Annotated in this window: 51 protein-coding genes and 1 tRNA gene (2 of these 52 cut by a window edge); 22 read left to right on the top strand and 30 right to left on the bottom strand. The window is 50.6% G+C overall.

Annotated elements, in window-relative coordinates; genetic code table 11:
• Together nhaA and DXV75_RS17280 are read left to right on the top strand one after the other, a co-directional pair.
• Positions 1 to 744 carry the 3' portion of a Na+/H+ antiporter NhaA gene (nhaA, locus tag DXV75_RS13965; RefSeq protein ID WP_115594043.1) on the top strand. 645 nt of this gene lie to the left of the window's left edge, so only the last 744 of its 1,389 coding nucleotides appear in the window; its start codon lies off the left edge, out of view; its stop codon occupies positions 742 to 744.
• Positions 745 to 776: 32 nt separating this feature from the next.
• A complete protein-coding gene (locus DXV75_RS17280; protein WP_115594042.1) occupies positions 777 to 935 on the top strand; it encodes a transglutaminase N-terminal domain-containing protein in 159 nt (52 codons plus the stop codon).
• Between the two features lie 209 nt (positions 936 to 1,144).
• Here DXV75_RS17280 and DXV75_RS13955 read toward each other — a convergent pair whose 3' ends face one another.
• Complete coding sequence (locus tag DXV75_RS13955) at positions 1,145 to 3,790, bottom strand: alpha-amylase family glycosyl hydrolase (RefSeq protein WP_115594041.1); 2,646 nt, start codon at positions 3,788 to 3,790, stop codon at positions 1,145 to 1,147.
• A 155-nt stretch (positions 3,791 to 3,945) separates the two neighbouring features.
• A complete protein-coding gene (locus DXV75_RS13950; RefSeq protein WP_115594040.1) occupies positions 3,946 to 6,534 on the bottom strand; it encodes an alpha-amylase family glycosyl hydrolase in 2,589 nt (862 codons plus the stop codon).
• Between the two features lie 691 nt (positions 6,535 to 7,225).
• On the opposite strand from DXV75_RS13950, the gene DXV75_RS13945 reads away from it, so the two are divergent.
• Positions 7,226 to 8,824, top strand: coding sequence for an L-lactate permease (locus tag DXV75_RS13945; RefSeq protein WP_115594039.1), 1,599 nt, complete (start codon positions 7,226 to 7,228; stop codon positions 8,822 to 8,824).
• Here the strand turns inward: DXV75_RS13945 and DXV75_RS13940 are convergent.
• Complete coding sequence (locus DXV75_RS13940; RefSeq protein ID WP_115594038.1) at positions 8,821 to 9,282, bottom strand: EVE domain-containing protein; 462 nt, start codon at positions 9,280 to 9,282, stop codon at positions 8,821 to 8,823. The two genes, DXV75_RS13945 and DXV75_RS13940, sit on opposite strands and share 4 nt — an antisense overlap.
• Before the next feature lie 243 nt (positions 9,283 to 9,525).
• Here DXV75_RS13940 and DXV75_RS13935 point away from each other — a divergent pair, with 243 nt between their 5' ends.
• Positions 9,526 to 11,715, top strand: coding sequence for a YgiQ family radical SAM protein (locus DXV75_RS13935; RefSeq protein WP_115594056.1), 2,190 nt, complete (start codon positions 9,526 to 9,528; stop codon positions 11,713 to 11,715).
• 144 nt (positions 11,716 to 11,859) lie between these two features.
• A complete protein-coding gene (locus DXV75_RS13930) occupies positions 11,860 to 12,492 on the top strand; it encodes an RpiB/LacA/LacB family sugar-phosphate isomerase (RefSeq protein ID WP_115594037.1) in 633 nt (210 codons plus the stop codon).
• 121 nt (positions 12,493 to 12,613) lie between these two features.
• Here DXV75_RS13930 and DXV75_RS13925 read toward each other — a convergent pair whose 3' ends face one another.
• Both DXV75_RS13925 and DXV75_RS13920 read right to left on the bottom strand, forming a co-directional pair.
• A complete protein-coding gene (locus tag DXV75_RS13925; RefSeq protein ID WP_115594036.1) occupies positions 12,614 to 13,189 on the bottom strand; it encodes a hypothetical protein in 576 nt (191 codons plus the stop codon).
• A 19-nt stretch (positions 13,190 to 13,208) separates the two neighbouring features.
• Positions 13,209 to 13,880 (bottom strand): class D sortase, encoded by a 672-nt coding sequence (locus tag DXV75_RS13920; RefSeq protein WP_115594035.1) that lies wholly within the window; start codon positions 13,878 to 13,880, stop codon positions 13,209 to 13,211.
• 231 nt (positions 13,881 to 14,111) lie between these two features.
• On the opposite strand from DXV75_RS13920, the gene DXV75_RS13915 reads away from it, so the two are divergent.
• Positions 14,112 to 14,399, top strand: a complete 288-nt coding sequence (locus tag DXV75_RS13915) for a hypothetical protein (protein ID WP_115594034.1) — start codon at positions 14,112 to 14,114, stop codon at positions 14,397 to 14,399.
• Between the two features lie 93 nt (positions 14,400 to 14,492).
• Here the strand turns inward: DXV75_RS13915 and ahpF are convergent, their stop codons facing one another.
• Positions 14,493 to 16,079: an alkyl hydroperoxide reductase subunit F gene (gene ahpF / locus DXV75_RS13910; protein WP_115594033.1), complete on the bottom strand. Its 1,587-nt coding sequence runs from the start codon at positions 16,077 to 16,079 to the stop codon at positions 14,493 to 14,495.
• 92 nt (positions 16,080 to 16,171) lie between these two features.
• Positions 16,172 to 16,729 (bottom strand): alkyl hydroperoxide reductase subunit C, encoded by a 558-nt coding sequence (ahpC, locus tag DXV75_RS13905; protein WP_425451714.1) that lies wholly within the window; start codon positions 16,727 to 16,729, stop codon positions 16,172 to 16,174.
• Positions 16,730 to 17,068: 339 nt separating this feature from the next.
• On the opposite strand from ahpC, the gene DXV75_RS13900 reads away from it, so the two are divergent.
• Positions 17,069 to 18,397, top strand: coding sequence for a DUF2252 family protein (locus DXV75_RS13900; RefSeq protein ID WP_115594031.1), 1,329 nt, complete (start codon positions 17,069 to 17,071; stop codon positions 18,395 to 18,397).
• Here DXV75_RS13900 and DXV75_RS13895 read toward each other — a convergent pair.
• Entirely contained in the window at positions 18,387 to 20,066 is a 1,680-nt protein-coding gene (locus DXV75_RS13895; protein WP_115594030.1) for a response regulator, read from the bottom strand. The two genes, DXV75_RS13900 and DXV75_RS13895, sit on opposite strands and share 11 nt — an antisense overlap.
• Before the next feature lie 292 nt (positions 20,067 to 20,358).
• Positions 20,359 to 21,291, bottom strand: coding sequence for a GGDEF domain-containing response regulator (locus DXV75_RS13890; protein WP_181898434.1), 933 nt, complete (start codon positions 21,289 to 21,291; stop codon positions 20,359 to 20,361).
• A gap of 435 nt (positions 21,292 to 21,726) precedes the next feature.
• Here DXV75_RS13890 and DXV75_RS13885 point away from each other — a divergent pair, with 435 nt between their 5' ends.
• The 6 genes from DXV75_RS13885 to DXV75_RS13860 are packed head-to-tail and all read left to right on the top strand — an operon-like array spanning position 21,727 to position 26,202.
• Positions 21,727 to 21,879: a periplasmic nitrate reductase, NapE protein gene (locus DXV75_RS13885; protein WP_115594028.1), complete on the top strand. Its 153-nt coding sequence runs from the start codon at positions 21,727 to 21,729 to the stop codon at positions 21,877 to 21,879.
• Between the two features lie 11 nt (positions 21,880 to 21,890).
• On the top strand, positions 21,891 to 22,391 hold the full coding sequence (napF, locus tag DXV75_RS13880; protein ID WP_115594027.1) for a ferredoxin-type protein NapF: 501 nt from the start codon (positions 21,891 to 21,893) through the stop codon (positions 22,389 to 22,391).
• The gene (locus DXV75_RS13875; protein WP_115594026.1) at positions 22,384 to 22,650 is read left to right on the top strand and encodes a chaperone NapD; all 267 of its coding nucleotides are present in this window, start codon (positions 22,384 to 22,386) and stop codon (positions 22,648 to 22,650) included. The genes napF and DXV75_RS13875 overlap by 8 nt, the downstream gene beginning before the upstream one ends.
• The gene (napA, locus tag DXV75_RS13870) at positions 22,647 to 25,148 is read left to right on the top strand and encodes a periplasmic nitrate reductase subunit alpha (protein ID WP_115594025.1); all 2,502 of its coding nucleotides are present in this window, start codon (positions 22,647 to 22,649) and stop codon (positions 25,146 to 25,148) included. Before DXV75_RS13875 ends, napA begins: the two co-directional genes overlap by 4 nt.
• A 2-nt stretch (positions 25,149 to 25,150) precedes the next feature.
• A complete protein-coding gene (locus DXV75_RS13865) occupies positions 25,151 to 25,603 on the top strand; it encodes a nitrate reductase cytochrome c-type subunit (RefSeq protein WP_115594024.1) in 453 nt (150 codons plus the stop codon).
• 8 nt (positions 25,604 to 25,611) lie between these two features.
• On the top strand, positions 25,612 to 26,202 hold the full coding sequence (locus DXV75_RS13860; RefSeq protein WP_115594023.1) for a cytochrome c3 family protein: 591 nt from the start codon (positions 25,612 to 25,614) through the stop codon (positions 26,200 to 26,202).
• A 305-nt stretch (positions 26,203 to 26,507) separates the two neighbouring features.
• Here the strand turns inward: DXV75_RS13860 and DXV75_RS13855 are convergent, their stop codons facing one another.
• Positions 26,508 to 27,179 carry a 2OG-Fe(II) oxygenase gene (locus tag DXV75_RS13855; RefSeq protein ID WP_115594022.1) on the bottom strand — a complete coding sequence of 224 codons (672 nt, stop codon included), beginning with the start codon at positions 27,177 to 27,179 and terminating at the stop codon, positions 26,508 to 26,510.
• Between the two features lie 191 nt (positions 27,180 to 27,370).
• Here DXV75_RS13855 and DXV75_RS13850 point away from each other — a divergent pair, with 191 nt between their 5' ends.
• From DXV75_RS13850 to DXV75_RS13840, 3 genes are all read left to right on the top strand, one after another.
• On the top strand, positions 27,371 to 28,924 hold the full coding sequence (locus DXV75_RS13850) for a carbon-nitrogen hydrolase family protein (protein WP_115594021.1): 1,554 nt from the start codon (positions 27,371 to 27,373) through the stop codon (positions 28,922 to 28,924).
• 2 nt (positions 28,925 to 28,926) lie between these two features.
• The gene (locus DXV75_RS13845) at positions 28,927 to 29,658 is read left to right on the top strand and encodes a thioredoxin family protein (RefSeq protein ID WP_115594020.1); all 732 of its coding nucleotides are present in this window, start codon (positions 28,927 to 28,929) and stop codon (positions 29,656 to 29,658) included.
• Positions 29,659 to 29,753: 95 nt separating this feature from the next.
• The gene (locus tag DXV75_RS13840) at positions 29,754 to 30,551 is read left to right on the top strand and encodes an AAA family ATPase (protein WP_115594019.1); all 798 of its coding nucleotides are present in this window, start codon (positions 29,754 to 29,756) and stop codon (positions 30,549 to 30,551) included.
• A gap of 42 nt (positions 30,552 to 30,593) precedes the next feature.
• On the opposite strand, the gene DXV75_RS13835 is transcribed toward DXV75_RS13840, so the two are convergent.
• The 10 genes from DXV75_RS13835 to DXV75_RS13790 all read right to left on the bottom strand — a co-directional run bounded on the left by DXV75_RS13835 (position 30,594) and on the right by DXV75_RS13790 (position 42,649).
• Positions 30,594 to 31,022 (bottom strand): SRPBCC domain-containing protein, encoded by a 429-nt coding sequence (locus DXV75_RS13835; RefSeq protein ID WP_115594018.1) that lies wholly within the window; start codon positions 31,020 to 31,022, stop codon positions 30,594 to 30,596.
• A complete protein-coding gene (locus tag DXV75_RS13830) occupies positions 31,015 to 31,329 on the bottom strand; it encodes an ArsR/SmtB family transcription factor (protein WP_181898433.1) in 315 nt (104 codons plus the stop codon). Before DXV75_RS13830 ends, DXV75_RS13835 begins: the two co-directional genes overlap by 8 nt.
• 155 nt (positions 31,330 to 31,484) lie before the next feature.
• Positions 31,485 to 31,754, bottom strand: a complete 270-nt coding sequence (gene rpsO, locus DXV75_RS13825) for a 30S ribosomal protein S15 (RefSeq protein WP_115594016.1) — start codon at positions 31,752 to 31,754, stop codon at positions 31,485 to 31,487.
• 134 nt (positions 31,755 to 31,888) lie between these two features.
• Entirely contained in the window at positions 31,889 to 32,863 is a 975-nt protein-coding gene (gene truB / locus DXV75_RS13820) for a tRNA pseudouridine(55) synthase TruB (protein WP_115594015.1), read from the bottom strand.
• Positions 32,864 to 33,262 (bottom strand): 30S ribosome-binding factor RbfA, encoded by a 399-nt coding sequence (rbfA, locus tag DXV75_RS13815; RefSeq protein ID WP_115594014.1) that lies wholly within the window; start codon positions 33,260 to 33,262, stop codon positions 32,864 to 32,866. It lies immediately after the preceding gene.
• A gap of 111 nt (positions 33,263 to 33,373) precedes the next feature.
• A complete protein-coding gene (gene infB, locus DXV75_RS13810; RefSeq protein WP_115594013.1) occupies positions 33,374 to 35,980 on the bottom strand; it encodes a translation initiation factor IF-2 in 2,607 nt (868 codons plus the stop codon).
• A 24-nt stretch (positions 35,981 to 36,004) separates the two neighbouring features.
• On the bottom strand, positions 36,005 to 37,498 hold the full coding sequence (gene nusA, locus DXV75_RS13805; RefSeq protein ID WP_115594012.1) for a transcription termination factor NusA: 1,494 nt from the start codon (positions 37,496 to 37,498) through the stop codon (positions 36,005 to 36,007).
• A gap of 48 nt (positions 37,499 to 37,546) precedes the next feature.
• The gene (gene rimP, locus DXV75_RS13800; protein ID WP_115594011.1) at positions 37,547 to 38,005 is read right to left on the bottom strand and encodes a ribosome maturation factor RimP; all 459 of its coding nucleotides are present in this window, start codon (positions 38,003 to 38,005) and stop codon (positions 37,547 to 37,549) included.
• Positions 38,006 to 38,327: 322 nt separating this feature from the next.
• Positions 38,328 to 39,323 carry a response regulator gene (locus DXV75_RS13795; RefSeq protein WP_115594010.1) on the bottom strand — a complete coding sequence of 332 codons (996 nt, stop codon included), beginning with the start codon at positions 39,321 to 39,323 and terminating at the stop codon, positions 38,328 to 38,330.
• Entirely contained in the window at positions 39,320 to 42,649 is a 3,330-nt protein-coding gene (locus DXV75_RS13790; RefSeq protein ID WP_115594009.1) for an MHYT domain-containing protein, read from the bottom strand. The genes DXV75_RS13795 and DXV75_RS13790 overlap by 4 nt, the downstream gene beginning before the upstream one ends.
• 519 nt (positions 42,650 to 43,168) lie before the next feature.
• Here DXV75_RS13790 and DXV75_RS13785 point away from each other — a divergent pair.
• Positions 43,169 to 44,380 (top strand): OprO/OprP family phosphate-selective porin, encoded by a 1,212-nt coding sequence (locus tag DXV75_RS13785; protein ID WP_245953238.1) that lies wholly within the window; start codon positions 43,169 to 43,171, stop codon positions 44,378 to 44,380.
• 525 nt (positions 44,381 to 44,905) lie between these two features.
• Here the strand turns inward: DXV75_RS13785 and DXV75_RS13775 are convergent.
• Both DXV75_RS13775 and DXV75_RS13770 read right to left on the bottom strand, forming a co-directional pair.
• Positions 44,906 to 44,982: transfer RNA gene (locus DXV75_RS13775), tRNA-Met, on the bottom strand.
• A 175-nt stretch (positions 44,983 to 45,157) separates the two neighbouring features.
• Positions 45,158 to 45,466, bottom strand: a complete 309-nt coding sequence (locus DXV75_RS13770) for a 4a-hydroxytetrahydrobiopterin dehydratase (RefSeq protein ID WP_115594007.1) — start codon at positions 45,464 to 45,466, stop codon at positions 45,158 to 45,160.
• 764 nt (positions 45,467 to 46,230) lie between these two features.
• Here DXV75_RS13770 and DXV75_RS13765 point away from each other — a divergent pair.
• On the top strand, positions 46,231 to 46,626 hold the full coding sequence (locus DXV75_RS13765) for a DUF3718 domain-containing protein (RefSeq protein WP_115594006.1): 396 nt from the start codon (positions 46,231 to 46,233) through the stop codon (positions 46,624 to 46,626).
• Positions 46,627 to 46,841: 215 nt separating this feature from the next.
• Complete coding sequence (locus tag DXV75_RS13760; RefSeq protein WP_115594005.1) at positions 46,842 to 47,237, top strand: DUF3718 domain-containing protein; 396 nt, start codon at positions 46,842 to 46,844, stop codon at positions 47,235 to 47,237.
• A 210-nt stretch (positions 47,238 to 47,447) separates the two neighbouring features.
• Here DXV75_RS13760 and DXV75_RS13755 read toward each other — a convergent pair whose 3' ends face one another.
• On the bottom strand, positions 47,448 to 47,738 hold the full coding sequence (locus DXV75_RS13755) for a hypothetical protein (RefSeq protein WP_115594004.1): 291 nt from the start codon (positions 47,736 to 47,738) through the stop codon (positions 47,448 to 47,450).
• A 609-nt stretch (positions 47,739 to 48,347) separates the two neighbouring features.
• Here DXV75_RS13755 and DXV75_RS13750 point away from each other — a divergent pair.
• Both DXV75_RS13750 and hemN read left to right on the top strand, forming a co-directional pair.
• Entirely contained in the window at positions 48,348 to 50,900 is a 2,553-nt protein-coding gene (locus tag DXV75_RS13750) for a TonB-dependent receptor (protein WP_115594003.1), read from the top strand.
• Between the two features lie 154 nt (positions 50,901 to 51,054).
• Positions 51,055 to 52,425 (top strand): oxygen-independent coproporphyrinogen III oxidase, encoded by a 1,371-nt coding sequence (gene hemN, locus DXV75_RS13745; protein WP_115594002.1) that lies wholly within the window; start codon positions 51,055 to 51,057, stop codon positions 52,423 to 52,425.
• A 9-nt stretch (positions 52,426 to 52,434) separates the two neighbouring features.
• On the opposite strand, the gene DXV75_RS13740 is transcribed toward hemN, so the two are convergent.
• The 7 genes from DXV75_RS13740 to moaB are packed head-to-tail and all read right to left on the bottom strand — an operon-like array spanning position 52,435 to position 56,591.
• On the bottom strand, positions 52,435 to 53,454 hold the full coding sequence (locus DXV75_RS13740) for an ATP-binding cassette domain-containing protein (protein ID WP_115594001.1): 1,020 nt from the start codon (positions 53,452 to 53,454) through the stop codon (positions 52,435 to 52,437).
• The gene (gene modB, locus DXV75_RS13735; RefSeq protein WP_115594000.1) at positions 53,451 to 54,119 is read right to left on the bottom strand and encodes a molybdate ABC transporter permease subunit; all 669 of its coding nucleotides are present in this window, start codon (positions 54,117 to 54,119) and stop codon (positions 53,451 to 53,453) included. The genes DXV75_RS13740 and modB overlap by 4 nt, the downstream gene beginning before the upstream one ends.
• Complete coding sequence (gene modA / locus DXV75_RS13730; RefSeq protein ID WP_181898432.1) at positions 54,109 to 54,882, bottom strand: molybdate ABC transporter substrate-binding protein; 774 nt, start codon at positions 54,880 to 54,882, stop codon at positions 54,109 to 54,111. Before modA ends, modB begins: the two co-directional genes overlap by 11 nt.
• Before the next feature lie 2 nt (positions 54,883 to 54,884).
• Positions 54,885 to 55,364: a molybdenum cofactor biosynthesis protein MoaE gene (locus tag DXV75_RS13725; RefSeq protein ID WP_115593998.1), complete on the bottom strand. Its 480-nt coding sequence runs from the start codon at positions 55,362 to 55,364 to the stop codon at positions 54,885 to 54,887.
• Entirely contained in the window at positions 55,365 to 55,610 is a 246-nt protein-coding gene (locus tag DXV75_RS13720) for a MoaD/ThiS family protein (RefSeq protein ID WP_115593997.1), read from the bottom strand.
• A complete protein-coding gene (gene moaC / locus DXV75_RS13715; protein WP_115593996.1) occupies positions 55,597 to 56,091 on the bottom strand; it encodes a cyclic pyranopterin monophosphate synthase MoaC in 495 nt (164 codons plus the stop codon). The genes DXV75_RS13720 and moaC overlap by 14 nt, the downstream gene beginning before the upstream one ends.
• A complete protein-coding gene (gene moaB / locus DXV75_RS13710) occupies positions 56,088 to 56,591 on the bottom strand; it encodes a molybdenum cofactor biosynthesis protein B (protein ID WP_115593995.1) in 504 nt (167 codons plus the stop codon). Before moaB ends, moaC begins: the two co-directional genes overlap by 4 nt.
• 222 nt (positions 56,592 to 56,813) lie before the next feature.
• Between moaB and DXV75_RS13705 the strand changes: the two genes are divergently transcribed.
• On the top strand, positions 56,814 to 57,671 hold the 5' portion of the coding sequence (locus DXV75_RS13705; RefSeq protein ID WP_115594054.1) for a M14 family metallopeptidase. It continues 264 nt past the right edge of the window; only the first 858 of its 1,122 coding nucleotides appear in the window; the start codon lies at positions 56,814 to 56,816; its stop codon lies off the right edge, out of view.

Below are 57,671 nucleotides of genomic sequence, written 5' to 3'. Positions count from 1 at the left end.
TCAGGCTTTGTCATGATTAAAGCTATGTCACTGCTCGGAATTCGCAGCATTGCTTTGTTTTTCATTGCAGGTGGCGCCATTTGGCTGCTGGTCGATGCGTCAGGTATTCATCCCACAGTAACCGGTGTGATCCTGGGATTGATGACTCCTACCAATAAGTGGGTGAGTGATGATCGCTTGCACAATATTATGGATTCTGTGGTGGCCTCTCCACCTGGTGAGCGTTGGGCCGCTAACAGTATTGACCGCAAAGTGCTGAAAACCGCAGAAGCGGCTGCCCGAGAAGCGCTTTCGCCAGTTGAGCGACTAGAGTTGATGATGCATCCCTGGGTCGGTTTTGTTGTCATGCCGCTATTTGCATTCGCTAATGCCGGCATCCCGTTGACGATGGCAGACTTCCCAGTGTCTATTGGTATGGCGGTTTTCATTGGGTTTGTGCTGGGCAAACCCGTAGGAATATGTTTGTTTAGCTGGCTTGCCGTACGCTTAAAGTTAGCGTTGCTGCCACCGGACTTGCCCTGGCTTATGATCGCAGGAGGCGGCATGTTGGCAGGCATTGGTTTTACCATGGCTATGTTTATTGCCAACCTAGCCTTTAGTGCCGAACACATTAATGCTGTCAAGTTAGGAATATTATCTGCGTCGGTGTTTTCTGCGCTGTTCGGTTTAATTGTGTTGTGGCTTGCTACTCGTAGCGAAAACCCTGCACGCGAAGATTTTACTGAACAACCAAGGTCACATTAACACCATGAACCCGATGAAATTACAGTGACAATATGAAACGCTTAAGGGTTGTTTATCAGAATATTTCTGATTTTTCTGATCAGGTCCAGTTACAGCCGCATACGCTGCGATTAAGGCCTAGAGAAGGTCATGAGCAACGCATTGAGTCTTCATCAGGCTTGAGTTGGTACACAAACTGGTACACACTATAACCAATTTAAGCCAATGACACGCGTTATGATTGAGCTGTAGGGCTAATAGACAGTAATGAGTGGAGCACCCGCCAGCTCCACCAAATTCGGGGGAGTAACTCGTTAAATCAATGAGTTACGCCTTTTTAATTTGGGCTACTGGTGTGCAGTGTCACGATATGGTGTCACTAAACTGTAGAAAAGCGGCCCTAAAATCTGGCGTTCCATATTCATTGGTTTGGTAGCTCAATCAGTAGCTCATCCAGAATCAAAGGCTCGTTTGGCTCCCCCCCGCCAAATTCCCACGCAGCTCCCTCAGGTGATAGGGTACGGATGCCGCCCTCTCCCGCTCTGTCCCAGGTGGTAATGTAGATTTTTGATCCCGCCCATTTGTTCTGGCCAAGCGCCCTGGCGCTGTATTCAATCGTAATGGTACGCTTTCCCTTGTCCACTTTGATATCGGGCGCTGATCCCAGCTTCCGTCCTGGCTGTTCGGCACTGGCGCCGTCACTGCTAAATAGGAAATTCCCCCAGCCGTAGAGCACATGAGAAAAATCCCATTTGAAATTTTCAGGAGCGTCCGCCTGTAACAAAGACAATGGCGTGATCCCTTCACTACCCGGAAAATCCAGAAAGATGGTGAAGGCAACGTGATCCAAGTGATTCGACGCAACCCACATATCAGTAAGTTCGTGCATGGTAATGTCTAACAGCAGGGTGTCGCCGGCACTGCGGGCTTGCACCGCTTCGATGTCCATTTGTTTACCAAAGGTAGATTCGGTAGGCGGAAATAGCTTTCCTGTGCGCCCATGGTCATCGTTGAGCGGATCGCTAAAACGTACATCCCAATTCGCAAGCTCGATGCTTTCACTGTATTGCTGACGTTCACTGGTTACATTGAGTTCAGCGGAATACATTTCAAAGAACCGTTGCCGGAAACCCAGGTCAACAGCAGGCAGAAGGGTTTGCCAGTTTCCGTTTTCATCGGCAGTAACGCTGATCGAATTCTCAAGGTTACCGTCAATAACCAAAGCCAATGTACCATTCGGTTTGCTGACAGAGCCGCTTAATATGGCACTCTCTTTGAGTGTTTGCGCACTGTAATCCTGATCAACACGAATTCTGTGTGGGGTATTCACCTGTGCGCTGGATTGACCTGCTGCTTTCAGTATCAGTACTCCCCTTGCAGGTACTTCTGCGATAAGAAAACCATCCGGCCCAACCACCAGCGCACTGGTATTGTTACCGTGCCTGAAGATTGGCTCCAACACCTGGCCGGAAGGCAAACCCGTGGGCATGCGATTCAATAAAGTAGCGTGTTCAGCCGTATTCATGATGACAAAAGCCTGCTCGTCATTGTATGAACGTTTGTAGGCAAAAATGCCGGCTCCTGTGGGGTTATCTTGCAATAGCTCCATAGAACCCCGGCTGAATATCTTGTTGCTCTGGCGAAGTTGGGCTAAGGCCTGAATGAATTGGTACAGTTCGGATTGCTGATTAAACTGGTCGGCATCGGTCAGATACCCACCCGCGAACATGGCCTGGCGAGAGTCTACATGATTTTGCTCATTCCCCTGATAAATCACGGGAATTCCGGGGATGGTAAAAATCAGCGCCAGCGCCTGCTTCATTGCCACCTCACTACCGGGAAACCGTGGCGTATCGTGGTTATCAATAAAATTGGGAACAATATACGGATTTGGGTAAACAGTGAGATGTGCGTTGACACGGAAGGTCAACCAACTGGTTGGGCGGCCTCCCGCAAAGATGCGACCGAGTTCCTCGTGCAGGGGAAAGCCGATGGCTGAAGACAATTCGGGTTTCGCTTCGCTCCCCAGGTAACTGAGTAACTTTCTCTCGGCAAGATCGGACATTGGCTTAGACACATCTTTCACTTCACCAAACGTGAGGAAATTGTCTCTTCCTGTTGCCAATGCGGTTTGCAGAATGCCGTCATCGGCGTGAAAGAAATCGTTCCAAAAATCATGCTCAACGTATTTCACCGTATCGATTCGATAAGCATCCACCCCGGTTTCTGTTATCCAGTAATTGTACACATCTTTAAACGCTTTACGCACCTGTGGATTCGAGGTGTTAATGTCATCCAGCCGCCCCATTTGATAAGTCGATTCCTGCACCGGGTCGTCGAGATCAACAATCAATGGTGTCCAGTGATAAATTCCTGCCTTCACGTGCTCCGGGTTGTTGGCATTATTCATATGCAGAGGCGGCATGGTAGGCGCTGAAGGAGGAACAGAGTTACTGACAAATTCAAACCCTACACTGGGGTCATTGGGATCGTATTCGTTGTTGTAATCAAAATAGTTACCCGTATGGTTGATTACAACGTCGTGGATCAAGTACATACCCCGGTTGTGCAGCTCGTGAGAGAGGTTTTTGTAAGTCTCCAAATCGCCAAAATGTTCATCAATTTTTCTGTGGTCGATAGGCCAGTATCCATGAAAGCCACCATAACCCTGCGCTTCATTCCACCATTGATTGGCAACGGGAGGCGTTGTCCATAAAGTGGTCGCACCAATATTTTGAATATAATCCAGTTGGTCTATTACCCCCTGAAGGTCACCACCACTGTAGTGGCTTTCTTTACTCGGGTCGTAAAGGCCATAGCCTTGATCATTGCGTAAAGGATCGCCGTCGTTGAAACGGTCAATCATCAGGAAGTATATAATCTGGTCCCGCCAGTCCGGTGACGGGACGTGAAGCAACCGGCCGTCAACGCATCCGTTGGTTGACTCAGAGCAGGCACCAGCTTTTGTGACTTTTTCATTATCGCTGACAACACCACAACCATTGCTTCCTGCCACGGCGAAAAATATCAAAATTGACAGACACAGACCATGTTTACGTGGTTTCATTGGCGTATTTTCTCCGGCCTATGGCAAGGTTTCCATGTTATCGTTTTAGGTTCAGGTGTGTGATTCGGGCGACAGACCTGTTTAACTTTCACGCTCTGGTGGAGTGAAAATCAAGCCGACTAAGTTCAAATCAAGCAGCACCAAAGATATCCAATTTACTCCAGATTAAGCACCATACTGTCTGCTATTTTCGGCAGTTCCTGGGAGGAAACGGCGCTTTTGGAAGCAAAATGCCAGCGGGATGGTTCTGAATTAATCTGGCGATAATGCCAGCCCTCGTCTTTATCCCAGGTTGTTATATACAGAGTGCTGCCTTTCCAGCTTTTAACCCCCAGCCGGGAACCTTCATAGCGGATGTGTATCAGCTTTTTGTCTTTATCTACCGAAATGTCCGGGCTATAGGTTAGTAGCTCACCTTCCCGTTCTTGACTAACGTTCTCTGCAGTAAACACCAAGTTACCCCAGCCAAATGCACTGTGGTTTATATCCCAGTCTTTACCCTCAATCATTGTACTGCTTAGCTTGGGAAGCCATTGGCTGCCCTGCCTGTCCGGTAAATCCATATGAATGTTCAGGGCGAGGTGGTCGAAGCCATTCGCGGGGGCCCATACCGTTGAAATGTCGCACATTTTCAATGTCAGCAGCAGGTTATTACCCCCGGCCTCAGCTTTGGCGCCAAGCAGATCCATGTAACATTCGCCTTGCTGGTATCCCGGGTGCTGGTAGTTTCCGTTGGGCCCTTTGTCATCACCTTCAGGGTCAGATTTTTCAGCCTGAACATCCACAATATTGGAGCTCACCTCAAAATGAACCTCGCCTGAAACAAGGTTGGTTTCTGGCCAGTAAACTTGCAATGAGTGATGATCGCTGCCTAGCCCGTTTGCCGGAATACTGACTTGCCACTGGCCATTTACATCTGTTTGAATGGGCACAGCACCGGCGAAGTTGCCGTCCTGAATCGCCAGCAGCCGGGTATTGATAGCAGAAGAACGGCCAGTAATCACAACCTGGTTTACGTTGCTGTACAACGCCTGTACCGGATCAATGGAAATACTTTTCGAGCCTGAATTGCCACCACTGACGCTCACGGATTTCCCTTTCAATACAATTACTGAGCGGGCGGGTAATTGCGTGGTGATTCGACCTTCCGGACTCAACTTGAGGTCACCCTCATAGTTATGTCTGAAGAGTACACTAAATTCGTCGTTGTTGAGATAACCGGTTTCCAGATTAGTCAGCAATGCCGTCTCGTCCGCGGTGTTTAAGATGATGTAGGCAGACTCCCCTTCGTAATCGCGACGGTACGCAAAAATCCCAGGTCCAAACTGGTTATCCTGTATCACCTCCAATCGCCCTCGGGTCAGAACTTTGTTACTCAGGCGCATGTAAGCCAATTCACGAATATACTGGTACATATCTGCGTTTTCATCGAACTGACTTTCTGATGAGCCGTAACCTCCGGCGAACATTGCCTGGCGTTGTAACCTGTGCAACTGTTCATCACCCTGATAAATTGCAGGTATTCCGGGTATCGTCATCATCAGGGCATAGGCCTGTTTGAATCCATCCAGGGTGCCATTTACCACGAAACGTTCTACATCATGATTGTCGATAAAATTGACCGCTGTATATGGGTTTTTATACAAACGCATAGCTGCACCTAGCCGATAGGTCATGTGGGAGGTCGGCCTGCCGGTAATAAATAGATTTTGGATTTCCTGATAAAGCGGAAATCCAATCGGTGAATCGACCCTGGGGCTGTTGTCATCCCCCAAATACCGGCTAATTTTCTGCTCGGCCCTGTCTTCCATCGGCAACGACATTTCGAAAAATTCACCAAAAATGAGGAAGTCATTGCGGCCGGTCTGTTTGGCCGTCGCTTTTATGCCATTGCTGCTGTAGATAAAATCTTCATAGAAGTTTTCTTCAACGTACTTGGCCGTATCAACTCTGAACGCATCCACACCCGCTTGCTGGATCCAGTAACCAAAGCTGTCTTTCAAAAATTCTCGCACCAACGGATTGCGAGTGTTCATGTCGTCGAGCCCGGACAGTTGGTACTGGGTTTCCTGAATGCGGTGGCCAGTATCGTAAATTTGCGGAGTCCAATTAAATATACTCAGCGCTTTTTGTTGCGGGTCCGTCACATTGTTGAGGTTTAAGGGAAACTGGGTGGGTTTTGCGGTGGGCAATGAGCCTGCATTAAACTTTACATTTTTCTCTGGCTGTACCGGATCATAGGGGCCGTCGTAGTAAAAGAAGTTACCGGTATGATTTACCACGACGTCCTGCACCAGATACATCCCCCGGCGGTGTAAAGCCCTGGCCAAGGCCTGGTAGTCCTGCAATGTTCCATAATGTTCATCGACCGCTTTAAAATCCCGCGCCCAATAACCATGGTAACCCCAGTACTGGGCAATTGGGTCCCACCACTGGTTTGCAACCTGAGGCGTGGTCCAAACCGCAGTAGCCCCCAGCGCCTGGATGTAGTCGAGCTTATCCTTCACCCCCTGCAGATCACCTCCATTGTACTGACTCCGGGACCCTGCTTTATAAACACCAACGCCTTGGTCATTGTTTTCAGGGTTACCGTCGTTAAACCGGTCAATCATCAAAAAGTAAATAATCTGATCCTGCCAAACCGGAGATGCCACATGCAGTGGGCCGGGTTCTTCCTCACCGTATGCGGTTGAGAAAAAAGCAAGCAAGGTGACGGTGATCAAGTGTTTAAATGCTGATTTCATTGTTTTTTACCTGAGAGCCGTTCCTCAAAGAACTATCCTTTTGGGTCACATTGGATCTCATTAAATTCGTACAGCAGCACATTCTGGCGAAATCGTCCATTCCATCAAAAACCCGGAAAAAAGTAATGTTCCAGTTTTCAGCACACTGATTCCATTCGTTTTGAAAGTGCGACAGTTATTTTCTTGTTAAATATAAGCAGCAGAAATGAAACAAGACTATGTTGAAATTAACTGAATACGTATGCAGCAAGCTTCATATATTAGACAATGGAGGCCAGGTCATTGTGATCACAACAGGCCGCTCGATACATGCACACTCAGAAACCTCGTATTCGGAGTTCCAAAGGTACCACCAAAGTCCATTCCAAATGCATCAACGGTAAAATTAACGCCTGAATTACGGGTTCGAAACTTACCGGTTATCACCAAACCTGTGCGAGGGTGAGATGCGGCCCCTTCCAGTATTATTTTTTTGTAAACTCGGGCCCCTATCGATTCTGGCTTCAGCCGGACAATACTCAACAATATTCACTGACTCATGGAAAGCGATGGTTGCCCGCCTAACACCATTCGAATCTCATCCCAGTATCTCTACTTAACAAACAGCCTGAATAAAGGCTGCCTGGTGCTGCTTCACAGCGGCACGCCATTCTGTATACTTAAGAAAAAATACCACTCCTTCCGCACTTGTATGCCAGAACTTATCTTCGCTTATATCCCCATAGTACTGCTTGTTTATCTGATGGGAAAATCCGACAGCATGAGCGCCAGCAAGGCCCTGCCGTTGATCGCAATGCTGGTCTATTTCATCATGCTGATTGTGTATCAGCACGACGCGAACCTGGTACACGCGACCGTCGTAAAGGGGCTTCTTTTGGCACTCACTCCGGTGTGCATTATTGCCGGAGCCATCTTTCTGTTCAGATGCATGGAGACATCCGGCGCACTGAATGTAATTCGAACGGGCCTCAACCATGTCAGCACCAACCCGATAGCCCAATTGATGATAATCGGCTGGGCTTTTGCGTTTTTAATTGAGGGCGCAAGTGGCTTTGGCACTCCCGCTGCCATTGCCGCTCCCATACTTTTCAGTTTGGGGTTTCCTGCCATTCGGGTTGCGATTGCCTGCCTGATATTCAATACCGTACCTGTTACCTTTGGTGCAGTAGGCACCCCCATCTGGTTTGGCCTTTCGGTGATCAGTCTGAGCCCGGCTGAACTGGCTGAAATAGCCTGGCAGGCGGCCCTTGTAAATACGATAGCGGCACCTTTTGTGGTGGTTGCGGGCCTGGCTCTGGTTGTCAGCAGCCGGAAGTTGATTTGGCAAAACCTTACATTTATTTTGTTGTCGACCTTTTCCTGTACGCTCCCGTACCTGTTACTCAGTAAATTCAGTACCGAGTTTCCCTCCCTGTTGGGGGGATTAATTGGTCTGGTATGCAGCATAGTTTTGGCCAAACACAATATTGGCTTGCAGAAGAACACCCCAAAGGATCCCGAAAGCGCACAAGCGATTACTCCTGCTACTGTGCTTAAAGCAACCTTCCCTCTTTGGGCTACGGTGTTAATGCTGATTGCAACAAGGGTTCAGGAGCTGGGTATAAAGCCCTTACTGCTGAGCAATGAACCTGCCTGGGCCTTCAGTTTGGGGCAATTGGGTGAGCTGAAAATCAGTGCCTCGCTGGTGGTTAGCCTGAATCACATTTTCCAGACACCACAAAGCTGGCAGCACAGTATTTTGTATGTGCCTTCCCTGCTGCCGTTTGTGGTGATCGCACTGGCCACATTGTGGTTGCACAGGCAAGGTTCTGCGAAGGAAGCACTGGTTCACACCAAACAAAAGATGGCTGGCCCATTCTTCGCTCTGCTGGGCGCTCTGGTCTTTGTTCAACTAATGATGCTGGGCGATAGCGCTTCAGCAGTAAACCAGATAGGCAACCACCTCGCCCGGCTTACCGGTGCTAACTGGGAATTTTTTGCGCCCTTTCTGGGAGCGTTGGGAACCTTTTTCTCCGGCTCGGCAACCATATCCAATCTCACCTTTGCCGGGATCCAACAATCCATTTCAGCTCAGTTAGAATTAAGCCTCGTTGCCATACTCGCGATGCAATCCGTTGGAGCGGCCATGGGCAACATGGTCTGCATCAACAACATTGTCGCTGTAAATTCAATTTTGGGGCTGGAGAAGCAGGAAGGTTATATTCTTAAACGCACTGTACTGGTATTGCTGCTCTATGGCACGGTTGCAGGCACGGCCAGCGTTCTGCTACTCGCTCCCCAGCATGGCTAAACCGCTTTATTTAGCAATACCTGCCACTCAGATTCCGAAACCGGCATTATGGAAAGCCGATGGCCTTTTTTTACCAGGCCTAACTCGGTGATTTGCGGCATGGCTTTGATAGACTGGAGCGACAATATAGCAGGAAATTTTTGCTCAAATTTTACGTCCACCCGATACCAACGAGGCTGTTCACGGCTGGACTTCGGGTCAAAATACGGGCTTTCAGGGTCAAACTGGGTTTCATCCGGATACCCTTCCCGTACCACACGGGCAACGCCCGCAATACCCACCTGCTTGCAACTTGAATGGTAGATAAAAACCTTGTCATCAGCCTTAACTTGGTCGCGCAGAAAATTGCGCGCCTGGTAATTACGCACCCCATCCCAGGGTTCGGTCTGATTTGAGCGAGCAGCCAAATCATCGATACCGAACGTATCGGGCTCTGTTTTAAATAACCAATATGCCATAGGGTCGCCTCAACAGGTTTATGCAGTGATGTAACATAAGCGGTTGATAATTCTAGCACATTGCCGGATTAATGGGTGTTGGGCTGCGTACTTTCCCATAAAAACGAGAGTCTCATATGTAATAGCTGGCCTTTCAACATTCAGCAGACCCACCCTCCGATGCAAATGCGGGCAGCGAAACATGGCTTCTTTACCGCCTCCAGTGGTATAATCGGCGCTGTTTTTCGCCGGATCCCGATTGTTATGCAAGCCTCCATCAAAGCCGAACGCGGCCTTTTTTCCTACCCTAAATACTGGCCCCATTGTCTGGGCACTGCCCCGTTTCTCCCAATGTCGAAGGAGGAAATGGATGAATTGGGCTGGGACAGCTGCGACGTCATTCTTGTGACCGGTGACGCCTATGTCGATCACCCCAGCTTTGGTATGGCCGTCATTGGCCGGGTACTGGAAGCCCACGGCTTTCGCGTTGGTATCATCGCCCAGCCGAACTGGCACAGCAAAGACGACTTCATGCGCCTGGGCAAGCCCAATCTGTATTTTGGGGTTACTGCGGGCAACATGGACTCCATGATCAATCGCTATACCGCGGATAAAAAGCTGCGTCATGATGATGCCTATACGCCAGGCAACGAAGGCGGCAAACGGCCTGATCGCGCGGTCACCGTCTATTCCCAGCGCTGTCGCGAAGCTTTTAAGGATGTACCGATTGTCATTGGCGGCATCGAAGCCAGCCTGAGACGAATCGCCCATTACGATTACTGGTCTGAAAAAGTTCGCCGCTCAGTGCTGTTTGACGCCAAAGCGGACATGCTGATGTTTGGAAACGCAGAACGCCCGTTAGTGGAAATTACCCACCGACTCGCAGCTGGAGAGCCGATTCAGGAAATACGGAATGTTCGCGGTACAGCCATTATTGTCCGCCAGGCTCTCGAAGAGTGGCAGGGTGTGGATTCCACTTCGTTGGATCGTCCGGGTAAAATTGATCCTATCCCCAGCCCGTACCAAGTTGAACCGGATTGCGACAAAGCCGACGACAATAGTTCGCAAAACGGCAGCATTGACGCCAAACCCATTGTGGTGCAGCCCGCAGAACGGCGCAAGCCCTGGGAAAATGTCTACGTAAAGTTGCCTGCCTATGAAACGGTAAAAGACAATAAATCGCTGTATGCCCATACCTCCAGAATACTGCATCAGGAAACCAACCCTGGATGTGCCAGGGCGCTGATGCAAAGGCACGGTGATCGCCATATCTGGATCAATCCGCCGGCCATGCCGCTGGAAACAGAAGAGATGGACGCTGTGTTCGACCTTCCTTATCAGCGCGTGCCCCACCCTGCGTATGGCGATGCGAAAATTCCGGCATACGAAATGATCCGGTTTTCCATTAATATCATGCGCGGTTGTTACGGTGGCTGCACCTTCTGTTCGATTACCGAGCATGAGGGGCGCATTATTCAAAGCCGCTCGGAAGACTCTATTATCCGTGAAATAGAGCAGATAAGAGACACTGTGCCTGGCTTTACTGGCGTGATTTCCGACCTTGGCGGTCCCACAGCAAATATGTACCGTTTGCGTTGCAAGAGCCCGAAGGCGGAAGCAACCTGTCGCCGCCCTTCCTGCGTGTATCCGAGTATTTGTGCGCACATGGATACCGACCATACCCCCACCATTAACCTTTACCGTCGGGCCAGAAACCTGCCGGGGGTTAAAAAGGTTCTGATTGCGTCCGGTGTTCGTTACGATCTGGCAGTAGAAGACCCAAATTACGTTAAGGAACTCGCCTTACACCACACCGGTGGCTATTTGAAGATTGCTCCTGAGCACACCGAAGAGGGGCCGCTTTCCAAAATGATGAAGCCGGGAATGGGCAGCTATTACCGGTTTAAGGAACTGTTCGACAAATATTCTGCCGAAGCAGGTAAAAAACAGTACCTGATACCTTACTTTATTGCATCCCACCCGGGTACCACAGACGAGGACATGCTGAACCTGGCCATATGGCTCAAGGAAAACAGGTTCAAGCTGGACCAGGTGCAAAACTTCTACCCTTCGCCAATGGCGACAGCCACCACCATGTACCACACCGAAGTGAATTCGCTCAGAAAGGTAACCAAAGACAGCGAGCATGTGCCGTCGGCCAAAGGAGAAATACACCGTCGTCTGCACAAAGCCATGCTTCGCTACCACGACCCGAAAAATTTCGCGCAAATTCGCGCGGCGCTTAAAAACATGGGCCGCGAGGATTTGATCGGCCGGGGTCCGCAACATCTTGTGCCACCAGAAAGCGCCGATGAAAAGCGGCAGAAAGCACAAAAGGCACGCCGGGGCGAAAGAGCGCTGACCAAGCATACTGGCCTGCCTCCGAAAGGGTTCAGGTCAAAGGGCAAAGCCAAGGCACCGGCACCCGGACGAAACCGCCAGGCCAAACGATGAAGATTGGCCCCGTGCGGGTTTCGCCTTTACCCAAAAAGCTCAATTAAGAACGAAATTGACTTAAACTGATCAGCTCATGACGTTATAATGGCCCTACTGCGCACTGCAAGTCGGTGCTTAAACCCATTAAACCAAGGGGAAAAGATGAAAATTGCATTAATGAACGAATTCAGTCAGGCCAGTAAGAATGCCGTGGTTTTGCAACAACTTAACGACGTGGCCGGTGGCCTGGGTCATGATGTATTCAATGTCGGTATGCAGGATGACAACGATCACCGCCTCACTTACATTCACCTGGGCATCATGGCTGCGCTGCTGCTGAACAGCAAAGCTGTGGATTTTGTTGTTGCCGGATGCGGCACAGGTCAGGGCGCACTGATGTCATTGAACGCCTATCCGGGCGTAAATTGTGGTTACTGTATCGACCCCGCCGATGCTTACCTGTTTGCCCAAATCAATAACGGCAACGCTCTTTCCCTGGCCTTTGCAAAAGGTTTTGGCTGGGGTGCTGAACTGAACGTCCGTTACATTTTCGAAAAAGCGTTCACCGGCGAAACTGGCCAGGGCTACCCGCCTGAGCGCAAGGAATCCCAGGTAACCAACGCCGGCATTTTGAATAACGTGAAAGCGGCGACCACAAAACCTTTGCTGGATGGCTTAAAAGCACTGGACCCCGAGCTGGTCAAAACCGCAGTCAGTGGCGAGCGTTTCCAGACCTGCTTCTTTGACCACTGTCAGGATGCGGAACTGGCGGCTTTCGTTCGCTCTTTTCTCTAGCAGCCTGTAAGCGTGAGCAAACCATCTTGCTCACTCGCGGTTGGCAAATGCTTACGCCCGGCTTAAACCGGGCGTATTCACTTTGAGGGCAAGCGCAACGATTCGCATCGCTGAACGCCCATTAGTGTCCGAGCGACTTTCTCCGCATCCACATCAGGCTCGCCAGCATAAGAGCAGCAAGCCCCAGATACAGGGTCAGATAACGATTGGAAGCGGTGGTAGGTAACTCTTCTTCCACTGCCACCATGGTGTACTCAACCACTTCTGCGACTTCTTCCTCTGCCTCATCCATATCTACATGCACGATTGCCCAGCGATCATTGGGAATATAAACAGTAATGTCCTGGTCCGGAGCCAAATCCGCCCAGTCAATTTTGTCACCGTCATAAGTGGTTACGCTGAAATTAGGACGCTGCCTGATCCGATGACGGGGGCCCAGTGAACCGTCACTCATCACCAGTCGAACAGAACGACGGTCCATGGAATCCTTGTACCCAATCCTGGCGTACACTTTGGTGTACAGCTTGCCATTGTGTGCTACCACACCCTGACAGGCATTAGCCAACTCCGGATAATTCTCAAGTACTTCCGAGTTATATTCTACATCTCCACAATCCACTTGAGCATTTGCGTTCCAGCTTAGCATGCTCAGCCATACCACCATTCCCATACTCAGTTTTTTAAACAAACCCTTCATTTCAGTCTCCTGACTTTGGTTAGTCGATCAGTTTGGCGCTGACTACAAAGCGCTCAGGTGCACTGCCAATAAAATAAAACGGGAAGCAGGTTATTAATGTTATGGTCTTGTCACCGCTATCACGCAACACATCGGTGTTTTGCGGTGTTACAACCTGTATGTCCGTTACAACAAAGTTCTCGGTGCGTTCCAGTGTTTGCAAAATAAGCTGATCACCCAGCTGAATGTCTTTCAAAGGTCTAAACCAGGAATCACGGTGACCCGCAATCCCAACGTTGCCTGTCTCCCGGGGATCTGCAGTGTATTCTACCCACGCAGCCCCGCGATCCAGGTTGTCGTCACTGGCACCGGCGTAAACCGGCACATCCAGCGACAAACTCGGTACGGAGATAACCGCTATCGGATCCTCTCCCTGTGGCAATTTGGCAAATTTGTCTTTCGCACTCTGCGACCACAAACTCTGGTCGGGAGCCGGAGTCTTAATGGCAGTAAGTGCAGAGGCCGGTATCGCCGACAGGCCCTGCACGAGAGACGGCTTAGAAAGCGCCGCTGAACTTTGCCGGAATTCAGACACGGCCACTCCTGCGGCACTGGCATTCAGTACCGACTTGTAGAAAAAGTGCCCCACCAGCATTAAGCCAAAAATCACCAGCAAAGCTTCACTGACCGCACTAAACTTTGGTCGTATCATCCGCAATTCGCCTCAGACTTTTAAGATCCCAACCGGTAATCACCTACTCTGCAAAGCAGAAATTACCTTGTTTACTGCCAGTTTGAACAACCAATTGAGTAACAGTGTAGGACAATAAATGCACTTTTGGACAGTTTGCTATCATGTAGATCAGTTCGTTTGTTTTTGTGCAATCGTAAAACAGTTGGTAGAGTATCAAGAACAACGTCAACACACTTCAAGGATTGGAAGATGACTAAGGTCACGAGAAGATTTGTGGTACTGTGCAGTATAATCCTGCTTAGCGGCTGCGCCAGCCACGATTTAATGCTGGCAGGATGCGATTTTGTTACTGGTACATACGAAAGTAAAATTCGATCACAGAATCGCCATTCCAGTAATTTGAACTATGATGACGACGGTAACGAAATTCACGTTGTAAACGGGCTGCTGGTAGTTGCCTCAGGCGCACTGACAAGGGCTATTGCGCAAAAGGATGACCATTATCTTAAGGCCAAAGAGTATCAGGGCTGTAACTGAGCGATACCCCAATCCCAAATAATCACCTTTGCCGGCTAAGCTTAACCCGTCCCCAGCGGAGCCGGGTTAAGCGATTTAAAATTTGTCAGTCCGTCAGGCAACTTCATCCATCGATTGCTCCTCCATCTGATGAGTAAGCAGATATTCAAATGCCGACAACGATGCCTTCGCCCCCTCGCCCATGGAGATCACAATCTGTTTATAAGGCACTGTGGTCACATCCCCCGCAGCAAAAATGCCGGGCTCAGAGGTAACGCATTTGTTGTCCACCACAATTTCGCCATATCGGGTCATCTCAACCACACCCTGCATAAACTGGCTGTTGGGTACCAGCCCGATCTGAACGAACACGCCGGCAAGCGGTAACGTAAGTGTCTCGCCGGTGGCTCGATCCTGGTACTCAATACCTACGACTTTGCCGTTTTCAGCCACAATCTGTTTGGTGGCGACGTTTTTGATGATAGTAATGTTGTCACGCTTCCGCGCCTGCTCAACCAGCACCTGGTCAGCTTTCAGTTCCGGCATAAATTCAAACACGGTGACCGATTTCACAATACCAGACAAATCCAGTGCTGCCTCAATGCCCGAGTTTCCGCCGCCAATCACTGCCACATCTTTGCCTTTGAAAAACGGGCCATCACAATGAGGGCAGTACGCCACGCCATTACCAATATTTTCTTTTTCACCCGGCACTCCCAGTTCACGCCAGCGCGCGCCGGTAGCCACAATAATGGAGCGGGTGGCTATTTCCTCACCGGAAGAAAGTGTCAGAGTTTTAATGTTGCCGGTTTCAATGCCCGCGACCCGCACATGCTCCTTGAGCGTGATGTCATAGTCCTGCATGTGCTGGTGCAGATTTCCCACCAACTCCGGGCCAGTGGTTTTGGGCACGGAAATCAGGTTTTCAATGCCCATGGTGTCTTTAACCTGACCGCCAAACCGGTCAGCCACGATAGTCACCTTCAGGCCTTTTCTGGCGCTGTAAATGGCGGCGCTTACCCCTGCTGGGCCACCTCCGATAACGGTCACGTCCTGTAATGGCAGAGTCTGGCCCTTATTGGCTTTCGCCAGCGATGGGTCGCGCTCCAGTAATTTGTCAATCAACGTTGCTGCGTTAACTTTACCATTGGCAAACAGTTCACCATTCAGGTAAACACTGGGCACGCCCTGGATGTCCCGTTCGTCGACCAGCGCCTGGAACAGACCACCGTCGATCATTTCCGCGCTGATATTCGGGTTCAGCAAGGAAAACTGATTGAGTGCCTGAACCACATCGGGGCAGTTGTGACAACTCAGGCTAATGAATACTTCAAAATGTAATTTCTCTTCTACACCCTGCACAAGCGACGCAATACTCTGATCTATTTTCAATTCAGTGCCCGATGCGTGTAACAATGCCAGCACCAGAGAGTTGAACTCATGCCCTCCAGGGATCCCGGAAAAACGGATCCCGGTATCTTCACCGTCGGCTTCGAGTAAGAAGCTGACCGGGCTTCGCAGCAGTCCTTGGGTATCGCGTTGTTCCAAACGGATTTTGTCATTCACACTGGCAATGTCAGACAGAAATGCCACAAGTTCATTGCGCTTGCTGTGTTCACCCGTTTGCAGCACAAAAGTTACTGCTTTTTGCATGGATGCGGTGTAGCCCTGTAACGCTTGCAAAATATCTTTAGTTAGCACGGTAATCCTGCCTTTTCATGTTCTGTGTTCAATGAATCGGACAGAGTGCGGGACACTACCCCGCACTCCGGTAACAGAATGGTCGGAGCGGGTTAGATTTTACCAACCAGATCCAGCGAAGGAGCCAGAGTCGCTTCACCTTCTTTCCATTTTGCCGGGCAAACTTCACCCGGGTGAGACGCAACGTACTGAGCCGCTTTAACCTTGCGAACGAGGTCATCTGCATCACGGCCAATACCCTCAGCGGTGATCTCCATTGCCTGGATAACACCTTCAGGGTCGACCACGAAAGTTGCGCGATCTGCCAGCCCCATGGTTTCACGCATGCAGTCAAAGTTACGGGTAATTTCACCGGTGGGGTCGCCAATCATGGCAAACTTGATTTTTCCGATGGTTTCAGACGAATCGTGCCACGCTTTGTGAGTAAAGTGAGTGTCTGTTGAAACCGAGAATACCTCGACGCCACGAGACTGCAGCTCTTCATATTTGTCGGCTATGTCGCCAAGCTCAGTCGGGCAAACGAACGTAAAGTCCGCTGGGTAGAATACAAATACTGCCCACTTGCCCTGAATATCTTCGCTGCTTACTTCTACAAACTCGCCGTTTTTGAACGCATTTGCTTTAAAAGGTTTTATTGCGGTGTTAATCAACGCCATGGTTTATCTCCCGTTGTAAGTTAGGTTGAACGGCAGGCTTCATCTCTGCCCCTCAGTTAAAATTCGGCGGCGAAAGCATTTTTGATAGTGAGCCCCGCCCGAAACGTGGGACAAGAATACCGACCCTGGTATGGGAAAACTAATTGGGAATGTTGAACCACCTAATCTCATTTTCTGATTAGATAAATAACCAGTAATCTAGTTTTGGAATCAACATGCGTTCATGCAGGCCATCAGCCTGTCGCATAAAACTGCTGATAGACAGGAAGGCGTGTGCGATAGGGTTTATGCTTAGCTGAGAACTCCTGCTCCGACACCAAGATGGGCTGGCCAATGACACGCGCAGAATTTTTGACTGAGGAAATCCGTCGAATTGACGGCACCATTCCGAACCCGATGAACAGCAAACACAGCAAAATGGCGACCAGCCCCTTTGTGTTTTTTCGAGGTACTGCACAATTGTTTTACGCAGATCTCCGGGCTCAGCGCATTAAGCTGCCAGAAGCCTTTAATCAAATGCCTCTCACCTGTGTTTTGGGTGATTGCCATACCTCCAATTTTGGCTTCATTACCGAGGAAGGTTCACACGGAGACACCGTGATTTTTGCGCCCAACGACTTTGATGACGCCTGTGTGGGAGTGGCAGGATGGGACATACTGCGCTTTTTAATTTCCCTTGCCTTGGTGGTTGAGCACTGTCAGGGGGCCAGAACCGGAAAGTATGACGCACCACAAGTCGATCCGGATAAACCGTCGGTAGAACCCGATCAGGTTGTGAATGCCATGCACAGTTTCCTGCAGAGTTACCTTGATACCTGTACTGAGCTGGTTGATTTTCCGGAAGCTATCTACCGCACGCTGAATCATTTTCCAGACAGCAGTGCATTGCACAAGTGCTATTCCAAAGCATGCCGACGAGCGGCTGGCGGCGAGGATTTCACCGCCAAAAGTGCACTGGCCAAAAGCATAGAATTCGGAGAGGACGGTCTGCGCTTCCGGCGTAAAGAACCAAAGTTCATCAAGCTGGCCCCCCACCTGTATCAGCAACTGTCCTGGAATTTTTCACCCTATATGGATGATGCTGTTATTGATGTAGTCGAACGCACAGACTCAGGCACAGGCTCGGTCAATATGGAACGTTTTTACTTTCTGGTTGGCCCTGCGCGGCCTCATACTGAAGCGTCGTTTGCACGGTGCCATATTGTTGAAGTCAAAGCTCAGCGGCTGGCGGCACCATTGCACTATTTCGATGAATTACATCCGGTAAACCGACTCAATCCGGCCCATCTCACCGCACGTTGCCAGAAACGCATGCAGCGCCGGCCTGACTTGCTGCTGGACGAAGTGGAATGGCAGAACAAACACTGGCTAATCCGCTCTCGCCATCACGCCAAAGTGGGGATCGGTCCGCAGGACATTGCGGCAGGCAGGAAGAACGTCAATGGCGGGTTCAATGAATACGCCCGCTGGTGTGGTCAGGCCCTGTGCCTGGCCCATTGCCGCGGGGACAGGCGCTCCACCCTGCTCGAACAGGCTATGGTCAGGCACCTGGCGAATGCCATACCGTCACTCATCGAAACGGCGCTTGACTATGCATTGCAGGTTCTTGAGGACCACTCCTGGCTGGTGGCCCGGCTCGAAGCAGGTAAATCTATGGGTTAACCTGCTTTTTCACGGCATCGTCATTGGTGGCATCAAGTTCAATTCCAAGCAGTTTGAGATATTCATCCCGTTTTTGTACCTGGGTTGCTGGCAGGTCTTCGTCCATCAATAGCATTGCTGCCTGTTGGGCGATAGTTTGCTGTTCGTGCCCCAACGCGCCCTGCCTGCGTATTTGCACCAGTACCTTCAGAAGGTTCAATGCCACCGGCTTGTTTTTCGGAGCGAGAGTCAGTGCCTGACGCAAATTGTTGTAGGCAGGCACATAACGGCCTTCCTTGAAATTTACCGTCGCCATCTGCTTGAGTTCGTTCGTTGTAAAACTGATCTCACGCCGCTCAATGGATTCCTGTTTTAGATATTCATCCACCACCTGGCTGGAAAAAGTATCTCCGGCAATCTGTTTACGCAGTTTTTCCAGAATGGACAGGCAATGCTCTTTCATCCCCAACTCATGAAACGCTTTCATTTTGTCGAGATTGTCTTCCATGGTGAAACCATCTGTGGAAGGCGGTTTGCTCTTCATAATGGATTCGGCGGATTTCTTGTCATTGCGCAGGCAATAAATCCTGGCTTTCAGCACTTCAACCTGGTCGGCCAGCTGATTGCCGATGCCTTTGCGGTTGACCAAGCCGTCAATTTCACTCTCGGCCCGGCGGGTAATACGCTCAGCTTCAGCCCCATTAAGACTGGTTGCCAGGTCAAGCATCGACCTGATCACATTCAACGTCAGTTCAGGAGAGTCGTGGATGGAGTTCTTGGCATACTTGGCCATGTTCTGAACTGCACTAAGCTGGCCGCTTTTGTCATGATTCAGTCGCGCCAAATCCCATAAGCGTTTGTTCCGCTCAATATTTCGCGGAGCCAGACGACTGGCCTCCTTCATTTGCGCGTAAGCAGACTCAAAATCTTCTTTTTCAATAAAAAACTGCGCCAGCAAATCGTAGGTCAGGAAACGGGTATCACGCCGGGTAAGCAACTCATCTATCAGCGCATCGGCTTCTTCCTGCTTGTGTTGCTTTAGAAGCGCCTTTGCCCGCCCAATATGCACCCAGGCATGATCGTAATTGTTCAATAGCCGGCTGTAGTATTTTTCCGCGGTTTCATAGTCACGCAGATGCATAAGGCATTCACCGATAATACGGCGTAAGCGCACGTGATATTCTGCCACCGATTTCTCTTTCAGCTTACGTTCGGCATAGTAAATGGCTGCGGAATAGTCACCGACATGCAGACAATGCAATAGCTTATTCAATTTGCGACGAATATCGATTAGGTAGTTGAGCCGCCCTTCAATTCGCTTGCGGTCAAGTGGCTTGACCCAGAAATCGTCCGGTTGCAGCTCCACAATGCAATTGACCAGTTCAGCACTGGTTTCAGCACTGAGAAAAATGACGGTGGTTTTATCGGTAATATAGCGATTGTGTTTTAGCTCTTCATAGAGATGGAAACCATCTTTGTCATGGCTGACATTGAACGCCAGAAGAACAAAATCAAACTGCAGGGTTTCACACAGTCGAAGTGCATGATAGGCGTTAAGCGCGCTGGCGATCCGCTTAATACCAATTTCCGCGAGCGCGGTTTTAATCACATCGTGAACCAACCCCTGATTGTCAATGATCAGGAAGTTCAGATCTTCTTTAGGAGTTGGGGCAGGGATTTTGTCCGACATTCATTACCACTTTACTGCTCGAATACCTGATGCAGGCACAACGCTTAATCCATTAATCCCCATCGCAAAGGCGGTGCCGCTTTACCATTGACGACTCAGGGTATACAACGCCCAACAGTGCTGGGCGAAAGAAGCTCCCTTCAAAACACTGGCAACGATTATTTTAGCTATGCTAAGTGTGAATAGCCTGAAGTGAATGCTCAAACCGATGGTAGCACCACAACAATACCAAATGCCAGTTTTATGTCCCTGACGGTGTTGAATCCGTTCAGAATGAGTCAGAACGAAGCAATCAGTGCTCAGAAACCACGAACTGCCAGGCCATTTTGTTCATCCCCTTAGCTCTTGCATCCTGCAAAGCGGCTCCAGCAGCCCTAAGCATCAACCCGGCGTCCAGTGCGCCAGGCTGATGGCGCTGATAATCCACTACAGCAGCCCCAACACTGACCGTAAGAAACCCATTCTTGCCTTTCTGGTTTGATTCAATTTTCTTAATCGCAAATTCATCCTGAATGGCACTGGCCAGCTTCCTTGCGCCTTCAACGGAAGTGCCGGGCAAAAGGACGGCAAATTCCTCAGTGTCTATCCGGCAAACTAAATCGGTGCATCTGCCCGCCTCAGCACCGAGAATTCTTGCCAGCGTCATTAGCCGCTGTTCACCCATCCCGTATCCATAATGGTCGTTGTATGCATCGAAATCATCAATATCCAGCGTCAACAGGCACAAAGCCGTATGACTGCGGTTACAGCGCTCTACCTCCATATGCAGGGTTTGCTCAAATTGTTGCCGGTTGGCCACTCCAGTCAGCGGGTCGTGAGTAGATTGTGATTCCAGCTGCCGCGACTGGCGGTAGGCCCTTGCATGCGCATTTACCCTGGCTTTCAGTAACAGTGGTGAAGTAGGCCAACTGATAAAATCGGCAGCACCCAGCTCAAAACCTCTTGCCTGGGTGGCTTCGTCAGGGTCACAACTCACCATCAGCACAGGAATGCTGTGAGTGCGGCGGTCGCCCTTTAAGCGGTGACACATAACAAAACCGTCGCTGTCAGCAAAACGGTCGGTAAGAAGAATAACGTCTGGAGAGTTAGCCTGGGCCAGTTTCATCCCCACATCTGCCGATTTCGCCACCTGAACCTGGTGATCTGAGGGCAACATCTTGAGATATCGGTGAATCCGCAACGTATCGTCATCAATAATTAAAATTTTTACCGGCAAATAACGCATTCTTTGTCCTTTGTTAGCGTAACACTGGTGACCATTCCCTGGCACGAATGCAAATTCCGGCTGACAACCCTCTAAGCGGCATGCAATTCGTTCACTTGTTCTGCCACTTGAAAAAGCAACGACTGCGGCTCCCATGCTACCAAAACTTACTCAAAGGCGCTAACCATAAGGCCAATGTCAAAGCGCTCTATTTGGCGATTTAATATACAATTTTAGCATTTCAAGATCTCATATTATTAGTTTTAGATATATGCACTGTTTTTAGGCCAAACTACTGAGTACAAGGTTTTCAAACGCTTATCAAAAATCCAAATCCAAAAGGGATAAAACAACTCCGAACATTCTGATTAGGACTGCAATCATCGCGCGGTGATGCCGTTGCCGGAGGATTACGGTGTTCTATATTTAAGTTTCCTCTAGGTTGGAGACGACACCATGTCCGATGAGTTACGGTACGAACGTCACGCTTTTGTGTTTATCACCGTTATTTTGTTTCCACTTTTGGCGGTAATGCTGGTGGGTGGACTCGGTTTTGTTATCTGGATTAGCCAGATGATATTTGGCCCGCCGGTTTACACCGCAGGGTAGACACACATCCGATGGCAACCAATTTTCAACGTCGTTCATTTTTAACCCTGGGCCGCACACGCAACGTGAACACTGCGCCGCGTCTGCCTTGGCTCAGGGCCCCAGAAACCTTTACCGACCAATGTACCCAATGCCAGGCGTGCGCAGAACATTGCCCACAGAATATCATTGTTCGCGGTGATGGCGGCTTTCCGGGCGTGAATTTCAGCATTGGCGAATGCACCTTCTGTTACGAGTGTGCCTCCCACTGCCCTGAGGGACTGTTCAACGAGCGATCCGAATCGCCGTGGTCGCTCAACCTGGAAATAAGCCAAGCCTGCCTGGCTGAACAGCGCATTGTGTGTCAATCGTGCCGTGACGCCTGCGAACCCAATGCAATTCGATTTCCGCTAACTAGCGGGGTTCCGCGTCCTGAGGTAGACACCAGCACCTGTACAGGTTGTGGTGCCTGTATTTCAGATTGCCCGGCCGATGCCATTTCACTAACAACCGGGGAGGCTGTCTATGAGTGAATACCATGTTGCCAGCCTGATAGTCCGATGCCGTCCCGAGCAGCTTTACACAGCCACCCGCGAGCTTGGCGTGATCCCGGGCGCAGAAGTTCATGCCACGGACATCTCTGGCAAAATCATTGTCACCGCTGAAGGCACCAGCCAACAAACCATTGCGCACATCTCAGAACAGATGCGCATTGTAACCGGTGTGGTGGATGTTGCCGCTGTCTACCACGAATACGCCCCCGATTCCTCTAGCCCGAGTCCTTTGCCATGAGTTTAGACAGACGTCAATTTATGAAAGCCAGCGCAGTTACCGCCGCTGCATCTGCCGCCGGAATGAGCCTGCCAGGGCAGGCGACCAACCTCTACACAGACAGCGCCGATACACAGTTAAACTGGAATAAAGCACCCTGCCGGTTTTGCGGCACCGGCTGCAGTATCAATGTTGCTACCCGCGACAATATGGTGGTTGCCACTCACGGCGACTTCAAATCCCCGGTGAACCGGGGGCTGAACTGTGTAAAGGGTTACTTTCTTTCCAAAATTATGTACGGCGAAGATCGCCTCACCCAGCCATTGCTCAGAATGTCCAACGGCCAGTTCGATAAAAACGGGGAATTTACGCCAGTAAGCTGGGACACTGCCTTTGATGTCATGGCCGACAAATTCAAACAGGCACTCAAAAACAAAGGCCCTACCTCAGTGGGCATGTTCGGCTCCGGCCAATGGACAGTTATGGAGGGCTACGCTGCGGTTAAGCTGATGAAAGCCGGCTTTCGTTCCAATAACATTGACCCCAACGCCCGTCATTGCATGGCATCCGCAGTTGCGGGTTTTATGCGCACTTTTGGCATCGACGAGCCAATGGGGTGTTACGACGACATGGAAGCTGCCGATGCCTTTGTGCTTTGGGGTTCAAACATGGCAGAGATGCACCCCATTCTCTGGACCCGCATCACCGACCGGCGGCTGAGTGCCAGCCACGTGAAGGTAGCGGTGCTTTCGACCTTTGAGCACCGGTCCTTCGATCTGGCCGACATACCGATTGTATTTACTCCACATACCGACCTGGCAATTCTTAACTTTATTGCCAATTACATCATTCAGAACGACAAGGTCAATCAGGACTTTGTCAGCAAGCACACCCGCTTTGTTCGGGGCAACACTGACATTGGTTATGGCTTAAGGGATGATGATCCTCTGGAGCAGGCCGCCAAAAACAATGCTGATGCCGGTGGTTTTGAAGATATCGATTTTGCTGAGTTTGCCAGGTTTGTCAGCACCTATACGGTTGAATACGCTTCGGAATTATCCGGCGTTCCGCAGGAACGGCTGATTCAGCTGGCTGAGCTCTACGCCGACCCAAATACCAAAGTGATGTCGCTGTGGACTATGGGCTTTAATCAACACACCCGGGGGGTGTGGTGCAACAACATGGTCTACAACATTCACCTTCTGACCGGAAAAATTGCCGAGCCCGGCAACAGTCCTTTTTCGTTGACCGGCCAGCCTTCAGCCTGTGGTACAGCCCGTGAAGTCGGCACCTTTTCACACAGATTACCCGCCGATATGGTGGTAGCCAACCCCAAACACCGCCAGATTGCCGAGGAAATATGGAAACTGCCGGAAGGCACCATCGAAGCCAAGCCGGGGTTTCATGCCGTTATGCAAAACCGCATGCTGAAAGACGGTGTGCTCAACGCCTATTGGGTTCAGTGCAACAATAATATGCAGGCCGCAGCGAATATGAACCAGGAGGGGTTACCCGGATACCGCAACCCCAAAAATTTCATCGTTGTCAGTGATGCCTACCCTACAGTGACGGCACAGGCAGCCGATCTGATCCTGCCTGCCGCAATGTGGGTGGAGAAAGAAGGAGCGTACGGTAACGCAGAACGGCGGACCCAAACCTGGTATCAGCAGGTTACACCACCGGGAGAAGCCAAATCCGACTGCTGGCAAATCATGGAATTCTCCAAACGTTTCACCATGGAAGAAGTGTGGCCGGACGAACTTTTACAAAAAGCGCCTCAGTACCGCGGTAAAACACTTTATCAGGTGCTGTTTGAAAATGGTCAGGTCAATCAGTTTGGGCTGGATCAGATCAACCAGAGCCTTCCCAATGATGACGCCAAACATTTCGGCTTTTACATTCAGAAAGGGTTATTCGAGGAATACGCCACCTTTGGACGGGGTCACGGCCATGACCTAGCCCCGTACGAAAATTACCACAGTGCCCGCGGGCTTCGCTGGCCGGTGGTAAATGGTCAGGAAACCCTCTGGCGTTATAAAGTAGGCTCCGACCCCTATGCCAAGTCCGAATCAGGGGAAGGATGGGATTTTTACGGCAAACCCGACGGCCGTGCACTGATATTCGCGCTGCCTTACGAGCCGCCTGCCGAGTCACCGGACGAGACCTATGATATGTGGCTGGTAACGGGGCGAGTGCTGGAGCACTGGCACTCAGGCTCAATGACACAACGGGTCCCCGAACTGTATAAAGCCATGCCTGATGCATTGGTATACATGCACCCCGACGACGCGAAAAACCGTGGTTTACGCCGCGGAGATGAAGTGTCCATCCAGTCACGCCGCGGTGCAATGCGGACTCGGGTCGAAACACGGGGGCGAAACAGGATGCCTGTTGGAGTTGTATTTGTTCCCTGGTTCGACGCCAGTCGACTGATTAACAAGGTTACTTTGGATGCAACCGATCCCATCTCCAAGCAGACGGACTTCAAAAAATGTGCGGTTAAAATTGAAAAGGTATGATTATGATGCTCCGGATACTCGCCTGCGCAATCCTGTTATTTAGTGCAACCGTGCTGTCCCAGAACGTTGCGACACTGAGAAAGCAAGCGGCATTGGATCAGGAAGTGACCACCGAACCCATTGCTAATGAGATAACCAACGACCTCAAAGTCAGCCGAAATTATCCCATGCAGCCCCCCATCATTCCGCATAATATACGGGACTATCAGATTGATTTAAACGTCAATACCTGCTTGGCATGCCATAGCCGAAGGAAGGTCACCAACACCCAGGCAACCATGGTCAGTGTCACCCATTATATGGACAGAGACGGCAACTTTCTCGCTGCGGTATCGCCGCGGCGATATTTCTGTACCCAGTGCCACGTATCCCAAACCGACGCCGCCCCTCTGGTTGGCAATTCCTTCGTGGACGTTAAGGAATTAATGGCAGTCTCCAAGAATGAGAATGAGTAGGTAGCGCAATGAAAGACTATCTGGCCAGAATTTGGCGTGCGATCCGTAAACCCAGCACCCATTACAGCCTCGGATTTCTGACGCTTGGCGGCTTTATTGCAGGGGTCATTTTTTGGGGTGGATTTAATACGGCACTGGAAGTCACCAATACGGAAGAGTTCTGCATTAGCTGCCATGAAATGGAAAACAACGTCTATGAAGAACTGAAATCCACCATCCATTACACCAATCGTTCGGGTGTGCGGGCCACCTGCCCGGACTGCCACGTCCCCCATAAATGGACGGATAAAATTGCCCGAAAAATGCAGGCCAGCAAGGAAGTGTATGGCAAGATATTTGGTAGCATAAACACCCGTGAAAAATTTCTCGAAAAGCGTCTTGAACTGGCACAGCACGAGTGGGCGAGACTCAAAGCCAACGATTCGCTTGAGTGCCGCAATTGCCATGATTTTGCCTACATGGATTTCACTGTCCAGGGAAAACGGGCAGCCAGATTTCACTCTACGTTTGTCGCCAGTGGCGAGCGAACCTGTATCGACTGTCATAAAGGCATTGCCCACAACCTGCCGGATATGGCTGGCGTGGAAGGCTGGAACTAGGGCCTGTTGATCTTTTTTGCATTTTGCTAGATGAGAGTGTGATGCCCCTAAACGACCAAAGACCTGTCCCACGCCAGTGCCGATGTACTCGTCAATTTCATTTTCGGAGGTGTAGCCATCTACATGATATGTTGGCTCTATTTCGATGTAGTTGGTTAGGGAAAACCGAAAAACACATTAAAAACCACTTTGGTCGACTGGTGGCTGGGTCATCTGCTTTGGGGAACCGCGCTGTTTTCTCAGCCACTCATTCCCTACATTCAAGCTTACCGGCGCTTTTCAAAAGAGTAACTGAAGTAGAGTGCTCAGCGCGGCGGATCGATTTGATTCCCATGGGTAGTATTGATGCGATACCAGCTCGCAACGGAAAACCGATCCTTGTTCGCTGGCAGTACTTCATGGGGAAATTCTTCGCTGAGGAACAATACCAGAGTGCCCAAACGGGGTAACAGCTTGATACCTTCATGGTCATCATCGCTTCGGTACAGCACCAGTTCACCACCATCCTCCCGTTGCCAGTCCGGATTCAGATACGTGACCAGAGACAACACCCGGTTTGACTCTCCTCGAAAAGCATCATAATGACGTTTATAAAAACTGCCCGGGGCATAATGGGCAAAGTGACTCTCAAACGAAAACAGCCCCATAAACAGGTTTCGGTTTAAAAAAACTTTGAGTTCTTCCGCCCAATTTAACCAGGCCCGGCCCGCTTCGGAAGTGCCATCGATCCAGCATATTTCATCGTTACGTATAAACTGGTTACGATGATGATCAGTTTGACGCCCCACTCCGGCATTCACAAAGTCGCCATTACCCAATTCCTGGTTGCATTGATACAGGGCTTCGCACAGAGCCGCGGGCAATCCTTCGGGTTGAATACTGTAGCCCTTTGCGTAAAGATCGTCGGCAATCCGGGCAAAAAGCGTGGAGTTATCAGTGGTGTTGTTATCTAACTGAAAAAGTTGAGCCGCATTCATTGATTAAAACCTAACCCTTGGGGGGCGGTTTATACTCTCAAACCGGAGCCATAGACAAGCTTTTTTTACGCACATTTTTATCGCTGAAACGGCTGAAGGATTCAGGCATAATCATAATGGCTCCAGCCATATCCCAAATGCCGAAAAGGCCAAACAAAAACAGTCACGAAAACTATTCAGGTGGTTAATGTATGAGTCAGGAACAAACCGTCGTTGAAGAAACCGAACATCATCTGGAGCTCAGAAATCTGCGGCTCGATGATTACAACGAAGTCAAGGAACTGATGGACGAAGTCTACGCCAGTGTGGGTGGCGCCTGGCCGTACAAAAACTTCAAGGCTCAGGTCACCACATTTCCAGAAGGCCAGATTTGCATCGAAGACAAAGGCAAGGTCGTGGCCTTTGCCATTTCGGTTATTGTTGATTATGAGCAATTTGGCGACAAGCACAGTTACGATGAAATCACCGGCGACGCTTACCTTTCCACCCACGATCCAAACGGTGATGTTCTTTACGGTGTGGAAGTCATTGCCTCCCCCCAGTACCGCGGCCTCAGATTGGGAAGGCGCCTATACGAGGCCCGCAAGGAACTGTGTCGCAACCTCAATCTGAAATCAATCATGGCGGGTGGGCGCATTCCGAACTACGTTAATTACGCGGCGGAAATGAGCCCATACGAATACATCGAACTGGTCAAGTCAAAAGACATTTACGACCCCATTCTGACCTTCCAGCTTTCCAACGGTTTTGAAGTCAAGCAGGTATTGCAGGCGTATCTGCCTGAAGACGAAGCGTCCAAAGGCTACGCAACGCTGCTGCAATGGCACAACATTTATTTTGAACCCAACAAGCCTTCCCTGTTTGGTGGCAAAAAATCCAGTGCCCGGATCGGGTGTGTTCAGTGGCAGATGCGCTACTTCAATAATGTGGAAGAATTGCTGCAGCAGGCGGAGTATTTTGTGGATGCACTTTCGGACTACAAATGTGATGTGGCATTGTTCCCGGAATTCTTCAACGCGCCACTGATGGGCCTGTCGCCATCTGACAGCTCGATTGACGCCATCTGGCACCTGGCTACCTATACTGACGAAATCCTGACCGCCATGTCGCACCTGGCAGTTTCCTACAACATCACCATTATTGCAGGCTCAATGCCGGTGGTGGAAGACGAAGAACTGTATAACGTCTGCTACATCTGCAAGCGGGATGGCACCATTGAAAGCCAGTACAAGCTTCACCCTACCCCACACGAAAAGAAAGACTGGATAATGAAAGGCGGTAACAGCCTGCGGGTGTTTGATACCGACTTCGGTAAAATTGGTGTACTGATCTGCTACGACGTAGAATTCCCGGAACTGGCGCGCCTGCAATCTGAACAGGAAATGCAAATCCTGTTTGTTCCGTTCTGGACAGACACCAAAAACGGATATCTGCGGGTCAGACGCTGTGCTCAGGCCAGAGCCATAGAAAACGAATGTTACGTCGTCATTGCCGGCAGCGTAGGCAATTTGCCCAAGGTAGACAACGTGGATATTCAATACGGCCAGACCGCGGTGTTTTCCCCGTCAGATTTTGCCTTCCCGCACGACGCCATCGTATCGGAAACCACCCCCAATACGGAAATGACGTTGATTGTTGATTTGGATTTGGATAAGTTGACCAAATTACAAAACGAAGGGTCGGTACGTAACTATCTCGACAGACGCAGAGATTTGTACCGCGTGGAATGGATAGGCAGTGAGTAAACATGATTAGACACATTTGGACGTGTTTCTGGATAGTGACCACGTTGACCTTTGGAAAGGTGCAGGCAAAGGAAACTGAGGAGTTTTATTCTCTTTTTACCCTGGACCCGCAAAAAGCAGTAGCAAGTGCCCTGCAAAACGCTGAAGCGTCAGACAAGCCGTTGCTGCTTATCATAGGTGCGGACTGGTGCCATGACTCACGTGCCCTGGCGGGACAATTGCAGAGCGAGACGGTAAAACAACTCGTTGATGAGCATTATTCGCTGGCGATTCTAGATGCAGGCTGGCTGAGAAACCTTTCTGGTGTGCTGACTCAGTTCGGCCACCCTGCTTACTTCGGTACCCCGACAATGATGGTCATTGATGCGGATTCCCGCAAGGTAGTCAATTTTTCCACATTACAACGCTGGCAAAGTGCGCACAATGAATCCGCCGATAGCCTTAAAAATTATCTGAGTGATTTCATGCATACCAGCGAACCGGCACAGCTACGGCCACCGCAAAAACTGGTGGATTTTGAATATGCCCAGGCCCAGCGGCTTTACCATGGCTACAGCCTTCTGGGCCCACTAATGCAACGGGAAAGCACCGACAAGACCGTCAACAGTGATGATTTGTGGAAAGAGGTTCGCCAATTCCGCAACCGGTTACAAAGTGATTTGGTTGAAATGTACCAGCAAAACGAGTCCAGTAACCTTGTCTTGCCTGAGTACCCAAATTTGTCATTTGAATAAAGGCGTTATGGACGGATGGCATTAGCGATAAAATAACGCTAACATCCTGCAGTATTGATGCATTTCGCCTATCCAGAGAATGTTTTAGAGAGATTATGGCAAACGATTCCAGAAACGATGAATTTCCAACCATTCGCCTCGACGAGGAAGATCGTCGTTCATACCAACAGAAAAAGCACTCTGCGGCTCCTGCCCCAAAAAGCCCAGACAGCATGACATCTCCCGGCACCGTTTCGGCACAAAAGAGTGGCGGAAACGGCCTGTGGATCACTCTGGTGGCTGTGATTGCCCTGGCTGGATGTGTTGGTTGTTATTACCTTTACACCCTGCTGGAACAACAAAAAGCAGAAGCCCTCTCAGCTGACAATCGCATCGCTCAACTGGAGCGAAAACTTTCAGCAACGGGAGAGGAAATCGGAGAATCAACCGTCGCTTTGCAGGTCAAAGTCACGGAACTGACCGAAAAAACCAATGAACTCTGGGATCAGATGGACAAACTGTGGGCGTCGGCGTGGCGTCGTAACCAGCAGGAAATTTCAGACCTCGGCGACAAGGTCAACTCGGTTCAGTCTTCGCTTAAATCATCAGTAGACTCGGTGTCCGAGAATGTCAGCAGCCAGAAATCCCAGTTGGTGTCACTGAACAACCAACTCGCCTCACTGGCCGATGAAATACTGGCGCTGAATGTCCAGCTTGAACAGGCTGGCAACGACAAACAGTCACAAGCGCAAAGCATCAAGAATCTCACCGATAAACTGTCAGTACTTGAGCAGCGCAACAGCAGTTTATCCGGGCGCATTACCGGAATGGAAAATGAAATCCGTGAAATTGCTACCAAGGTGGTGAGCAAATCCGGCGCAGGCACCCCGGGCCCGGCAGTTCCGGCACAGTAAGCAAAAATAAGGGCATTCAGGCTTGTCTGAATGCCCGCTCCCTCAGCTCAGCCAGGCAACCAGTTCAGCTAATTCGTTCTGCCATCCCTGGGTATTCATTTGCCAGTGTTTTTGGCTGGCGAAACCAGTCTCCCGCACAAGCAGTTCCGTGGACTCACCCTCTTCGGTAAGAATGAACTCCACTAATGTTGAACCATTGATCTCAAAAGGTACGTTGGTGTCATTCATCCACCGCCAGGCAAAGTAATTTGGTGCCTGTACCTTTTCCACACGCATCGCGTACTTGCCGGCACAGTCTGTGTTTACCCACTCAAAATACCCGATACTGCCCGCTACCAGCTGATATTCTGCCCGCTCGCCAAACCACTGTGCGACCTGTTTGGGATCGCTGATTGCAGCCCATACCCGGGCAATGGGTTGGTTAAAGGTTCGGGTTTGTTCTATCGCATCAATCAAGATACTTTCACTCATTGGGATTCTCCTGATTCAGGAATTCGTCCAGATTATCCAGACGATGCTGCCACTGCCGGGCAAATGGGCTCAGCCATTGATACACGGGCAACAAAGCCTGGTCGTTTAGAGTATGCACCTTAACCCGGCCTTGAAACTCTGCGTACACCAGTTTGACCTGAATGAGTTTGTTCAGATGTTTAGTGACGGCCTGCCGGCTGATATCGGTGCCTTCACTGAGTGCTTTCAGCGACATACTGCCGTCCTGTTTCAACAGCGATATCAAACGGCGGCGATGGGGATCTGAGAGTACTTGAAAGATATCCATAGGAGAATTCACGGCCATGAGGTACATGAATTCACAATAGGCAACCAATTGATTGCATGTCAAGAAAAAGAGCGCGGAGTGAAAATCTGATCGCTTTGCACAGATTTGGGACACAAAAAAAGCGCCCTCAGGCGCTTTTTAGTGCTGAATTGGTCTTATCGACGCAGACCCAGACGCTTGATCAGATCCAGGTAACGCTCAGCGTTTTTACCTTTCAGGTAGTCCAGCAACTTACGACGCTGGCTAACCATACGCAACAAGCCACGACGTGAGTGGTGATCTTTCTTGTGATCAGAGAAGTGACCCTGAAGCTTGTTGATATTGTGAGTCAAAAGAGCAACCTGAACTTCAGGTGAGCCAGTATCGCCTTCTTTCACACCGTAATCTGCTACGATTTGAGCGGTTTCCGCTTTAGTTAGTGACATATCTTTCTCCTGCTAATGAAATCCGGCCGATCACTAATTCAGCCGGATTATTGGGAGCGCGTATTATAACGACGTACGAGACGGACGCAAGGAAAAAACCTCAGTCGCACTCAATCCGTGCTTTGTATTTGCACTTAATACACTACCCGACGGCGAGGCATCGCATAAACGCCCTGGTCACGCAACTGGACTGGCTGATCCTTCGGACTGGTTACTCCCTCGCCCACCCCCAGAAAACGCTCCCCGGTCGACGCGCGGTGATAAATCCGGTATTGCTGATGTGCAATCAAGGGTTCATCAGAACTCCCAACCACACTTTGACCATTCTCAAAACGGGCGGCTTGTTCGTCATCAATAACAAGCGCAGGCAACGTTTTTACGGCAGTATCCATTGGCAGAAGCAGTTCGTCCATCTGCTCAAATCCGTGCTCGTGAGCCTGCGTGGCCATGGCTTCCAGAGTTGGCAGGTCGACCATACGATCTGCTGGGTAATCTGCCACCTGGGTGCGATGCAACCGGGTGACGTATGCCCCGCATCCGAGCTTCTGCCCGATATCGTCAACCAGTGAGCGAATGTAAGTACCCTTGGTGCAACTGACCCGCATTTCCACAAACGGCAGGTCCAGCTTTATGATTTCAAGCTGATGAATAACAATGTCTCTGGCTTCACGCTCAATAGTTATTCCCTGACGGGCATAAAAATACAGTGGCTTACCCTGATGCTTGAGCGCCGAATACATCGAAGGTACCTGCTTGCTGGGGCCGATAAAGCCCAGACACGCCTCTTCCACCTGCTGTGGCGTTGACATCACCGGCTTTTCTTCCACCACTTCGCCGTCCGCATCTGACGTGGTTGTGCGGACCCCCAACTGTGCGGTGACTTCATAGGTTTTGTCTGCATCGAGCAGGAACTGGGAAAATTTGGTCGCTTCCCCCAGACAGATTGGCAACATACCACTGGCCAGCGGATCCAGCGCGCCGGTATGCCCGGCTTTGGCAGCCTGATACAGCCAGCGTACTTTCTGCAGAACCTGATTGGATGAGCCGCCGAGCGGCTTATCCAGCAATACAATGCCGTTAATATTACGGCCTTTACGACGCCTTGCCATTTATTCCTGCTCTTCGTCCTTAGACTGACTTTTTGCTTCGTCCTGGGCGATGGTCTGCGACACCAGATTTGAGATCCGCATACCTTCGGTTATGGACTTGTCTTCGAAGAAATGCAGATGCGGTACCGACCGCATACGCAAACGCTTGGCCAACAGGCTGCGAATAAAACCTTTGAATTCATCCATCTGCTTAATCTGGGCCTTAGCAGCGGCTTCGTCATTGTCGTAGATGGTTACAAACACTTTGGCGTGTGCCAGGTCGCGGCTTACGTCCACGTCCGACACTGTGATCAAGGGCAATTGCCCGACCCGATGTTTGTATTCATTTTGCAGAATGCTGGCAACCTCTTTGTGAATTTGCTGGGCCACTCTGTCAGTACGAGAAAATTCCCGTGCCATTTTCATTCTCCTTTCTAACTGGCCTCCCCGTCACTTGAACGGAGCAGACAAAAACGGGGGCCTGGGCCCCCGCTTTACTTTTCAGACTAACGTTTCGGCAAAGCCAGAGGGTCAGATTTGACGGGCCACTTCAACCACTTCAAAGACCTCGATTTGGTCACCGACTCTAACGTCATTGTAGTTCTTAACGCCGATACCACATTCCATACCATTACGGACTTCCTGGACATCGTCTTTAAAGCGACGCAATGACTCCAGCTCACCTTCGTAAATAACTACGTTTTCACGCAGTACACGAATTGGGTTACTGCGCTTAACGATACCTTCAGTGACCATACAACCGGCAATCGCACCCAGTTTAGGCGACTTGAACACGTCACGAACTTCAGCAAGACCAATGATCTCCTGCTTGAATTCAGGCGCCAGCATACCGCTCATGGCTGCTTTCACTTCGTCGATCAAATCGTAAATTACGCTGTAGTAACGCAGATCGATCTCTTCGCTTTCCACAACCCGACGGGCTGTTGCATCCGCACGAACGTTGAAGCCCAGAATGATTGCGCCGGACGCCGCTGCCAGAGTTGCATCGGTTTCAGTAATACCACCAACGCCACTGCCAACGATGTTGACCTTAACTTCACTGGTGGACAGCTTAAGCAAAGATTCAGAAATTGCCTCAACAGACCCCTGTACGTCGGCTTTCAGTACGATATTCAGATCACTGACATCACCGGCTTCCATGTTAGCAAACATGTTTTCCAGCTTGGCTTTTTGCTGACGGGCCAGTTTCAGTTCGCGCTTCTTCTGATGACGCTTGGCGGCCACTTCACGGGCTTTACGCTCATCTTTAACCACAACCGCATCTTCACCGGCAATTGGCACACCAGACAGACCCAGTACTTCAACCGGAGTCGACGGGCCGGCAATTTTCAGTTCATTGCCGTTTTCGTCACGCATGGCTCGAACACGACCGTATTCTTCACCACACAACAAAATGTCACCAGCTTTCAGTTCACCTTCCTGAACCAGAACCGAGGCAATCGGACCACGGCCTTTGTCCAGACGTGACTCAATGACGATCCCGCGACCCGGGCCATTGTTAACGGCTTGCAGATCCAGTACTTCAGCTTGAAGGTTAATGGCTTCCAGCAACTCTTCAACGCCCATGCCGGTTTTGGCCGACACATTCACGAACTGGTGCTCACCGCCCCACTCTTCGGAAATAACTTCCAATTGGGACAGCTCGGTTTTCACCCGATCCGGATCGGCAGTTTCCTTGTCCATCTTGTTCACCGCGATGATCAAAGGTACACCGGCAGCCCGTGAGTGCTGTACCGCTTCCTTGGTTTGTGGCATTACACCGTCATCGGCAGCCACAACCAGTACTACGATGTCTGTCGCTGTAGCACCACGTGCACGCATCGCAGTAAATGCGGCGTGTCCGGGAGTATCCAGGAACGTGATGGGGCCGTTGTCAGTATCTACCTTGTATGCACCAATGTGCTGGGTAATACCGCCTGCTTCGCCAGCTGCAACCTTGGTGCGACGAATGTAATCCAGCAGGGAGGTTTTACCGTGGTCAACGTGACCCATAATGGTCACTACCGGCGCACGGGCAGTTTTGTCACCCTGACCGGCATCCGCCAACAACTCGTCTTCCAATGCATTGTCATTGACCAGTTCGTACTTGTGGCCCATTTCTTCAATGACCAATACTGCTGTATCCTGATCAAGCACCTGGTTGATGGTCACCATCTCACCCATCTTCATCATGGTTTTGATGACTTCGTTAGACTTGACCGCCATGCGGTTAGCCAATTCACCTACCGTGATGGTCGCACCCAGTTTTACGATACGTTCCACTGGTTGCGCAGGCTTGTTGAAGCCCTGCTTCAAATGCTCGCCAGCATTTTTCTTGGACTTTTTACGGCGTCGCGAAGAACGCTCAACCTGCATGTCTTCTTCGTCTTCCGCTTGCTGTGCGTAGCGGTTGGAATGCAGGTGCACTTCTGCGGCTTCTTCTTTCTTACGGCGCTCTTCTTCTTCTTTCCAGCGACGCTCGTTTTCTTCCGCCAATCTGCGTGCTTCTTCAGCGGCTTTTCTGGCTTCTTCTTCGAGCTTCTTCTTGGCTTCTTCTTCCTGCTGCTTGCGCAAACGCTCTTCTTCCGCACGGGCCTTTTCCTGCTCGGCGCGTTCTTCTGCAGTCAGTGTGGTGTCTTCCGCTTTGGCTGCCGCTTCCAAACGGGCCTTTTCAGCCCGCTTAGCGCGTTCCGCTTCCGCTGCTTTGCGTGCTTCTTCGGCCTGACGGGCTTTTTCTTCCGCGATGCGCTTGGCTTCTGCCGCGGCTTTTTCTTCCGCTTCGCGTCTGGCTCGGGCTTCTTCTTCCAGGCGTCGGGCTTCTTCTTCAGCCTGACGCTGTTCTTCAACTTCGCTGCGCTTCACGTAAGTACGCTTTTTACGCACCTCAACCTTAACCGCTTTGGATTTACCAACGCTCAGGGTGCTGGTGGTTTTACGCTGCAATGTCATGCGCGTGGGCTCACCGGAACCGGCACCGCCATGCTGCTTGCTCAAGTGATCAAGCAACTGGCGCTTCTCGTCTTCAGTGACGCTGTCACTGGCATTCTTGCTGATGCCGGCGTCTTTAAACTGACTAACCAGGCGGTCAACGGTCGTTCCAATGTCACTGGCGAGCTTTTCTATGGATACTTCTGCCATTACGTGTATTTCCCCTTGTTGACCTTATTCTTCACCGAACCAAACGATATTGCGGGCCGCCATAATCAGGGCGCCGGCTTTTTCCTCATCCAGTTCGTCAATGTCGCTGATGTCATCTGTACCTTGTTCAGCCAGGTCTTCAAGGTCAGTAATACCCCGACTTGCCAGTACATACGCGACGTGTTTGCTCATGCCTTCGAGATTCAGCAGAGCTTCGGTAGGTTCCGCCCCTTCCAGGGACTCTTCATTGGCCAGCGCCTGTGTGGTCAACGCGGCGCGGGCACGAGTGCGCAGCTCTTCCACGGTGTCCTCATCCAGGCCGTCAATGGCCAGCAATTCGTTAACCGGAACATAAGCCACTTCTTCCAAAGTGCTGAAGCCTTCATTGGCCAGTACTTCGGCAAAATCCTGGTCGATGTCCAGACCAGCCATAAACACCTGAAGCACCTTGGCGGTTTCTTCTTCGTGTTTTTTGTTCAGATCGTCAATAGTCATGACGTTCAGTTCCCAGCCGGTAAGCTGGCTTGCCAAACGCACATTTTGGCCGCTTCGGCCTATCGCCTGGGCCAGGTTGTCGGCTTCAACCGCCACGTCCATGTTGTTACTGTCTTCGTCAACCACAATGGAGGCTACTTCAGCCGGAGCCATGGCGTTGATAACAAACTGGGCCGGATTTTCATCCCACAGCACGATATCAACCCGTTCACCACCCAGTTCACCAGATACGGCCTGAACCCGTGAGCCACGCATACCCACGCAGGCACCAACCGGATCAAGACGTTTGTCATTGGTCTTCACCGCAATCTTGGCGCGGGAGCCCGGATCACGGGCCGCAGATTTGATTTCCAGTGTTTCTTCTGCAATCTCCGGAACTTCCAGACGGAAAAGTTCTACCAGCATGTCAGGATGAGTACGGCTGATAAACAGCTGTGCACCACGAGCTTCCGGACGGATCACGTACAGCAGGCCACGGATGCGATCGCCGGGGCGGAAAGTTTCACGCGGTAACATGTCATCGCGGTACAACACACCTTCGGCGTTATTGCCCAGATCAACGATCACGTTATCACGGTTCACTTTTTTAACCGTACCGGTTACCAACTCGCCCACTTTGTCCTGATACTCAGCTACCATCTGTGCGCGCTCGGCTTCACGGACTTTCTGCACGATTACCTGTTTGGCGGTTTGGGTGGTAATACGGTCGAAGGCAATCGATTCGATTTGCTCTTCTACGTAATCGCCCACCTGGATCTCAGGCTCATCAATTTGTGCTGCAGACAGGGTCATTTCAGCGAACGGGTTTTCCTGTACCTGATCATCAGGAATCACCTGCCAGCGTCGGAATGTATCAAAATCACCGGTGTTTCTGTCAATGCTGACCCGGACTTCAATATCGCCTTCGGTTTTCTTTTTGGTTGCACTGGCAATCGCGAATTCCAGCGCTTCAAAAATCTTTTCTCTAGGCACTTGTTTTTCATTTGAAACGGCTTCCGCCACTAACAAAATTTCTTTATTCATTTTCGCCTCACTGATGCCTTCTAATTCATGAAAGCGTGTGCTGTTCCGTTAGTCGAATGTGGGAACAACGTTACCTTTTTCGATATTCGCCACAGCTAACTGGAACTGCTGGCCATCCACTTCAATACTGATGATGCCATTTTCGCAACTCAGTAATCGTCCTTTAAAATTGCGCCGGTTATCCATCGGCAGTGCCAACTTCACCTGCACGATTTCACCAATCACAGACTGGTAGTGGTGCTCCTTGAACAAGGGTCTGTCCATACCGGGAGATGACACTTCCAGGTTGTATTCCGTACTAATGGGATCCTCGACATCAAGAATTGCACTCACCTGATAGCTGACATCGGCACAATTATCCACGGTGATCCCGTTCTCGTGATCAATAAAAACACGTAAAATTGAATGCTTTCCTGCACGAACAAATTCAACCCCAACCAGTTCGAAGCCTTCTGCTTCAACTGCAGGTTCCAGCATTTCAGTCAGCTTATCTTCAAGCTTTGACAATCCTTACCTCCAAAAACGAAAAAAGGGCCTATAGCCCAACTCATTTTACTCACAGACAGCCGAGGCGCCCTGAGCTCTGGTTTGATACAACAAAAAGCCCCGGACGAGCGGGGCTTTTGCATAAATCTGAACCCATACTGCCAACCGGCAGTTGCAAACCTTATGGGTATCACCGCATCCAGCGGCACAAGTTTGCAAATTTAGCAAAGCGTTACTGTCCAATCTCAATGAGGGAGCCCGCTTCCGCTACAAAACTGCGAGGTATTATACTGATTGCCCCCGCGTTACGCAACCGCCCAGTGAGAATAGTCTTCAGGGGAAGTCAAATTTCATCCTGCCAGCGCGCCTTTATCTCCAGAATTTCACCAAGTTGCAGTTCCAACACCGCCACCAGTTCAGGATCAAAATGACGACCGCTTTGTTCATTTATATAGGACATACTTTCTTCCACACTCCATGCATCCTTATACGGCCGTTTGCTGGTTAACGCATCAAACACGTCTGCAAGGGCCACTATGCGCCCTTCAATTGGTATCGCCTCCCCCTCTAACCCGTGAGGGTAGCCACTGCCATCCCATTTTTCATGGTGGGTCAGTGCCACTGATTTTGCTACCCGCAGTAACTCGGAGTCCACCTCGCCAAGGATTTCTGCACCAATCAGCGGATGGGTTTTCATCACAGCGTACTCCTGATCAGACAGTTTGCCCGGTTTCAGCAAGATGCTGTCAGGAATGCCAATTTTACCAACGTCATGCATAGGGGCCGCGTTTAGCAACAGCTCAGCCTGGTTTTCACTAAATCCTGCGCCCAATGCAATCACCTTGGCGTAATGGCTCATACGCATTACATGCATACCGGTTTCGTTATCTTTATATTCCGCTGCCCGACCAAGTCGCTGAATAATCTGCAATCGGGTGCGTTTGAGTTCGTCCGCCTGCACCAGCGACAGGTGGGTTCGGACTCTCGCCCGGACCACTACCGGTGACAACGGCTTGGTAACATAATCCACTGCCCCCAAATCAAAACCTGTTGCTTCGTCCTGTGCATCATTGAGTGCGGTCACAAAAATAACGGGGATCACGCGGGTTTCAGGTTCAGACTTTAGCTGCCGGCATACTTCGAACCCCGTCATACCCGGCATCATGACATCCAGCAGGATCAAATCCGGCAACTGCTCGCGGGCAACCCGCAGTGCCTCCGGCCCGCTTTTTGCGTAAACCAGATTATAACTCTCAGCAAGTACCTGCTTAAGAATACGCAGATTGGTTGGCTCGTCATCTACAGCGAGTATGGTTGGTGCAGACCTGACTTTTTTCATACTTCAGTCTCACTTTCCCGGTTTAATCTGGATAAAATTTCACGCAACCTGCGCTGCCCGCGGGCAAATTCAAAGTCTTCAATGTCAGAGCAAATCGCCGCCACTTCCTCGCGGTAGTTCAGGGGCACTGTTTGGCGAAGTTTCTTTAGTTCTTCTTCGTCCAGACGGTTCTCCTTTACGCTTACCAGCAGTGATTGTAATCGACAATAGAACTGTGCATCCGATACCGGTTGTAACACTGGGTGAACATCCGTTTGGGCGCTATCAATTTGGGCTCGGAGCTTTTCCACTATGTCAGCAAGAATTCCAACTGCTCCGGGCAGCGGGTTTCCGGCCAATGCCGCCGATTCAAAAGCTTCACAACTCTGCCTCAGTTCCGTGAGACACAAATTACCCGCCACCCCCTTAAGGCTGTGACAAACACGGCAGAACTGGCTGATATTGTCGGCTTCAACTGCGAGTTTCAACTCATCGAGGGGATTTTGAACAGTAAGGATAAAACGGTCCAGTTCTGCCCGGTGTGCTTCTGTGCTCCCCCACAACACAGCTCCCTGTTGCCAGTCGACCCCCATTCCGACAGAAGCACCTTCAATTGCAGCTTTCGGCTCCTCTGGGGCAACCAGACCGAGAATTCTGGCGATTTCTCTCTGCAGCAGAACAAAATCGATGGGTTTGTTTGCAAAACCCTGCATACCCGCGCCCTGCGCGGCCTGCCGGTCTTCAGTAAGCACACTGGCGGTGAGGGCCATTATCGGCAGGTTTGGCAAACCGTGTGCCCGCTCAAACGCACGCCGAAGTCGGGCTGCCGTTAGCCCGTCCATGACCGGCATTTGCAAGTCCATTAGCACTATATCCAGCTCATACGTTGCCATTGCTTCCAACGCTTCCTCACCATTTGAAGCCGTTTTTACGCAGTGCCCTTTGCGGCCAAGCCACGAGGTTAGAAGGTCAACATTCTGGGCGATGTCGTCAACCACAAGAATTGACAATGCTTGCAGCGTTTCTTGTCCCCCATCAGCTTCGGGGCCGAGGACCTGCGCCGGCACCAGTGGCAATGTAAATGCAAAACATGAACCTTTTCCCGGCTCGCTGGCGGCTTCAATCTCTCCGCCCATTAATTCAACCAGCTGTTTGCTGATGGTCGTGCCTAATCCGGTTCCGCCGTATTTTCGGCTCATTGAAACATCGGCCTGGGAAAAGGGTTCAAACACCCTATCCAGTTGGTCAGGCGTCATTCCAATACCGGTATCGAAAATCGAAAACCGCACACCTGACGGATTGTGTGGCTCTATGTTAAGTCGAATATTACCTTGCTCAGTAAACTTAATTGCGTTACCAAGCAGGTTTACCAGTACCTGACGAATCCGCTCCGGCGCACCGTGATAACCGGCAGACAACCCGGGAGACAGGTTCACTTCGAGTTCCAGGCCCTTTTTCTTTGCTTCCAGCGACAGGGTAGAGACCACCATGTCCACCTCATCGGAAAGGGTAAAATCCTGGTAAGCAAGTTCGAGTTTGCCTTTGTCAAGTTTGGCGCTGTCCAGAATATCGTTGAGCAGATGCAGCAAAGAACGGGCCGCACGATTGATGGTCCCAATATGCCGGCTCTGATCTTCAGGCATATTTTGATCGATTAGCAAATCACTGAAACCGATGATGGCGTTCATCGGTGTGCGGATCTCATGACTCATGTTCGCCAGAAACGCTGTGCGCGCAGCAACGGCCATCTCGGCCTCTTCCTTGGCGGCCAGCAATTGCTCTTCCATCTGGCGCCGCTCTGTAATGTCCATAATGAAACCGTCAAGATACTGGATGTTGCCGCTGTCATCCCTGACATAAGTACCATACTCGCGCAACCACCTGAGTCCGCCGTCTTTAGTAATGATGCGATACTCAAAAGTGAATGTTCCAGGCTGCTGCAAACCTTGCTCTATGTTGGCTAGGTCATCAGGATGGTAAAGCTGTTCAAAACTCCTTACCGGGTTTGGCAGCAGAAAATCCTTGGCCGGATAGCCGGTGATTTGCTCCACCGCATCATTAATAAATACCATCGGCCAACCGGGCCTGTTAAGACAGCGGTAAGCAATTCCGGGAATATTGCTAATAAAAGAACGAAACTTGGCTTCATTTTCGCGAAGCGCATTTTCCATCTCAAGCCGCTCGCGAATATCCGAAATAAACACAACAAAATAATGCTGTCTGCCCAATTGGGTGTGCCCGATACCGACCCGGGCCGGTATTGCCTCACCCGTTTTCTTCAGCACTTCCACATCCCGGCTGGTACCAACAATCTGCTCACCAACCGGCGTAGAACGCTGTTCAAAAAAGTCTTCGTTGTACTTGCTTCGTTGCGCTTCAGGTACGATTTTATGTACCGAATGACCAACCAGCTCAGACTGCGTCCACCCCAGCATCTCACTAACCGTTTTGTTCATACTGATGACGATGCCGTTACCGTCTACCGTTAGAACGCCGTCAATAGCGGTATCCATGATTGCGGATTGCTTGTGATGAGCCTCAAAGGCGCTCTGTGAGATTTCCCTGTACCGGATCAGCAGACTGATCCCAAGCACTAGGGCAATCATGGTTACAGTAAAAAAGGTTACCCCTGCAGCCAGGTAAAGGGAGAGCTGAAATGGCTGTTCACTGAGTGTCAATTCCGGCGGACGCACAATGCGTGCGGCACTCATACCAATATAATGCATGGCGGAAATAGCCATTCCCATGACAACACTGGCCAGAAGGGTGCACGGACCGGGTTTGAGGTTGATAGATGAGAGTCGCGCCAGACCGTAGCGGATCCACAGGGACAACATGGCCAACACCACCGCCACAATCAGCGACAGTATAAAAGTTGCAAGATCGTATCGGAGCACGGCAGACATACGCATTGCCGACATGCCGGTGTAGTGCATCAATCCGATACCGGAACCAACCAGCAGCCCACCAAGTACAATCTGTTTGAAACTAATACGTGAACGGGACAGGCTCTGCAAAGCAAACCAGGCTGCCAGCACGCCCGGCAGTACGGAAACTATGGTGGTATTCAGACCATACTCGACCGTTGTGCATAATTCGAAAGCGAGCATGCCAACAAAATGCATGGCCCAGATGCCACCGCCCAACGCAAGGCTTCCAACCGCCAGAAGAACCTGACGAAACCCCTTGTTGCGGGTAGCGGAAGCCTGGCCGGCGACTTTAAATGCCATAAAGGAAGCAAAAACTGAAATGGCAACAGAAAGCCCAACCAACCAGAACTCATAACGCCCTTCTAATAACATGACGTCGTCAGAAGCCGTGAAGACACGAGAAAGCCAATCAAACATAACTACAAACTACCTGTTAACTGCACAGCAAGATTGGCGAAACGCCGACTACCAAACAGTGGGAAAGGCGTTATGTGCCCGCACTATCTGCACCGCCTCCCATCATTCGAAAATGAGTATAAACTGACCATGATCAGGATGGAAATTCAATTTTCCAGACGCCTGGAATCAGCATAACAAAGGTAGTTACGTGTAGACCGCGTTCCGGGATTACCTCCGTTCCAATAAAAACAGCGCTTTTTTATTACCGTTTACCGCAAATGGTCGGTTCAATTTCACCCAATTCAGCGACGCTGGGCCACTTTCAGGCAACTTATCGACAGCACCACACGACCACGTCACACATTTTGTCACCCAATCACAACAACATTAGGATAAACCCATCTTAAATTGACAAAAAAAACTCATAGAAAAATATTTATTGCATTTTTGCGACACTTTTATTGCACTTTTATTGACCTTCAGATTCCAGGCGCTAAACTTCGCCCCGCGAATAAATCGACCAAGAAGGGCTTTATTGTGGCACTAAACAAACTTTCCCGCAGATGGTTAGCGGGCGGGCTATTTACTTTTTCAGTATTACCAGTAGCAGCGGAGCAACAGGCACTTCCTGAAGTAGACGTTACATACGGAAGCAAAGGCTTTGAGTTCACCACGGCTGATGACCGCTTCCAAATGCAAATTCGTGGCCGTCTGCAGTTACGCTACTCGAATACCAACGATAGCCAGCCAGTCACCATCCAGGATTACGAGCAAGTATACGGGGATGAGTTTGGTATTAACCGCGCCCGCCTCAAAATTGGTGGCCACGCCTACCAGCCCTGGCTGAAATACTATTTAGAGTATGAACTGCAACAAGGCTATCTGCTTGACTACCGCGTGATGATTGAAAAATATGACGCGCTCAAGTTCAAGGCTGGCCAGTGGAAGTTTGAATACTCCCGCGAGCGAAGCATCAGCAGCGGCGGCCAGCAAATGCTGGACCGTTCGATCATCAACCGTGTATTTACCATTGACCGCCAGCAGGGTGCCGCAATTTACGGCCGCCTGAATGCAGGTAGCCCACTTGATGTGAACTACTGGCTGGGTATTGGTACCGGTACCGGCCGTGGCAGCAACCAGAATGATGATCGAAATGCACTGTATTATGGCCGTTTGCAATGGAACGTATTTGGTGAAGAGATGGGCTTTAAAGCCAGTGATCTGAAATTGCGCGACAAGCCGCTAGGCAGCATTGCCGTGGCAGGTTCAACCAATCGCAGCGCCTATACCCGATTCTCGTCTTCCGGCGGTGGTCAGTTGCCATTCTTTGATGGCGGCGAAGACAGCCAGTACGACATTGAGCAGTATCTGATTGAAACCGCGTTTATGTACAAGGGTTTCAGTTGGCAGTCAGAGTATCACGAGAAAACCGTAACTGACCGCCTGAACAATAATGAAGAAACCGATCTGGATGGCTACTACGTTCAGGCTGGGTACTTCTTTAACCAGATGTTTGACTGGTGGCCTGCCCCACTGGAAGCCGCATTTCGTTATGCGTCCTTTGATGAGAGCAGTGCAACTGAGAGTGATACCAGCCATTCAGAGCAATCTTTGGCCCTGAACTGGTTCTTTAACGGGCACAACAACAAAGTCACTACGGATATTACCCGTTTCGATATTGAACAGGTGGGTGAATTATCGTCTCCGGACAGATGGCAGTTCCGTGTTCAGTGGGATGTGTCGTTCTAAGCGACACATTTCACACCACGATCAAAAAGGCCCCATCGAATGATGGGGCCTTTTTTATGATCTGAACGATCAGTCCTCTTTACTCGCCAGCAGTTTTGATTTTTTCTGGATCTTACAATCTAAGATCCGCTGGGTATTTTTTCTACCTATGTAAAACGCGACGGTATAAGGATGCTGTCGCTTGAAGAATTTGCTTATTGCCTTGACCATAACAGCCTCCTTTTTTAGTTTTTCGGCCCTTATTAAAATACGCTTTTTTTCAGCCATGTCAATTTTATTACGGTTTTATGACAGTTTTTATTCCAAAGAAGCCTTCACCATGATGATTTTTCGATTCAAGGTAATATAAAAATCTTAGCCCGTCGTTCCTTTGGAACGGTGTGTCATCACGCCTCTGAACCTGCGCACTGCATAAAAAATTCGGTGTAACTGTTTCCATCACGCACTCACAAAAAGTAAATGGCGAAAGAACCAATGCCGCAGAAACGAAAAAAGCCCCTGATTTCTCAGGGGCTTTTTCTTTTTTGGTTGCGGGAGCAGGATTTGAACCTACGACCTTCGGGTTATGAGCCCGACGAGCTACCAGACTGCTCCATCCCGCGTCTGAACTGTTGTTGAGGGCTGGTCTGTGTTGACCTGTTCCGCTCAAGTGGTGCGTATTATACATAGAGAAATGGCCTTAGCAAGGGCTCATTTCATTAATTTTTCAATTTTCTTTCCAACTGCCTGATTTACCAGCAAAGTGTACATTTTTTCTTCGTTTATGCCCTAATTTGCTCAGCTGCCGGCGAACAATTCCATTTTTTCGGCCAGTTTAAAGTCCAGTTCGCTTAATCCCCCTGCATCGTGGGTAGTCAGTCTCACCTCAACTTTATTGTACACATTCAACCACTCAGGGTGATGATTGAGCTTTTCTGCCCAAATAGCAATCTGGCTCATCCAACCGAAAGCACGGACAAACGATTTAAACTTGAACGTCTTCACGATGGCATTGTCTTCCTGCCGCCAGTGCAAATGCTCGTACAGCCCATGGTTTAGGGATGCCAAAGCCTGCTCAATGTCAGCCTGGTTGTATTTGGTTGCCATGCGCCTTTCCTCTGTGCGTAACCAAATCAAGCTCCTACTGGAGTCAGACGCCTGTCGCCTTCGCTGGTTCCGCTGCGTTTGTAGTATAGGCATTGTTCTGTAATCCGCCCAGCCGGGTGATTACGTTATCAAATTAAAAACGCCTGCCATTTGTAAACAGATCAATGCTGTTACTGAATCAGTAACCTGCATCCCGCTATCCAGGCTGGCCTGGATATGGAAACATTCCTGCGTTTAGGGCACGTCAGCGTCGATCATCGTGCTAAGTACTGCGAACTTTCCACCTATGAGATACCTTTTAGTATTCAGCTCATCGAGTACTTCTCTTAATGGCACGTTAGTACAGACAATGACACGGCTCACCAATAAATGAGAAAACAAGCACTCAGGGTTGCGCGTTATTTTAATACGGTCTGAGTAACTGGATTAAACCCGGCTCAGTTGTAATTCCCGGGTTTGATTGATGAGATAAATTGGCATCAGCTCAATACATTTCACCGTCCGTAGAGAGCTTCATCCAAATGGCTAAAACGCTCAAAGCCAGCAAATTTAAGCCAATTAGGCAAAAATCAGTTTGCGGGAATTTTTTCTTCTCAATGCCTTAATCATGTGTTTCAAAACAACATTTTGCATCAAAAACTCAAAATTGGTATTAAATCAAATACCAATGTATGTACCTACATCTTTTCGCCTCAATTCATTTGTATTTAAATTGTAAGCGAACAAAAAATAACCTCCTATTTTTAATCAAAAGGACTTTAACCATGTTGAAAGTAGTTAAATTGTCACTTGTTACCTCTGCCATGACTTTAATGTCTGCAGGTTTTGCCAACGCCGGCGTTGAAGATGACCTGGCCAATATCTGCACCATTGTCCAGGCTGATGACAAAGGCGAACTAAGAAAAAAAATGCGTCGGGTGGAATCGGACTACAGCCTGAAGCTGCACGATTATTATTCCGGGATTTCCTGTAATGGAAACAGTCTGATCCGAACTGCGATTGAAAGCAATTCCGTTGAAGTTGGCACCCTGCTGGTAAAAAAAATGCCCAGCAGCAAACTTCAGGATCCGGAAGCTGACGGCAAAACTCTGCAAGCCTGGATTGACGAAAAAGGCTATCAGGACAACGCCATTGCCATTGAATTAAAAGACCGAATCTAAGCTCCTGTTTTAAATGCCATGTAGCAAGTTTCAACATGGTAGCGGAGACATTCTCCGCCCCTAGTGGCTCCCTTCCGGGAGCCACGCCCTTCTTGCCCAATAATTCTGTATAACTATTAATACCTATGTATAACACCCTCAGGTGCCCAAATCCCGGAATTGAGGTTTAATTGCGCAGGCGAACCACAGTGGGTGGTTTTAGAGAGAATTTTATCATGTTGAAAATCGTTAAAACTGCTGCTCTGTGCTCCCTGGTAACCCTTGGCATGTGCACCAATGCCCAGGCAGCTATTGAAGATACACTTGCAAACATCTGCACCATCGTTCAGGCCGATGACAAAGGCGAACTGCGCAAAAAAATGAAAGCGGTTCAGGACGATTATCACCTTAAACTGCAAGATTACTACACAGGTATCAGTTGCGACGGTAACAGCCTGATCCGTACCGCCATGCTGAGCAATGCCGTTGAAGCTGGCACTCTGCTGGTCAAAAAAATGCCAAAGGCACAACTGAACGAGCCGGAGCAGGACGGTAAGACCCTGCAAGCCTGGATCGCCGAGAACGGACTGCAAAGCAATCCGGTTGCCCAGGCTTTGGTTGAGCGGATCTAATAACAGTTAAAGCACCATGCTGATGATTTCAACATGGTAGTGGGTTATCCCACGCCTCCGGCGCCTGTTTTACAGGCGCCATCCTTTTTCCGTGAACAGAATTCCCCCCGCCCGTTAACTTCCAGCATATTTTTCAGTAGCCAATCAATTTCCCGGCAACTGCCAGTACACTCTCTGGTTTCATTTTTAAGCCTGCCACGCTGCAAGCTGTTACTCATCCATTGCATTGTGGTATTCACACAGCGGAGCAACCTTTACTCCAGCACTAATCGCCACCACGAACTTGAAAAGTATTGAAAAAAATACCCATGTATACATGCCGATCTTCCGTTCAGCACGGAATGCCCGTTTAATGAAGATGAACAAACACAAATCCGGCTGACGGGGCAGTGATTTCACTGCCTCCGATGTCTTCGGGGTATTTGGTATGGCGATAGTAAAAATCACTGTATGTACAACTATGCTGGCGTTGTCTTTCGCTTCATGTTCTGCGTTCGCCAATCGGTCCGACAATACTCACGGAACTGTGTCTTCATCCTCATCCACCCATGCCAATATTCAAAAAAAACTGCGCACAGATCAGGGCTCGCTAAACCTGTTTCGTGTCACTCATAACCCTGCAACCTCCTTACATGAAAACCCGGTTACACAGCAATTGCTCAGAAACGTGGAATCGACTGCACTAACGCACAAAAAATTACCGCAACGCTAGGGCCTGTTGATCTTTGTTGTTTAAAATTTTTTCTCTCTGAGTGGTTTCAGAGCAAGACGAGAGCCATGAAGCTTAGTCAGCTAAGTAAATGGCGAATAACGCAGCTATGGAAGCACTCAGAGTGAACCCAAAGGGCAGCAGGCCCGGGATTACCGCCCTAATCAGCGTCAGGCTTTTTGCAGGCTTTCCAAACCCTTCAAGCACGCTTTGGCAGTACTTGTATCTAAATTTATGCTACATCATCCAGAACGGATCTGACCAGATACTGCTCGCTTTTTTAAGGTAATTCGGATATAAAAACAACAGCATTTGGTTGTTTTTTGAATAAAGGCCTTCCGTAAACATGTATTCCGGGTTGCCGACGGGGCACAGGAAAGGCTGCAGATATTAAGGTAGTTATGCGCTTACGGAATCGTTCCCAGACCGTTCATCTCAAGTTACTGATTACTGCCCTTTCTCTGTTGTGTTCAACGTATGCCGATGCAGACACTTCAAAAATCATTGAACATATCGAGGTTAACGCGCAAAAGCGCCCACAGGATATTCAGGATGTGGCTGTCGCGGTAAGTGCCGTCAGTGGGCAGAAATTACTCGATACCGTCAGTCGCGACATCTACGATATTGAACAATATGTTACCAACTTTTCAGCCCATCAGAATCAAAGTGCAACCAACTCGCATTTCTCCATTCGTGGAATTGGCACCACATCGCAAAACTTCGGTTTTGAATCTTCCGTGGGCCTTTACGTTGATGGCATCTATCGCTCTCGCCAAAACGCTATAATCAATGATTTGATAGACCTGGAGTCAGTTGAAATATTGCGCGGCCCCCAGGGCACTCTGTTTGGCAAAAATACTCCGGCTGGTGCAGTGAATATCCAAACCCGCAGCCCAAGCTTTCAGAATGGCGACGGCTTCCTGAGCGCAACGCTTGGCAATGACAATCTGGTTCAGCTTGCCGCAGCGTCCTCTTTTATCGCCATTGAAGACACACTGGCACTGCGCGTGTCCGGCTTTGATACTCATCAGGATGGCTGGATTGACGATGCCAACATGGGTGATAATCTCATCAACAATCGAAACCGCTCTGGCGTTAGGTTGCAGGCGCTCTACACACCAGCGCCCAATGTTCGTCTCAGGGTGACAGGCGATTATGCAGAGCTTGACGAAGTGTGCTGCGGTGCCCTGACCTGGCAGGATAACCGCCAGGCACTCAATGTGGAAGAGCGCTACGGTAGCGACACATTGCTGATGATGCCGCCGATAAATGCAACCCTGTTCACTGCCCAGAATTTTGGCGATTACACTACCGCGTTAACGGCCCTGCCAGTTTCAAAAATGGTCGACAAAGGCCTCTCCGCCCAGCTTGAATGGCAACTCAGTGATCGTCTCCGTGCAGCCAGCCTGACCGCATTTCGTTCATTCGACAGCCTGGATATTGTTGATACAGATTTCACCGATGCTGCACTGCTGAGTACCCGAAACGATGCCCGTCAGCAGGCGTTCTCTGAGGAATTACAGTTCCACTACCGTAAGGAAAACCTCAACGCCATTGCAGGTATCTATTACTTTAGCCAGAATCTTGACCTGGACTTCGCCATTACTACAGGCTCTGATTTACCTGCAATTTTTGCCGCCTCTGCCGCGCAGCTTCTGCCTTTAACCTCGGGAATCGACTCACTGAGTAACATGACCGCAGGCCTGATTGCACCCAGCGCCGACCCCGTCCCCACAAGCACCGACTTTGCCCATACGGCATACCAGACTCAGGACAGCGCGGCTTTGTTTGCCCAGACCGAATGGCAGTTTTTGCCACAATGGACCCTTATCAGTGGCTTGCGATATACCCGCGAAAAGAAAACACTGTACGGACATTACAGCGAACAGGGGCCAGGCATCGACGGGTTGCCAGCCGACCCGGCTGCATGGCCAGACCCGTTTGCGGCAGCCACAGCGCTCGGTACGCTGGCACAAACTTTACCTTTGGGTTTGCCTCCTGACGCTGCTTCACTGGCCGCACTGGCACCATTTCAAACCCCCGGCTGGGGCTATTTCTTTCTCGGCACGGCTTCAGTATTACCACGCCCAGAGCTACGGGAGTCCATACGCGACAATCAGATGACCGGCACCCTCAAACTCGCCTGGCAGGCATCGGCTAACCTGATGACCTATTGGTCGTACGCTACCGGCTTTAAATCTGGAGGCTTAAATACAGACCGTATTGCTGCCGGATTGGACCCTCAGTTCGACGCAGAGCAGGCCCGAAGCCTGGAAGCCGGGCTGAAATACGACTGGCCCGATGCAGGACTGCGGATTAATATGGCGGCGCATCTGACCCGGATACGGAATTTTCAGGCGTCCACCTTTACCGGCACCGGCTTTAACCTGCAAAACGCTGGCGACATTGGTGCCCATGGTCTGGAGCTGGAACTTAGCTGGGTGTTTTTACAGGGCAGCCGGATTGATCTCAACGCCGCGTTTAACCAAGCCCGCTTTGACTCTTTTGAGCGCGGCACCTGCTGGACCAGCAACCCTTGGCATACTGGCGTGGACGACCCCGGCCGGCCGACTGCCGATGTGCCTTATTGTTCCCGAACTGGCGACCGTTTGGGTTTTGAGCCCGACCACCGCCTGGCCGTCACCTTGAGCCAGGACCTGGTGCTTTTCGACCTGCCTTCGGTGCTCAGTATTGACTATCAGTACACCGGTGATGTCATGCTGGACGATTCCAACGACCCGCTAAAATACTCTGCCCCGTACGAACTGATAAACGCACGCTGGAAGTGGGCCCTGCCTGACTGGGACGCGGACATCATCCTTTGGACACGCAACCTGTTTAATGAAACTTACGCCGCCAAGAGTGGCTTTGATGTCCCCGTGCAAACCGGAAAAATTATGGCTTATCCGGGCCGGCCGAGAACCTTTGGTGTGAGTGTACAGAAGTTTTTCTAATTTCATTAAGGCAGAGCCATTTGCTCAGAGAATCCCGTTGAAAACGGCGACGGCCGGTGTTTGATCACGCCTTTTGTTGAACGAGATCAATAAACCGCACAATCCGGGACGCTAAAATGGCTGGCAGTATTATTGAATAGCCGGATCCCCGCCCATGGCCGCGTGTGAAATATTTAGCCCCTCACTACTGAACAAATACAATCGAAATGGCCCCCGCTACACCTCCTATCCCACTGCGCTGGAGTTTCGCAGCAAGCTGCCACAATCTTTACTCACCAATGCGGCTGCCGATTCCAGTGCCAAAGGGTTATCGTTGTACATTCACATCCCTTTTTGCCACAACCTGTGTTACTACTGCGGATGCAACAAAATTGTCACCCGTCATCAGGATAAAGCCGATCGATACCTTGACTACCTGGAACAGGAAATTGCACTTCGGTCAACAGCCTTCCGGCACATGCCAGTCAGACAACTGCATTTGGGGGGCGGCACGCCAAGCTTTCTCACGCTGGCACAGCAAGCGCGATTAATGACACTGCTGAAACAACATTTTGACTTGCGCCCCGACCTGGAATGCAGCATCGAACTCGACCCCAGAGGGGTAACCACAGAATACCTCGATGGCCTTTACCAACTGGGCTACAACCGCATCAGCATCGGCGTGCAGGATATTACCCCCAAAGTCCAGGCTGCTATCAACCGGATACAAAGTACCAGCCATATTGAGGAGCTGGTGGCGCATGCCCATCACATTGGTTTTTCTTCAGTAAATCTCGATTTAATTTACGGTTTACCTCACCAGACGCTGCAAACCTTTCGGGCCACACTGAGTGCCGTGCAGTCCATGGCCCCCCAACGCATTTCACTTTTCAGCTACGCGCACCTTCCCCAGCGTTTTGCTGCGCAGAGAAAAATCAAGGACGAGTGGCTGCCCCAGGCGGGGCTCAAAAGCCAGTTAATGGAGATGGCCATGCAAGTATTACAACAAGCCGGCTACCAGCAAATTGGTATGGACCACTTTGCCCTGCCGGAAGATGAACTTGCCAAAGCACAGCGCCATGGCGATCTTCACCGCAATTTTCAGGGTTACACTACCCAGGGGGAACTCGACTTGCTGGGGCTTGGCGTCTCTTCCATCAGTGCAGTGGCCAATGTCTATGCACAGAACCCCAAAACCCTGAACGGCTATTACGCCGCGCTGGACGGTGATGGAGGCCTGGTGGACAAAGGCTGCGTACTCAGCCGCGACGATGAAATTCGGCGTTATGTGATCCAGCAGCTGATGTGCAACCTGACGCTGGATTTTTCAGCTGTAAAACGCCAGTTTGCAATTGATGTTGAGGAATATTTTGCCGACGAGCTTCAGCGCCTGAAGCCGTTTGTTAACGATGGCTTAATGACTGTGGACAACTGCGGCCTACGAGTTTACGAGGCTGCGCGGGTGCTGATCCGGGCAATCTGCATGCAGTTTGACGCCTATCTACTACCCACCGTAAATCACAATCGCTATTCCCGTGTGATTTAAGATTCAAAACTAGCGTAATTTAAACCGGGCGGTAACGGTTTCGCCAACCCGAAGCCGCATACGCTCGAATGAAAGCTGGCTGATAAGGCTGTATAACCGGGTGCTGTTGCGGGCAAGCTCCAACAGCACCTGGCCTGAGCGTACTTCACCAACAGTAACAATTTCGCATTCAAACGCATTGACAATACTGGAGTCATTGCTGGGTTGACGGTCCAGGCTGACATCCCTGGCATCCACCAGCATTTTTACCTGCTCACCACTGAGCGCGCCGGTTCGGCAATAGAGTGTCTGGCCCTGGCATTCAAAAGCCACACAGCCGTAATCGTCAAGCTCAGTCACATCAAGTCGTTTTCCCTGCAGCAGACCAAATTGCTGCTGACGATACTCCCCCTGGTGCGCCAGTTCATTGAGCACTGCATCCGGCTCGTCACAAATCTGCATTTTACCTGCCTTTACATAGCCCACGGCATCACAGTACAACGCCAGATCGTGCAGGTCATGGGAAACCATCAGTATGTTAAGCCCGCTACAACTCAGACGTTGAAGGTACTTCAGCAGCCCATGGCGGGTCATGAGGTCCAGGGCACTCAAAGGTTCATCAAGTAACAGTACATCCGGCCCATTCAGCAACGCCCTGGCCAGCGCAACCCGCTGGGATTCACCGCCCGACAGAGCACTGACCTGCTTATCGAGCAGATGGGCGCACTGACAACCTTCCACCACATCCTGCCACTCGTAGTGAGGTTGCTTTCGATATCGCATTGCCAGCGCCAGATTTTCCCGTGCGCTTAAATGTGGAAACAGCAAACCATCCTGAAACACCAGCCCAACACGCCTGTCAGGCATATCCTCAAACCAGCTGCAATGGTAACTGGCCTGCTTTTCCAACCCGGCCAACACCCTCAACAGGGTAGATTTTCCTGCGCCGGAAGGCCCCGACAAGCCCAGAAAATGCCGCTCTCCCGGGAACCGGGCTTCAATGCTCAGTGCAAAATCCGGGTTGACCCTGTGTTCCAATGCCAGTTTCATTCTGCACTGCCCTTGCGGTTAAAGCGATACAGAAGGCTTAGCATGACAAACGAAAAGACCAGCAGCCCGAAGGCCAGCAGATGTGCGCGGTCGTAATCCAGCGATTCGACGTGATCGTACAGCGCAATCGACAACACCTGGGTTTGGCCGGGAATGTTGCCGCCAATCATCAGCACCACGCCAAATTCGCCAACGGTGTGCGCGAAGGTCAGCCCCAGAGCTACCACAAAATAGGGGCGGCATAGCGGAACCACGACCCGCCGGAATCGGGCGAATGCTGACAAACCGAGAGTTTTTGATACTTCAAGATAGCGGTAATCGAGTTGCACAAACGCGGTATACAAGGGTTGTACAGCAAACGGCAACGAATACACCATGGAACCCACGACCAGACCACTGAAAGAAAACGCCAGCTGGCTGTCAAACAACCCGGCCCAGAGCTGCCCGGGCAAATGGCTGGGTGAAAATGCCACCAGCAGGTAAAAGCCCAGCACCGTGGGCGGCAGTACCAAAGGTAAGGCGATCAGCGACTGCACCAAATTCTTTAACGGGTGGCGCCAGTGAGCCAGCCACCAGGCCAGCGGAAGTGCCACCAGCATCAGCATCAGGCTTGTTGTTGCGGCCAGCCTGAGCGTCAGCAGTACCGCGGTCCAGTCACTGTCCATCTGGCCCTCCTGTCACACTGCTGACCGGATCATAGCCCCACTGCGGCAACCGCGCCTGCACGGCCCCGGAGATGAGGTACTCAACAAACGCCTTTGCCTGTTTATTTTTAGAGGCTCGGGCCAGCAGCGCCAGTTGCTGCACAATCGGCTCGTGCAAATCAGCCGGAATTTGAATAACGTGCGAAGGATATTCATGCACCAGTGACCAGGCTGTCAGCGCCTGTTCCACATTGGCAGAATGATAAAACTGAAAGGCCTGCAAAACATTGGTACCGAGCACGAGCTGTTTCCGATACGGGTCAAAAACCGACAGGCTTTGCAAGGTTTGTCGGGCTGCTAGCCCATAGGGAGCGAGATCAGGGTTGGCCATGGCCAGCTTCGAATGCACCGAGGTTGCAAGCAATTCGAGCGACGGGTTTTGCGCCGCGCGATTGACATAGGCCAATCTTCCGATGGCGTAATTTTTCACGCCGTCAGATGCAACCAGCCCACGCCTGTCAAGTTCAGCGGGGCGCAACGTGTCGGCTGACAAAAACACGTCAAACGGTGCTCCGTGAACTATCTGCGCATACAGGGTTCCGCTGGAAGCTACCGTAACCAGGCAAGGCTCCCCGGCTGCGGCAAAAAGCTCATTACACAGCGCTTTGGCCGGTTGTGCAAAGTTCGCTGCTACCGCCAAATGCAAGGGTGCGGCAAAACTGCGAGTGGCTACAAGTACGAGCGTCACCAACAGGCCGATATAAAGCCGCATGTTTGTTAGCATTATCATTCAGAGTTGGCTTCTATACCCTGAACCCACGCCAGCGCAGCACGTTCGTCACTGGCTTTGGCTGCCACCCACTTTCCGTGGCCCGACTGAAATTCCTTTTTCCACAGTGGCACCGCCTGCTTGAGCGTATCCATCATATAACAGGCACCGTCAAACGCGGCCTGTCGATGAGGCGCCGCACTACCAACCCAGACGATTTGCTCATGGTTGGCGATTTTACCCACCCGGTGCACAATGCCCACAGTGGTCAGAGAAAACCGCGCGCACGCATTTTCCATCAACTGCCTAAGAGCTTGTTCCGTCATTTCGGGGTAGTGTTCCAACTCAATGCCTTCAATGCGCCCGTGGGCATTGAAGTCGCGAACCAGCCCGGTGAACGTCACTATTGCCCCCGCCCCTCCGGCCACAGCCTCGGCTTGCAGGCGCGAATACAGGCTGGCCTGGTCAAAATCGTCGCAGGTTACACTACTGAACATTCAGCCTCCGGTTACCGGTGGGAAAAACGCCACTTCATCGCCATCGCACAGAGCACAGTCTGAATCAACCAGGGTCTGGTTACATGCACTCAGCACTTTCCCCTCCAACGCGAGTTGCCAGTTGGCGTCGCGATGTGCCAACTGGTGCTGCAACGACGCTATGGTCATGCCGGGTTCGAATGGCACAGTTAACGAAGCGCACTGGCTGAGCTCCCGTACCAGAGCAAAACACTTAACCGTTATCATCCGCACGCTCCGCCTGCCAGTGACCGGTTTTACCGCCCACTTTTTCCGTTACCCTGATCCCCTCAATGCGCATAGCCGGATCAAGCGCCTTGCACATATCGAACAAGGTCAACAGCGCCACACTCACCCCGCTGAGCGCTTCCATTTCAACGCCAGTCCTGCCGTTTAGCTTACACATGCACTCCGCACGCACCCGCTGCTGTTCAGCTTCAACAGAAAAACGGATATCCACTTTGCTCAGGGCCAGTGGGTGACACAGGGGGATAAGATCCGCACAACGCTTTGCCCCCTGAATGCCCGCCACCCTGGCAACAGCAAACACGTCACCTTTGGCCATGGATTGGGTGGATATCCCCTCCAGCACCGCTTCAGAGGCATACAAATAACCCTCGGCTATAGCTTGTCTCTGGGTGACGGCTTTGTCCGACACATCCACCATGTTAGCTTCACCCTGGGCATTAAGATGACTAAAACCGGTCATCCGTGCTCTCCGGTCAGCTGTTTGACGAAATTGCACGGGGTATATTCTGAGTCGAGCTGACTTTGGATGATTCGCGTCCAGGCCGTACGGCACGCGCCGGTTGAACCGGGCAAACAGAAGATCACCGTTCGGTTGGCAAATCCGGCAATAGCGCGGGACTGGATGGTGGAGGTACCAATTTCTTCATAACTCAGCGCACGAAACAGCTCGCCGAATCCGTCGACCTGTTTATCAAACAGCACACTCAAGGCTTCTGGCGTGGAATCCCGGTGGGTAAATCCGGTTCCGCCGGTCACCAGAATGGCTTGAATCGCAGGGTCTGCGATCCACCCCGACACCACTGCTCGCTGCACATACACATCATCCTTAACCAGCTCCCGGGCCACCAGATTATGGCCACTTTCTGTGACGGCTTCTGCCAGGTAATCACCGGAGGTGTCATTATTCAGCGTACGGGTATCGGAAATGGTTAATATGGCGATATTCAGCGGCGTGGCCATGGGTAATCCTGTATCTTAATGCCCGGCCGGGTCGCCGGTTCAATGTTCAAAAAGCAGTTGCCTACTATGCCAGTTAGCCCGCCCTGACTCAAGCTGAAGGCGCATGGAGGTGAACCCTTTTGGCTGCGGCCTGCAATCCAAAAGCGGTTGATTTTACTGCTTCATTCAAACGACAATACCCCCAGCAATTCAACCCGCTCAACCCTGGCAAACCATTCCATCATGTCTGTACAAGTTCACAAAGATTACATTGTTGTGGCGCAAAACGCCTCCGGCCGTAATATGCACGTGCCTGTCTACCGTCTGCGCGGCAACCAGCCCGGGCCCACCGTCTACATTCAAAGTTCCATCCATGGCGCAGAGGTTCAGGGTAATGTAGTCATTTATCATCTGATCGGCATGCTGAAGAGCCGTTCCCTGTGCGGTGAAATCATTCTGGTACCCAACTGCAATCCGGTGGGGACCAATATCAAAGCCGGCGAATACACGCTGGGACGGTTTGACCCGGTCAACGGCACCAACTGGAACCGGGGCTATTTTTATGACCCGCAGCGATTACTGGCATTCGCAGAAACCGTTAACGTTCAGGAAAGTGACGAGTCCATAAAACAGCGGTTCCGCAATTACTGGCGGCAGGCCATCGAAGACAAGCTGGCAGCCCCGTGGGGCCTGGGTCTGGCGCAGCAGCTCAATCTGCAATTACAGAAACTGGCAGTGGAAGCAGATTACGTCCTAGACTTGCACAATGGTCCGGTTTCTACCCGGCACATATACATACCGGAATACGCCAGTCAGTCGGCAACGCTGTTCAACATTCCTCACTGTATCTTTATTCCCAACCAGTTTGCCGGTGCACTGGATGAAGCAACATTTTGCCCGTGGTGGACACTGAGCGACAACCTGCAGCAACGGTTTGACCGGCCATTCAATTTCAGTGTAGAGGCGTTTACCCTGGAAATGGGCAGCCAGGAAGTTATTGAATTTGATGCCGGAAAAGAAGATGCGGTGAGCATCATGACCTATCTGGCGGCTAAGGGAGTGGTGATGGACCAACAGCTCAAGCCTCTGCCAATAAGCCGG

Origin of the sequence: Alteromonas aestuariivivens (assembly GCF_003367475.1) — a bacterium.
Lineage (GTDB): Bacteria > Pseudomonadota > Gammaproteobacteria > Enterobacterales > Alteromonadaceae > Alteromonas > Alteromonas aestuariivivens.
This window is presented reverse-complemented; position numbering and strand designations above follow the sequence as displayed.

Excerpts from the sequence above, each read along its gene's own strand:
- DXV75_RS13865 (WP_115594024.1), top strand. The coding sequence starts at position 25,151 with ATGATGCTCCGGATACTCGCCTGCGCAATCCTGTTATTTAGTGCAACC.
- truB (WP_115594015.1), bottom strand. The coding sequence starts at position 32,863 with ATGGCAAGGCGTCGTAAAGGCCGTAATATTAACGGCATTGTATTGCTG.
- DXV75_RS13920 (WP_115594035.1), bottom strand. The coding sequence starts at position 13,880 with ATGATACGACCAAAGTTTAGTGCGGTCAGTGAAGCTTTGCTGGTGATT.
- DXV75_RS13830 (WP_181898433.1), bottom strand. The coding sequence starts at position 31,329 with ATGGATATCTTTCAAGTACTCTCAGATCCCCATCGCCGCCGTTTGATA.
- DXV75_RS13770 (WP_115594007.1), bottom strand. The coding sequence starts at position 45,466 with ATGGCAACCAAATACAACCAGGCTGACATTGAGCAGGCTTTGGCATCC.
- DXV75_RS13935 (WP_115594056.1), top strand. The coding sequence starts at position 9,526 with ATGCAAGCCTCCATCAAAGCCGAACGCGGCCTTTTTTCCTACCCTAAA.
- moaC (WP_115593996.1), bottom strand. The coding sequence starts at position 56,091 with ATGACCGGTTTTAGTCATCTTAATGCCCAGGGTGAAGCTAACATGGTG.
- DXV75_RS13955 (WP_115594041.1), bottom strand. The coding sequence starts at position 3,790 with ATGAAACCACGTAAACATGGTCTGTGTCTGTCAATTTTGATATTTTTC.
- DXV75_RS13895 (WP_115594030.1), bottom strand. The coding sequence starts at position 20,066 with ATGTCGGACAAAATCCCTGCCCCAACTCCTAAAGAAGATCTGAACTTC.
- DXV75_RS13740 (WP_115594001.1), bottom strand. The coding sequence starts at position 53,454 with ATGAAACTGGCATTGGAACACAGGGTCAACCCGGATTTTGCACTGAGC.
- DXV75_RS13860 (WP_115594023.1), top strand. The coding sequence starts at position 25,612 with ATGAAAGACTATCTGGCCAGAATTTGGCGTGCGATCCGTAAACCCAGC.
- modA (WP_181898432.1), bottom strand. The coding sequence starts at position 54,882 with ATGCTAACAAACATGCGGCTTTATATCGGCCTGTTGGTGACGCTCGTA.
- DXV75_RS13915 (WP_115594034.1), top strand. The coding sequence starts at position 14,112 with ATGACTAAGGTCACGAGAAGATTTGTGGTACTGTGCAGTATAATCCTG.
- DXV75_RS13845 (WP_115594020.1), top strand. The coding sequence starts at position 28,927 with ATGATTAGACACATTTGGACGTGTTTCTGGATAGTGACCACGTTGACC.
- DXV75_RS17280 (WP_115594042.1), top strand. The coding sequence starts at position 777 with ATGAAACGCTTAAGGGTTGTTTATCAGAATATTTCTGATTTTTCTGAT.
- DXV75_RS13940 (WP_115594038.1), bottom strand. The coding sequence starts at position 9,282 with ATGGCATATTGGTTATTTAAAACAGAGCCCGATACGTTCGGTATCGAT.
- DXV75_RS13840 (WP_115594019.1), top strand. The coding sequence starts at position 29,754 with ATGGCAAACGATTCCAGAAACGATGAATTTCCAACCATTCGCCTCGAC.
- rpsO (WP_115594016.1), bottom strand. The coding sequence starts at position 31,754 with ATGTCACTAACTAAAGCGGAAACCGCTCAAATCGTAGCAGATTACGGT.
- DXV75_RS13945 (WP_115594039.1), top strand. The coding sequence starts at position 7,226 with ATGCCAGAACTTATCTTCGCTTATATCCCCATAGTACTGCTTGTTTAT.
- nusA (WP_115594012.1), bottom strand. The coding sequence starts at position 37,498 with ATGAATAAAGAAATTTTGTTAGTGGCGGAAGCCGTTTCAAATGAAAAA.
- DXV75_RS13750 (WP_115594003.1), top strand. The coding sequence starts at position 48,348 with ATGCGCTTACGGAATCGTTCCCAGACCGTTCATCTCAAGTTACTGATT.
- DXV75_RS13930 (WP_115594037.1), top strand. The coding sequence starts at position 11,860 with ATGAAAATTGCATTAATGAACGAATTCAGTCAGGCCAGTAAGAATGCC.
- DXV75_RS13790 (WP_115594009.1), bottom strand. The coding sequence starts at position 42,649 with ATGTTTGATTGGCTTTCTCGTGTCTTCACGGCTTCTGACGACGTCATG.
- napF (WP_115594027.1), top strand. The coding sequence starts at position 21,891 with ATGGCAACCAATTTTCAACGTCGTTCATTTTTAACCCTGGGCCGCACA.
- DXV75_RS13875 (WP_115594026.1), top strand. The coding sequence starts at position 22,384 with ATGAGTGAATACCATGTTGCCAGCCTGATAGTCCGATGCCGTCCCGAG.
- DXV75_RS13760 (WP_115594005.1), top strand. The coding sequence starts at position 46,842 with ATGTTGAAAATCGTTAAAACTGCTGCTCTGTGCTCCCTGGTAACCCTT.
- DXV75_RS13855 (WP_115594022.1), bottom strand. The coding sequence starts at position 27,179 with ATGAATGCGGCTCAACTTTTTCAGTTAGATAACAACACCACTGATAAC.
- DXV75_RS13795 (WP_115594010.1), bottom strand. The coding sequence starts at position 39,323 with ATGAAAAAAGTCAGGTCTGCACCAACCATACTCGCTGTAGATGACGAG.
- DXV75_RS13950 (WP_115594040.1), bottom strand. The coding sequence starts at position 6,534 with ATGAAATCAGCATTTAAACACTTGATCACCGTCACCTTGCTTGCTTTT.
- modB (WP_115594000.1), bottom strand. The coding sequence starts at position 54,119 with ATGGACAGTGACTGGACCGCGGTACTGCTGACGCTCAGGCTGGCCGCA.
- DXV75_RS13835 (WP_115594018.1), bottom strand. The coding sequence starts at position 31,022 with ATGAGTGAAAGTATCTTGATTGATGCGATAGAACAAACCCGAACCTTT.
- DXV75_RS13925 (WP_115594036.1), bottom strand. The coding sequence starts at position 13,189 with ATGAAGGGTTTGTTTAAAAAACTGAGTATGGGAATGGTGGTATGGCTG.
- rbfA (WP_115594014.1), bottom strand. The coding sequence starts at position 33,262 with ATGGCACGGGAATTTTCTCGTACTGACAGAGTGGCCCAGCAAATTCAC.
- infB (WP_115594013.1), bottom strand. The coding sequence starts at position 35,980 with ATGGCAGAAGTATCCATAGAAAAGCTCGCCAGTGACATTGGAACGACC.
- DXV75_RS13850 (WP_115594021.1), top strand. The coding sequence starts at position 27,371 with ATGAGTCAGGAACAAACCGTCGTTGAAGAAACCGAACATCATCTGGAG.
- DXV75_RS13885 (WP_115594028.1), top strand. The coding sequence starts at position 21,727 with ATGTCCGATGAGTTACGGTACGAACGTCACGCTTTTGTGTTTATCACC.
- moaB (WP_115593995.1), bottom strand. The coding sequence starts at position 56,591 with ATGGCCACGCCGCTGAATATCGCCATATTAACCATTTCCGATACCCGT.
- napA (WP_115594025.1), top strand. The coding sequence starts at position 22,647 with ATGAGTTTAGACAGACGTCAATTTATGAAAGCCAGCGCAGTTACCGCC.
- DXV75_RS13765 (WP_115594006.1), top strand. The coding sequence starts at position 46,231 with ATGTTGAAAGTAGTTAAATTGTCACTTGTTACCTCTGCCATGACTTTA.
- DXV75_RS13720 (WP_115593997.1), bottom strand. The coding sequence starts at position 55,610 with ATGATAACGGTTAAGTGTTTTGCTCTGGTACGGGAGCTCAGCCAGTGC.
- DXV75_RS13900 (WP_115594031.1), top strand. The coding sequence starts at position 17,069 with ATGACACGCGCAGAATTTTTGACTGAGGAAATCCGTCGAATTGACGGC.
- DXV75_RS13890 (WP_181898434.1), bottom strand. The coding sequence starts at position 21,291 with ATGCGTTATTTGCCGGTAAAAATTTTAATTATTGATGACGATACGTTG.
- DXV75_RS13725 (WP_115593998.1), bottom strand. The coding sequence starts at position 55,364 with ATGTTCAGTAGTGTAACCTGCGACGATTTTGACCAGGCCAGCCTGTAT.
- hemN (WP_115594002.1), top strand. The coding sequence starts at position 51,055 with ATGGCCGCGTGTGAAATATTTAGCCCCTCACTACTGAACAAATACAAT.